General features: G+C 68.6%; 51 protein-coding genes (1 of these 51 running past the window's edge). 22 read left to right on the plus strand and 29 right to left on the minus strand.

The window, feature by feature from the left end; genetic code table 11:
* From EJC77_RS10450 to EJC77_RS10460, 3 genes are all read right to left on the minus strand, one after another.
* Positions 1-1,080: class II aldolase/adducin family protein (locus EJC77_RS10450; protein ID WP_205787124.1), on the minus strand; the 1,080-nt coding region annotated here is incomplete at its 3' end.
* Positions 1,081-1,085: 5 nt separating this feature from the next.
* Positions 1,086-2,252 carry an L-rhamnose isomerase gene (rhaI, locus tag EJC77_RS10455; protein WP_125612344.1) on the minus strand — a complete coding sequence of 389 codons (1,167 nt, stop codon included), beginning with the start codon at positions 2,250-2,252 and terminating at the stop codon, positions 1,086-1,088.
* Complete coding sequence (locus tag EJC77_RS10460) at positions 2,249-2,608, minus strand: L-rhamnose mutarotase (RefSeq protein WP_125612351.1); 360 nt, start codon at positions 2,606-2,608, stop codon at positions 2,249-2,251. The genes rhaI and EJC77_RS10460 overlap by 4 nt, the downstream gene beginning before the upstream one ends.
* Before the next feature lie 123 nt (positions 2,609-2,731).
* Here EJC77_RS10460 and EJC77_RS10465 point away from each other — a divergent pair, with 123 nt between their 5' ends.
* From EJC77_RS10465 to EJC77_RS10490, 6 genes are all read left to right on the plus strand, one after another.
* Entirely contained in the window at positions 2,732-3,739 is a 1,008-nt protein-coding gene (locus tag EJC77_RS10465; protein ID WP_125612353.1) for a LacI family DNA-binding transcriptional regulator, read from the plus strand.
* 156 nt (positions 3,740-3,895) lie between these two features.
* Positions 3,896-5,200, plus strand: coding sequence for an ABC transporter substrate-binding protein (locus EJC77_RS10470; RefSeq protein WP_125612355.1), 1,305 nt, complete (start codon positions 3,896-3,898; stop codon positions 5,198-5,200).
* 117 nt (positions 5,201-5,317) lie between these two features.
* Entirely contained in the window at positions 5,318-6,256 is a 939-nt protein-coding gene (locus tag EJC77_RS10475; RefSeq protein WP_125612357.1) for a carbohydrate ABC transporter permease, read from the plus strand.
* Entirely contained in the window at positions 6,253-7,086 is an 834-nt protein-coding gene (locus tag EJC77_RS10480) for a carbohydrate ABC transporter permease (RefSeq protein WP_125612359.1), read from the plus strand. Before EJC77_RS10475 ends, EJC77_RS10480 begins: the two co-directional genes overlap by 4 nt.
* 40 nt (positions 7,087-7,126) lie before the next feature.
* The gene (locus EJC77_RS10485; RefSeq protein WP_125612361.1) at positions 7,127-9,412 is read left to right on the plus strand and encodes an alpha-L-rhamnosidase; all 2,286 of its coding nucleotides are present in this window, start codon (positions 7,127-7,129) and stop codon (positions 9,410-9,412) included.
* 275 nt (positions 9,413-9,687) lie between these two features.
* Positions 9,688-11,829, plus strand: a complete 2,142-nt coding sequence (locus tag EJC77_RS10490) for an alpha-L-rhamnosidase-related protein (protein ID WP_125612363.1) — start codon at positions 9,688-9,690, stop codon at positions 11,827-11,829.
* A gap of 252 nt (positions 11,830-12,081) precedes the next feature.
* On the opposite strand, the gene EJC77_RS10495 is transcribed toward EJC77_RS10490, so the two are convergent.
* Complete coding sequence (locus tag EJC77_RS10495) at positions 12,082-12,357, minus strand: hypothetical protein (RefSeq protein ID WP_125612365.1); 276 nt, start codon at positions 12,355-12,357, stop codon at positions 12,082-12,084.
* A 208-nt stretch (positions 12,358-12,565) separates the two neighbouring features.
* On the opposite strand from EJC77_RS10495, the gene EJC77_RS10500 reads away from it, so the two are divergent.
* The 3 genes from EJC77_RS10500 to EJC77_RS10510 all read left to right on the plus strand — a co-directional run bounded on the left by EJC77_RS10500 (position 12,566) and on the right by EJC77_RS10510 (position 17,851).
* Complete coding sequence (locus EJC77_RS10500; protein WP_125612367.1) at positions 12,566-14,632, plus strand: beta-galactosidase; 2,067 nt, start codon at positions 12,566-12,568, stop codon at positions 14,630-14,632.
* Between the two features lie 118 nt (positions 14,633-14,750).
* Positions 14,751-16,763, plus strand: coding sequence for a DUF6807 family protein (locus EJC77_RS10505; protein ID WP_125612369.1), 2,013 nt, complete (start codon positions 14,751-14,753; stop codon positions 16,761-16,763).
* Positions 16,760-17,851: a M24 family metallopeptidase gene (locus EJC77_RS10510; protein WP_125612371.1), complete on the plus strand. Its 1,092-nt coding sequence runs from the start codon at positions 16,760-16,762 to the stop codon at positions 17,849-17,851. The genes EJC77_RS10505 and EJC77_RS10510 overlap by 4 nt, the downstream gene beginning before the upstream one ends.
* 47 nt (positions 17,852-17,898) lie before the next feature.
* Here the strand turns inward: EJC77_RS10510 and EJC77_RS10515 are convergent, their stop codons facing one another.
* Genes EJC77_RS10515 through EJC77_RS10535 form a run of 5 tightly spaced genes read right to left on the minus strand, consistent with a single transcriptional unit; the run spans position 17,899 to position 23,734 of the window.
* A complete protein-coding gene (locus EJC77_RS10515; RefSeq protein WP_125612373.1) occupies positions 17,899-19,344 on the minus strand; it encodes an aldehyde dehydrogenase (NADP(+)) in 1,446 nt (481 codons plus the stop codon).
* Between the two features lie 15 nt (positions 19,345-19,359).
* Positions 19,360-20,454 carry a mandelate racemase/muconate lactonizing enzyme family protein gene (locus tag EJC77_RS10520; protein ID WP_125612375.1) on the minus strand — a complete coding sequence of 365 codons (1,095 nt, stop codon included), beginning with the start codon at positions 20,452-20,454 and terminating at the stop codon, positions 19,360-19,362.
* The gene (locus EJC77_RS10525; protein WP_125612377.1) at positions 20,451-21,359 is read right to left on the minus strand and encodes a 5-dehydro-4-deoxyglucarate dehydratase; all 909 of its coding nucleotides are present in this window, start codon (positions 21,357-21,359) and stop codon (positions 20,451-20,453) included. Before EJC77_RS10525 ends, EJC77_RS10520 begins: the two co-directional genes overlap by 4 nt.
* A 9-nt stretch (positions 21,360-21,368) precedes the next feature.
* Positions 21,369-22,298, minus strand: a complete 930-nt coding sequence (locus tag EJC77_RS10530) for an NAD-dependent epimerase/dehydratase family protein (RefSeq protein ID WP_125612378.1) — start codon at positions 22,296-22,298, stop codon at positions 21,369-21,371.
* The gene (locus EJC77_RS10535) at positions 22,295-23,734 is read right to left on the minus strand and encodes a Gfo/Idh/MocA family protein (RefSeq protein WP_125612381.1); all 1,440 of its coding nucleotides are present in this window, start codon (positions 23,732-23,734) and stop codon (positions 22,295-22,297) included. Before EJC77_RS10535 ends, EJC77_RS10530 begins: the two co-directional genes overlap by 4 nt.
* Positions 23,735-23,944: 210 nt before the next feature.
* Between EJC77_RS10535 and EJC77_RS10540 the strand changes: the two genes are divergently transcribed.
* Positions 23,945-24,955, plus strand: coding sequence for a LacI family DNA-binding transcriptional regulator (locus EJC77_RS10540; protein ID WP_125612383.1), 1,011 nt, complete (start codon positions 23,945-23,947; stop codon positions 24,953-24,955).
* A gap of 130 nt (positions 24,956-25,085) precedes the next feature.
* Here the strand turns inward: EJC77_RS10540 and gdhA are convergent, their stop codons facing one another.
* The 3 genes from gdhA to EJC77_RS10555 form a co-directional block, all read right to left on the minus strand.
* Positions 25,086-26,426, minus strand: a complete 1,341-nt coding sequence (gene gdhA, locus EJC77_RS10545; RefSeq protein WP_125612385.1) for an NADP-specific glutamate dehydrogenase — start codon at positions 26,424-26,426, stop codon at positions 25,086-25,088.
* Between the two features lie 147 nt (positions 26,427-26,573).
* Positions 26,574-27,065: an ArsR/SmtB family transcription factor gene (locus tag EJC77_RS10550; RefSeq protein WP_125612387.1), complete on the minus strand. Its 492-nt coding sequence runs from the start codon at positions 27,063-27,065 to the stop codon at positions 26,574-26,576.
* Between the two features lie 34 nt (positions 27,066-27,099).
* The gene (locus EJC77_RS10555; protein WP_125612389.1) at positions 27,100-28,248 is read right to left on the minus strand and encodes an acetoin utilization protein AcuC; all 1,149 of its coding nucleotides are present in this window, start codon (positions 28,246-28,248) and stop codon (positions 27,100-27,102) included.
* Between the two features lie 115 nt (positions 28,249-28,363).
* On the opposite strand from EJC77_RS10555, the gene EJC77_RS10560 reads away from it, so the two are divergent.
* From EJC77_RS10560 to EJC77_RS10580, 5 genes are read left to right on the plus strand one after another with little or no spacing between them, the layout of a single operon-like run.
* Positions 28,364-29,803, plus strand: coding sequence for a TrkH family potassium uptake protein (locus EJC77_RS10560; protein WP_125612391.1), 1,440 nt, complete (start codon positions 28,364-28,366; stop codon positions 29,801-29,803).
* A gap of 40 nt (positions 29,804-29,843) precedes the next feature.
* On the plus strand, positions 29,844-30,482 hold the full coding sequence (locus EJC77_RS10565) for a potassium channel family protein (RefSeq protein WP_125612453.1): 639 nt from the start codon (positions 29,844-29,846) through the stop codon (positions 30,480-30,482).
* Positions 30,483-30,534: 52 nt separating this feature from the next.
* On the plus strand, positions 30,535-31,029 hold the full coding sequence (locus EJC77_RS10570) for a methylated-DNA--[protein]-cysteine S-methyltransferase (protein WP_125612393.1): 495 nt from the start codon (positions 30,535-30,537) through the stop codon (positions 31,027-31,029).
* Positions 31,026-31,595: an RNA polymerase sigma factor gene (locus EJC77_RS10575; RefSeq protein ID WP_125612395.1), complete on the plus strand. Its 570-nt coding sequence runs from the start codon at positions 31,026-31,028 to the stop codon at positions 31,593-31,595. Before EJC77_RS10570 ends, EJC77_RS10575 begins: the two co-directional genes overlap by 4 nt.
* Positions 31,595-32,209 (plus strand): methylated-DNA--[protein]-cysteine S-methyltransferase, encoded by a 615-nt coding sequence (locus tag EJC77_RS10580; protein ID WP_125612397.1) that lies wholly within the window; start codon positions 31,595-31,597, stop codon positions 32,207-32,209. Before EJC77_RS10575 ends, EJC77_RS10580 begins: the two co-directional genes overlap by 1 nt.
* 3 nt (positions 32,210-32,212) lie before the next feature.
* Here the strand turns inward: EJC77_RS10580 and proC are convergent, their stop codons facing one another.
* The 5 genes from proC to EJC77_RS10605 all read right to left on the minus strand — a co-directional run bounded on the left by proC (position 32,213) and on the right by EJC77_RS10605 (position 38,961).
* The gene (gene proC, locus EJC77_RS10585; protein ID WP_125612399.1) at positions 32,213-33,046 is read right to left on the minus strand and encodes a pyrroline-5-carboxylate reductase; all 834 of its coding nucleotides are present in this window, start codon (positions 33,044-33,046) and stop codon (positions 32,213-32,215) included.
* Between the two features lie 676 nt (positions 33,047-33,722).
* Positions 33,723-34,538, minus strand: coding sequence for a sugar phosphate isomerase/epimerase family protein (locus EJC77_RS10590; RefSeq protein WP_125612455.1), 816 nt, complete (start codon positions 34,536-34,538; stop codon positions 33,723-33,725).
* Positions 34,539-34,540: 2 nt separating this feature from the next.
* On the minus strand, positions 34,541-35,530 hold the full coding sequence (locus EJC77_RS10595; RefSeq protein ID WP_125612401.1) for a Ppx/GppA family phosphatase: 990 nt from the start codon (positions 35,528-35,530) through the stop codon (positions 34,541-34,543).
* A 51-nt stretch (positions 35,531-35,581) separates the two neighbouring features.
* On the minus strand, positions 35,582-38,323 hold the full coding sequence (gene topA, locus EJC77_RS10600; RefSeq protein WP_125612402.1) for a type I DNA topoisomerase: 2,742 nt from the start codon (positions 38,321-38,323) through the stop codon (positions 35,582-35,584).
* A gap of 116 nt (positions 38,324-38,439) precedes the next feature.
* Positions 38,440-38,961 (minus strand): winged helix-turn-helix domain-containing protein, encoded by a 522-nt coding sequence (locus EJC77_RS10605; protein WP_125612404.1) that lies wholly within the window; start codon positions 38,959-38,961, stop codon positions 38,440-38,442.
* 32 nt (positions 38,962-38,993) lie between these two features.
* Here EJC77_RS10605 and EJC77_RS10610 point away from each other — a divergent pair, with 32 nt between their 5' ends.
* The gene (locus tag EJC77_RS10610; protein ID WP_125612406.1) at positions 38,994-39,341 is read left to right on the plus strand and encodes a hypothetical protein; all 348 of its coding nucleotides are present in this window, start codon (positions 38,994-38,996) and stop codon (positions 39,339-39,341) included.
* Between the two features lie 183 nt (positions 39,342-39,524).
* Here EJC77_RS10610 and EJC77_RS10615 read toward each other — a convergent pair whose 3' ends face one another.
* From EJC77_RS10615 to EJC77_RS10655, 9 genes are all read right to left on the minus strand, one after another.
* On the minus strand, positions 39,525-40,112 hold the full coding sequence (locus EJC77_RS10615) for a cysteine hydrolase family protein (RefSeq protein ID WP_125612408.1): 588 nt from the start codon (positions 40,110-40,112) through the stop codon (positions 39,525-39,527).
* Positions 40,109-41,575 carry a purine-cytosine permease family protein gene (locus tag EJC77_RS10620; RefSeq protein WP_125612410.1) on the minus strand — a complete coding sequence of 489 codons (1,467 nt, stop codon included), beginning with the start codon at positions 41,573-41,575 and terminating at the stop codon, positions 40,109-40,111. Before EJC77_RS10620 ends, EJC77_RS10615 begins: the two co-directional genes overlap by 4 nt.
* A gap of 189 nt (positions 41,576-41,764) precedes the next feature.
* Positions 41,765-42,457 carry a GntR family transcriptional regulator gene (locus EJC77_RS10625; RefSeq protein WP_125612412.1) on the minus strand — a complete coding sequence of 231 codons (693 nt, stop codon included), beginning with the start codon at positions 42,455-42,457 and terminating at the stop codon, positions 41,765-41,767.
* Between the two features lie 161 nt (positions 42,458-42,618).
* On the minus strand, positions 42,619-42,819 hold the full coding sequence (locus EJC77_RS10630) for a tautomerase family protein (protein WP_125612414.1): 201 nt from the start codon (positions 42,817-42,819) through the stop codon (positions 42,619-42,621).
* A gap of 2 nt (positions 42,820-42,821) precedes the next feature.
* Entirely contained in the window at positions 42,822-44,309 is a 1,488-nt protein-coding gene (locus EJC77_RS10635; RefSeq protein WP_125612416.1) for an aldehyde dehydrogenase, read from the minus strand.
* Entirely contained in the window at positions 44,299-45,048 is a 750-nt protein-coding gene (locus EJC77_RS10640; protein WP_125612419.1) for an alpha/beta fold hydrolase, read from the minus strand. Before EJC77_RS10640 ends, EJC77_RS10635 begins: the two co-directional genes overlap by 11 nt.
* A 5-nt stretch (positions 45,049-45,053) precedes the next feature.
* Positions 45,054-45,605 (minus strand): amino acid synthesis family protein, encoded by a 552-nt coding sequence (locus EJC77_RS10645; RefSeq protein ID WP_125612421.1) that lies wholly within the window; start codon positions 45,603-45,605, stop codon positions 45,054-45,056.
* The gene (locus tag EJC77_RS10650; protein WP_205787134.1) at positions 45,602-46,255 is read right to left on the minus strand and encodes an amino acid synthesis family protein; all 654 of its coding nucleotides are present in this window, start codon (positions 46,253-46,255) and stop codon (positions 45,602-45,604) included. The genes EJC77_RS10645 and EJC77_RS10650 overlap by 4 nt, the downstream gene beginning before the upstream one ends.
* A complete protein-coding gene (locus EJC77_RS10655; protein ID WP_125612423.1) occupies positions 46,248-47,366 on the minus strand; it encodes an LLM class flavin-dependent oxidoreductase in 1,119 nt (372 codons plus the stop codon). Before EJC77_RS10655 ends, EJC77_RS10650 begins: the two co-directional genes overlap by 8 nt.
* A gap of 329 nt (positions 47,367-47,695) precedes the next feature.
* On the opposite strand from EJC77_RS10655, the gene EJC77_RS21060 reads away from it, so the two are divergent.
* The gene (locus EJC77_RS21060) at positions 47,696-48,124 is read left to right on the plus strand and encodes an ester cyclase (protein ID WP_125612425.1); all 429 of its coding nucleotides are present in this window, start codon (positions 47,696-47,698) and stop codon (positions 48,122-48,124) included.
* On the plus strand, positions 48,124-48,648 hold the full coding sequence (locus EJC77_RS21065; protein WP_125612427.1) for a flavin reductase family protein: 525 nt from the start codon (positions 48,124-48,126) through the stop codon (positions 48,646-48,648). The genes EJC77_RS21060 and EJC77_RS21065 overlap by 1 nt, the downstream gene beginning before the upstream one ends.
* Positions 48,649-48,696: 48 nt before the next feature.
* Here the strand turns inward: EJC77_RS21065 and EJC77_RS10670 are convergent, their stop codons facing one another.
* Complete coding sequence (locus EJC77_RS10670) at positions 48,697-50,331, minus strand: DUF7059 domain-containing protein (protein ID WP_125612429.1); 1,635 nt, start codon at positions 50,329-50,331, stop codon at positions 48,697-48,699.
* A 331-nt stretch (positions 50,332-50,662) separates the two neighbouring features.
* Here EJC77_RS10670 and EJC77_RS10675 point away from each other — a divergent pair, with 331 nt between their 5' ends.
* Both EJC77_RS10675 and srmL read left to right on the plus strand, forming a co-directional pair.
* Positions 50,663-52,021, plus strand: coding sequence for an MFS transporter (locus tag EJC77_RS10675; protein ID WP_125612431.1), 1,359 nt, complete (start codon positions 50,663-50,665; stop codon positions 52,019-52,021).
* A gap of 152 nt (positions 52,022-52,173) precedes the next feature.
* Positions 52,174-53,298 carry a PheS-related mystery ligase SrmL gene (gene srmL, locus EJC77_RS10680; RefSeq protein WP_125612433.1) on the plus strand — a complete coding sequence of 375 codons (1,125 nt, stop codon included), beginning with the start codon at positions 52,174-52,176 and terminating at the stop codon, positions 53,296-53,298.
* A 3-nt stretch (positions 53,299-53,301) separates the two neighbouring features.
* Here the strand turns inward: srmL and trhO are convergent, their stop codons facing one another.
* Positions 53,302-54,195: an oxygen-dependent tRNA uridine(34) hydroxylase TrhO gene (gene trhO / locus EJC77_RS10685; protein WP_125612435.1), complete on the minus strand. Its 894-nt coding sequence runs from the start codon at positions 54,193-54,195 to the stop codon at positions 53,302-53,304.
* Positions 54,196-54,329: 134 nt separating this feature from the next.
* Here trhO and EJC77_RS10690 point away from each other — a divergent pair, with 134 nt between their 5' ends.
* Complete coding sequence (locus EJC77_RS10690; protein ID WP_125612437.1) at positions 54,330-56,660, plus strand: DEAD/DEAH box helicase; 2,331 nt, start codon at positions 54,330-54,332, stop codon at positions 56,658-56,660.
* A 63-nt stretch (positions 56,661-56,723) separates the two neighbouring features.
* Entirely contained in the window at positions 56,724-57,095 is a 372-nt protein-coding gene (locus tag EJC77_RS10695) for a helix-turn-helix domain-containing protein (protein ID WP_125612439.1), read from the plus strand.
* A 5-nt stretch (positions 57,096-57,100) separates the two neighbouring features.
* Here the strand turns inward: EJC77_RS10695 and EJC77_RS10700 are convergent, their stop codons facing one another.
* Positions 57,101-57,671, minus strand: the 3' portion of a protein-coding gene (locus EJC77_RS10700; protein ID WP_125612441.1) for a ClpP family protease. It continues 71 nt past the right edge of the window; 571 of the gene's 642 nt are visible here — the last part of the coding sequence; its start codon lies off the right edge, out of view — the gene reads right to left on this strand; the stop codon is at positions 57,101-57,103.

Below are 57,671 nucleotides of genomic sequence, written 5' to 3' on the forward strand. Positions count from 1 at the left end.
CCCGTAGGAGAACATGCCCACGCCCGGGACGAGCACGATCGCCGGATCCGCCCCGCGCATCGCCGGCCATCCGGTGGTTGAGCTTGTCGAAACCCCGGTGGCCTGATCTCGACGGGCTCGATCACCGGCACCGACCTGATCTCGACGGGCTCGATCACCGGTCGCGTTGCGCTCATAGTAGGCCGCATAATCCTTGCGGTACTGCTGATGCAGTTCCTTCAACCGTTCCAGCGACTCCTCCACCGGCGCGTCCGCCGGCAGGTCCAGGATCAGCGGCCTGACCTTCGTGCGCAGGAAATGATCCGGGCAGGACGTGCCCAACACGCCCAGGCGCGGATGCTCGGCGCCGGCCAGGAACGCCAACACCGCCGGGTCGTCACAGAAGTGCCCGACCATGGCCTGGTCCGTGGAGGCCAGGCCCCGGATCACCGGGCCCAGCGCGGCGGCCTTGGCCCGGCGCTCGGCCTCCGGCAGCGCGCCGTACCCGTCCAGGGCCGCCCCGAACGGGTCGGCCCTGCCGTGTTCGGCCAGGTAGGCTTCGGCGGTGTCGATGATCCAGCGCGAGGCGGCCTCCGCCTCGGCACTGGTCGCCCCCCAGGCGGTGATGCCGTGCCCGCCCAGGATGACACCGACCGCCTCCGGATGCGCCGCCTGGATCGCGGCGATGTCCAGGCCCAACTGGAAGCCCGGGCGCCGCCACGGCACCCAGGCGACCTTGCCACCGAAAATGGTGGCGGTCAACGCCTCCCCATCGGCCGCCGTCGCGATCGCGATCCCCGCATCAGGGTGCAGGTGGTCCACGTGCGCCGCCTCCACCAGGCCGTGCATCGCCGTATCGATCGACGGCGCCGCCCCGCCCTTGCCAAANCCGCCGGACCCCTTCACCCACAACAACTCCATAGCCTTCCCCGTCACCGGGTCCGTGGCCGCCCCCTTGGCAGAGGTGTTGCCGCCGGCAAAATTCGTGATGCGCTTCTCCGCCCCCAGCCGGTTCGACCGGGCAATCAGGTCGGCGACCACCGGATTGGTGACGGCGCCGCCGTCGGTGCGTGCCGGCGTCGTACTTCTTGTGTCAGCCATGGTTCCTATGCTCCCCATCCGGCCTGGGTCCCACCCACGCGCTCGTCGTTGATTTTCTTCTGGTAGCCGCTGGCGGCGTAGGCCGCGAGCGGATCGGCGGGCAGGCCGCGGGCCTCGCGCCACTGCGCCAGCGCCGGGCGCACGTCGGTGTAGAAGGCGTCCATGAAGACACCGTTCGCGCCGAGCACGTCGCCGGCCTCCTGCGCCTCCGTGAGCGCGGTCGGGTCCACGAGCAGCGCCCGGAGCAGCATCTCCTGGACGTTGAGCACCGAACGGATCTGGCCGGGGATCTTCTCCTCGAGGTTGTGGCACTGGTCGAGCATGAGCGCCACCTGCGAGTCCGCCCCGAAGCCGCCGCCACGGACCACCTCGAACAGGATGCGGAACAGCTGGAACGGGTCGGCGGCGCCGACGATCAGGTCGTCATCGGCGTAGAAGCGGGAGTTGAAGTCGAACGAGCCCAGCTTGCCGAGGCGCAGCAGCTGGGCCACGATGAACTCGATGTTGGTGCCCGGCGCGTGGTGGCCGGTGTCCAGGCAGACGACGGCCTTCTCGCCGAGCGCCAGCGTCTGGGCGTAGGCGGTCCCCCAGTCCGGAACGTCCGTGTGGTAGAACGCCGGTTCGAAGAACTTGTATTCGAGCACCAGGCGCTGGTTCGCGCCGAGCCTGGCGTAGATCTGCGCCAGCGAGTCGGCCAGCCGGTCCTGGCGGCCGCGGATGTCGCCCTGGCCGGGGTAGTTCGTGCCGTCGGCCAGCCAGATCTTCAGGTCGCGCGAGCCGGTGGCGTCCATGACGTCGACGCACTCGAGGTGATGGTCGATCGCCTGGCGGCGGACGGCGGCGTCCACGTGCGTGAGCGAGCCGAACTTGTAGGCGTCGTCCTGGAACGTGTTGGAGTTGATGGTGCCCAGTCCCACGCCCAGGCCCTCGGCGTGGGCCTTCAGTGCGGCGTAGTCGTCGACCTTGTCCCACGGGATGTGCAGGGCCACGCTCGGGGCCAGGCCGGTCAGTTCGTGCACCTTGGCCACGTCGGCGATCTTCTCCTGCACGGTGCGCGGCGTGCCGGGAGTGCCGAACACCTTGAAGCGGGTGCCCGAGTTGCCGTAGGCCCACGAGGGGACCTCGATGGCCAGCTCGCCGAGGCGGCCGAGCGCCGCTGCCATGTCCGTCATCTGTGCTGTCCTTCGTTGTCAGTGCCGGCCGCGGCCAGCTGGTCTTCCAGGTTGAACACTTCTTCCATCACGATGAACCCCTCGTCGGGCCTTTGCGCCGAGGCGGGGAACAGTTTCGCCATCTCGGCCTGCCAGCGGGCGTTGACGTCGGTCAGCGCCATGCGCGCCAGCGCGGCGTTGAAGTCGTCGCACTCGAGGAAGCCGATCAGCAGCCCGTCGGTGCCGAGATGGAGCGTGTAGTCGTTCCAGCCGGCGTCCTTGAGGGCCCGCAGCATCTCCGGCCAGACCTGTGCATGCGCCTTCCGGTACTCGGGAAGGTACTTCGGAGCCACGACGGACCGAAAACAAACACGCAATGGGATCGCTCCTTTGTTTGAATCGATTCATTGATACGGTTCAAAGTACACTTGACGAAGAAGCAATGTCAACCATGCCCGCCATGATCACCTCGTCGCCGGGCACAGGAACGGGGAGAATCCATGCGGGCAGCAAGCATCAAGGACGTCGCGAACCATGCGGGCGTGGCCGTGGGCACGGTTTCCAACGTGCTCAACTACCCCGAGAGAGTTGCCCCGAGGACGCGCAGTCGTGTCCTGGCCTCAATCTCCACACTGGGCTTTGTTCGCAACGACGTTGCCCGACAGCTGCGCGCAGGCCACAGTCGCACCATTGGGTTGATTGTGCTGGACATTGGCAACCCGTTCTTCTCCTCCCTGGCACGGGCCGCGGAAGACGCAGCCGCGGACAGCGGCAACGCCGTTGTGCTGGGCAATAGTGGCCACGATTCCCACCGCGAGCTGCACTACATTGACCTCTTTGAGGAACAGCGCGTACAGGGCGTACTCATCTCCCCCGTTGCCGACATCACCCAGCGGCTCACGGCCCTGGCGGAACGCGGCACCCATGTCATCCTGGTCGACAGCCCCGCAGGAGAGGGCGCGTTCAGCTCCGTCTCCGTCGACGACGTTTCCGGCGGCTATCTGGCCACGAAACACTTGCTGGGCCTGGGCCGGCGACGCATTGCGTTTGTGGCCGGCCCACAGCATTTCCACCAGGTGCGGGACCGCCTGACCGGCACCACTCGCGCCGTGGGGGAAGTGGTGGGAGCCACGCTGGAAGTGCTCCAGGCCGACGACCTCACCGTACTGGCGGGCCGCGCCATCGGCGATGCACTGGTGCGCCGCGAGCGCGAATCCCTCCCGGACGGGCTGTTCTGCGCCAACGACCTGCTGGCACTGGGGGTCATGCAGTCCATCACCATGCTGCACAACCTGCGCATCCCGGAGGACGTGGCCTTGGTGGGCTACGACGACATCGACTTTGCGGCGTCGGCCGTGGTCGCGCTGACCTCCATCCGCCAGCCGACGGCACTGATCGGCCAAACGGCCGTGGAACTGCTTGCGGAGCAGCTCGAGGACCCCCAGACCACGCCGCGCTCGGTCGTCTTCAAACCCGAACTGGTGGTCCGCGCCAGCACGAACGGGTAGCGCCGACGCGGGAGACACTCGGGACTGGTCCATGATTTTCGCCACACTATTGACTATCGACTGCTTATCACTTAGCTTTATTGAAGCGATTCAATTTTGAACCGATTCAATGTGATCCGGATGCTCGGATTATGGTGCTACTTCAAGGAGGCTTAGATGTTCTCTCGAACGACGGCGACTCGCATTGCCGCTACTCTCGGTGGCGTCGCCCTGTTGGGCGCCACCCTCGTTGGCTGCTCCTCGGGTGCCTCGGGCACGACGACGATCACGCTCATGGCCGGCGGCAATGATCCCGCCGCAACAAAAACAGCCAAGGACTTCGCCGCGGGGTTCGAAAAGGCGAACCCGACGATCAAGGTCAAGGTCGACACCCGTCCCGGCGGCACGGACGGCGACAATCTGGTCAAGACGCGTCTGTCGACCGGGTCGATGGACGATGTGTTCCTGTACAACTCGGGGTCCCTCTTCCAGGCGCTCCACGCCGATACCCAGCTCCAGCCCCTCACCGACGAGGCCTGGGCGAAGGATGTCACCGATGACTTCAAGAAAACCGTCAGTACCTCAAAGGCCCTCTACGGGGCGCCCGTGGGGACGTCCTTCAATGGCGGGATCATGTACAACAAGAAGGTCTACGCGAAGCTCGGCCTGACAGTCCCCACCACATGGGACCAGTTCATCAGCAACAGCGAGAAGATCAAGGCGGCCGGGATCACCCCGGTGCTCGTCTCCTACGGTGACACCTGGACGAGCCAGCTCTTTGTCCTCGCCGACTTCGCCAATGTCAGCAAGCAGGACCCGAGTTGGGCTGACAATTACACCAACAACAAGGCCAAGTATGTGAACCCGCCGGCACTGGCCGGCTTCACGCACACGCAGGAGATCTTTGCCAAGGGCCTCATGAACAAGGACTATGCGTCGCTGACCAATGTGAACGCACTGAAGGAGCTCGCAACGGGAAAAGCGGCCCAGTACCCGATGATCACCGCGGTGATCGGCAACGTGGTGCAAAGCAATCCCGGCCAGGTCAACGACATCGGCTACTTCGCAATCCCCTCCGATTCCGGCGAGCCGCAGGCCACCGTGTGGGAACCGGGTGGCGCATACATTCCGAAAACGACCACCGGTGACAAGCTCACGGCCGCCAAGAAACTCGTGGCCTTCCTGAACTCCCCGGCCGGCTGCGCCATCCAGAACTCGGCCGCTGTTCCTGCCGGTCCGTTCGCCATCAGCACCTGCAAGCTCCCCAGCGACGCACCGGCGCTGGTCGCCGACGAGCAAAAGTACCAGGACGCCAAGCAGACCGGGTTGGCCCTGGAGTTCCTCTCCCCCATCAAGGGCCCGAACCTCGAGAAGATCCTGGTCCAGGTCGGCTCCGGCATCACGGATGCGAAGGCGGGTGCAGCACTCTACGACAACGATGTCAAGGCACAGGCCCAGCAGCTGGGTATCGCTGGCTGGTAGTCAATCCTGAGGTCCGGCGCGACTCGTCAGATCTCTCTCCGCGGGGCCGGTGTTCGACAACTCGCCGGCCCCGCGGAATGCACCATTGCAACGATCTCGACGAGGAGTCAGCAAGTCATGTCGACTGTCAATCCATCGGCCGCAGTTCAAGTGACCGACATCAAACCAGAAATACCTCCGCTGAAAACGAAGCGGCATCCAATCAAGTCGCACTATCCGACGTGGTTTTTCATTCCGGTGATCGCGCTGTATGTCGTGTTCTTCGCCATACCCACTTTCTCGTCGTTCTACTTCTCTCTGACGCGCTGGTCGTTGTTCGACTCGAAGTTCATCGGATTCGGCAACTTCGTCCAGTTCTTCCAGGACCCGCAGCTGTACACGAGTTTCACCCACACCCTTGTCTATGCCGTCATCACCTCGGGTGCGAAGGTGCTCATCGGTTTCTTCCTGGCATTGCTGCTTACCGGGCCCATTGTCGCCCGCGGTTATCTTCGCGCCCTCGTCTTCTTCCCGGTGCTGATCTCCACGATCGGCGTCGGCATCATGTGGAAGTCGCTGCTCGATCCGTTCCATGGCATGGTCAACGCCGCGCTGGGATTCTTCGGCCTGCCCCAGCCTGGCTGGTTCACCGACCCGAACCTCGCGCTCTATTCGATTGCCGGCGTCGACATCTGGAAAGGAGTGGGCATTGCCACCGTGATCTTCATGGCAGGGTTCGTCGCCATTCCGAACGAATACTTCGAGGCGGCCCGGATCGACGGGGCCGGTTCCTGGAAGATCCTGCGCCAGATCACCATCCCGCTCTCCAAGGGTGCCACGGCGACGGTCATCATCCTCTCCCTGATCGGCGGTCTGCGCTCGTTTGACATCATCTGGGTGACAACCGGTGGCGGCCCCGGATTCACGAGCGATGTGCTCGCATCCGTCATCTACAAGCAATACCAAGCAGGGTTCTACGGCCTTTCCACGGCCGGCAACGTTGTGCTGTTCCTGCTCGTGACGGTGATCATGGTCCCCGTCTCCTACTTCCTGAATAGAAAGACGGTGGAATTGTGACCCGTCAACGCAGCCGGGCCTGGATCTCCGGCATTATCGCGATCCTGGTCTCCACGGTCGTCTTCGTGGTTCCCTTCGCCTTTGTCTTGCTGCAGGCAGCGAAGACGCCGGCAGAGGCTTCCAACCTGTCGTTCTCATGGCCCACAAACTTCCAGTTCGCCCAGAATTTCTGGGATACGCTGATCTCGAACGACGGCGTCATTTGGCGGGCAATCATCAATAGCGCCGTCCTGACCGTCTGTTCGGTCGCCATCATGGTCGTTCTCTCGGCCATGGCCGGATATGTGCTGTCCCGCAAGAAGAGCAAGTGGGGGCCTGTCGTCAACTTCTTCGTTCTCGCCGGTCTCATTGTTCCGCCCGCCGTCGTGCCTACCATCTGGGTCCTCCAGGGACTGAAGTTGTTCGGCACCTTACCGGGCATGATTCTGGTGGAAGCCACCTTTGGTTTGTCGTTCTGCATCCTGCTGTTCCGGGCATTCATCGGCAACATCCCTCGCGAACTTGACGAGGCGGCGGTCCTTGACGGCGCCGGCCCCATCAGGCTCTTCTTCAAGGTGGTGCTGCCGCTGCTGCGTCCCGTTGTCGTGACGGTGATCGTGGTCCAGTCGGTGTTCGTCTTCAACGACTTCGCCGGCCCGCTCTACTTCCTCCCGGGAGACCAAAACGTCACAGTGCAGCTGGCACTCTTCACATTCTCGGGCCAGAACCTGAGTTTCTACAATCTGCTGTTTATGGCCATCTTCCTCATCACCCTGCCGCCATTGATCGCCTACATCTTCTTCAACCGCCAGATCGTCGCCGGCATGACCAGCGGCGCGGTCAAAGGCTAAGCCCGCAATGACAACCACCACTAGCAACGGAGAGGTCCCCATGAATTGGCAAGCCCGCATGATCGCCCCCGACCACGATTTCGACGGCGCACCGCTGCTCCGCCGTGAATTCACCCTGGACACGGGGCACGGAGCAGTGAGGAAGGCGACCCTGGTGCTCAGCGCGCAAGGCGTCGTCGAGGCATGGCTCAATGGCCAGCCTGTCTCCAACGACCTCCTGACTCCGGGATGGAGCAGCTACGAGTGGCGTCTGCGTTACCAAAGCCATGACGTGACGGAACTCCTTAACGAAACAAGCGTCCTCGGCCTGGCGCTGGGCAACGGCTGGTTCCGCGGCCGCCTGGGCTGGTCGGGACGATCGTCTTTCTACGGCTCGGAGCTCGGTGCATTTGCCCAGTTGGAGGTGGAGTTCGACGACGGCACCCGCCAAGTCATCGCCACCGACTCCGGCTGGACCGCCGGGCCAAGTGCAGTCCTGGCGAACGACCTCTACGACGGCCAGACCATCGACGCCCGCCGACGCGACAGCTCCTGGCTCACTGCCGGATTCGCGGGCGAGGGCTGGGTCGGAGTCCACGCGCTCGAGTTCGACACCTCCATCCTGACGCCGTACGTCGGCCCCAGCGTTTCCCGCTGGAACAAGTTGCCGGTGAAGGAGATCACCACGTCACCTTCCGGCAAGACCCTGATCGACTTCGGCCAGAACCTCGTAGGTTGGGTGCGACTCAACGTGCAAGGCGCGGAGGGCTCCGAGGTCACGGTCAGGCACGCCGAGGTCCTGGAGCACGGCGAACTTGGCACCCGGCCGCTGCGCACGGCGCTCGCCACCGATCGGTTCATCCTCAGCGGTGCGGCCGACGTATTCGAACCGACTTTCACCTTCCACGGTTTCCGGTACGCCGAGGTGACCGGCTGGCCGGGCGAACTCAAGCCGGAGGACCTGACCGCTGTCGCAATCGGTTCCGAGCTCGAGCGCATCGGCACTTTCCGCACTTCGGACCCCATGTTAAACCAGTTCCACGAGAACGTGGTGTGGGGCATGCGAGGCAACTTCGTGGATGTGCCCACCGATTGCCCACAGCGCGACGAGCGTCTTGGCTGGACGGGGGACATTGCGGCGTTCGCACCGACGGCCGCGTTCCTGTACGACGTCGACTCCTTTCTGTCTGACTGGCTGCGCGACCTTTCACTCGAGCAAGCCCACCAAGACGGGATCATCCCCTACGTCGTACCCGATGTGCTGAAGTTCCTTGAACACCCCGGCAGCTTCCCCGATACTGAATCCACGGCCATCTGGAGCGACGCCGGCGTCTGGGTTCCATGGGCCCTCTATGAGGCCTACGGTGATGAAACGGTGCTCGAGAACCAATTCGACTCGATGACCAGTCACGTACGCCGGGTGAAGTCACTGTTATCACCGAATGGACTCTGGGACACGGGCTTCCAGTTCGGCGACTGGCTCGACCCTGATGCCCCGCCGGAGGAACCGGCGAAGGCCAAGGCCAACACCGGGGTCGTTGCAACTGCGTGCGCGTATCGGTCGGCGACCATCCTGGCCGACGCCGCGGAAGTGCTTGGGCGCAACGCGGAGCAAACCGAATTTGCCCAGATCGCGGCGGATCTGCGCGCCGCGTTCAACGAACACTACGTCGACGGCGGCCATGTCTCCAGCGACTGCACCACCGTCTACGCACTGGCCATCGTGTTCGGACTGCTCGACGCCTCCGATGATGGCGTCGCTGGCGATCGCCTGGCCGAACTGTGCGCGGAGGCCGGACACAGGATCTCCACCGGCTTCGCCGGCACGCCGTTTATCACCGATGCGCTCACCAAGACAGGGCACCTCGACACCGCATACAGGCTCCTGCTGGAGCGTGAGTGCCCGTCATGGCTCTATCCGGTGACCATGGGAGCCACCACCATTTGGGAACGCTGGGACTCGATGCTGCCCGACGGCACCATCAACCCGGGCGAAATGACATCGTTCAACCACTACGCACTCGGCGCGGTGGCCGACTGGATGCATCGGGTCATCGGCGGCATCGCGCCCCTCTCCCCCGGATACGCAAAGGTGCTCGTCGCACCTCAACCCGGCGGCGAGCTGACCGAAGCCGAAACGACACTCACGACTCGACACGGCCGCATATCCGTGCGGTGGGTCTTGACGGAGGGTCAGCTCGTCATCGATGCCGACCTGCCGTCGGGTGTCGAAGGCATCCTCCGTTTGCCAGGACAGGACGACCGCGCGCTCACAGGCGGTCCGGTTAGCGTGTCGGTGCCCTTCACCCCTTCGCAGCCCGCCGCCGTCGCCCATGCCCATAAATAACCCCGAAACGCCAAGACCGACCTCAAGGCCACCTGCGTGGCCGAGGCGACATAGGTGATGGGGGCATCCAGGCCCGGCACTTCGGATCCGGATGCCCCCAGGGCCTGCGCACCAGGTGAGAAGTCTGGACTGGTATTCCGGCGTTCGCGAACCTGCCGAAAACGGCTTGTCTACCGCCGGCCCAAGCATTCGAGACACCACCGATACTCGAGGCCAGCTCATGGTAGACCGTCCTTCCACGATACAGTCAGCAGGCGGGTCCATCAGGAGGAAGCATGAACGCCACATCACACAAGCCGGAGTCTCTTCCCCGGAATGCATCTGCTGCAGCCATCCGACGCGCGGCACAGGCATATTCCGTCGATCCGCTGCCCGACATGCCGTCGACGCTGGAAGGGTCGATAATTTCGGAAGAGTGGGTATACGCGCAGGGCCAGTACGAACTGGCTATCCTACACCGCTTGGTGAGTGACGGATTCGCAGCGAACAAGTTTGTGCACTACGCCCCCAACTACGGCCACCTGCAAGGCCAGGTCGAGTTCCGCAGACCACTGACCGGCGCCGCCGCTGATGTGGAGATCCGCTGCCCCGATACTGTTTTGTTCCAGGTGGATGGCAACTTGCTGAAGCCCTCTGCGACGGACGGCCCACTTCATTGGGTCTCCGTACCGGCGGGCAGCCAACACCTCCTGGTACGCGTTCTTGCGGCCGAGAACTGCCCCGCGACGTTCGGTGTGGCTGACGACGGCGCATTCGTTGCCGGTACCGCGTGGGAAGGGCGAGTCCATGCTGGGCACAATGGCAGGAATTCGACACCATGGCGGCCGACGTTGGGACGTAGGAGCGTGCAAGGTACTCCCCCTCACCTACATCGCGAGCCGACAGTCACGCTCAGGCCCGAGCTGGACGGAAACCTATTCACACTGCGGACCCCGGTTCTTGGCCGTCCTGTCATCTCGTGCACCGGCGTCCCCCGGATCTCGAGCGGAGAGTCCATTCGGGAAGCAATGGCCGCGTCGAAGGTGAGCGAGGCGCGTCACGATCTGCGGCAGTTGCCGGACGGCCGGTGGACAACGAAGACCGAACTCGGCTTCAAATACCTTGCTATTCACGATGCCAACGTCAGCGACGTCGTCGTGGAGGCATCCGCCCATCCTGTCCCGCGGCGTGGGGCATTCATCTGCTCCGATGAACGGCTGAACAAGATCTGGTCGATCAGCGCCTACACCCTTCGGCTGTGCATGCACGACTTGATGATCGACGGCATCAAGCGCGACCGGATGCCGTGGATGGGTGACCAGGCTATGAACACACTCTCCAACGCCTACACCTTCGCCGAGGGCGGCGTGGCCCGGGACGGCCTTGTCGCCTTGGGCCAGCCGCTCCACGGTTACGTGAACGGCATCGCGGACTATTCACTCTGGTGGTTGATCAACGCGTTCTCCTACCAGCGCTACTTCGGGGACACTGCCCACCTGCTGCGCGAAAAGGACCACATCCACTCATTCACGCAGAAGCTCGCAGCCTATTCGGATGACCGCGGAGTCTTCCGCCCCGCTGACGAACCCGACAATTTCGAAGGTGCCGCGGCCTGCGGAATCTTCATCGATTGGGGGGTCAGCGTTGACTCCACCAAAACCTTCACGGCGCTCCAGATCCTCTGGTACTGGGCGCTTTGCAGCGCCGCAGAACTTTTGGCGATTGCCGGGCACCATGGGGCCCAACGCTGGAGCGACCTCGCTGACCTGATTGCCCAGACCCTCAAAGACGAGGCTTGGGATCCTGAGGCTGGGCTCTGGCGTGAGTACTTCGGCGAAGGAAACAAGTCATCTGTCCATGCCAACACATTCGCCGTACTCAGCGGCCTCACCCCAGAAGGGACGCCTGGCATCAGGTCCGCCCTTCTTGCTGTTGAACGGGTCGGAACGCCCTTTATGACCTCGTTTGCTCTTCGTGGCCTCGCCCGGACGGGCGAGCAAGAAGCGGCGATTGAGAGGATACGCACTCTGTGGGGAGGCATGCTCGACGCTGGAGCGCAGACTTTCTGGGAAGAGTTCGCCACAGTCGACGGAGACCAGTTCGAAATGTACGGGCGGCCTTTTGGAAAGAGCCTCTGCCATGCCTGGAGTTCAGGGCCGGCGGCCATGCTGCCCGAAATCGTTCTCGGCATTCGCCCCCTTGCCGATGGATGGAAAGAATTTGAAGTGACCCCATTTTTGGGACTGCTCGACTGGGCGTCCGCGGTGGTCCCGATCCCCGGCGGCGAAATCACTGTCACCGCGGACAAAGACACTGTCACTGTCGACTTTCCGCCAGGAACCACGCTGAAACTGGCGGGGCACCGAACTCTCGGGCCACGCTGCGTCGCCTATCCGATCGATCTGCCACATCAGCACTCCGCCGGTCCTGCAAGCTAAGTCTGACCGTGAACGCCAGCACTGGTTCATCAGTCTGATGCGACAGTCCCCAACGGCGCCACGCTTCCGCCGGTTGCCGAGGGTGACGAGCAACACAACAGGCTCAGCCGAGCGTCCCCGCCTGGTCTTGCTCAGCTGAGGAGGGCCGCTCAGCCGGGGGTCTCCTGGAGTTCCGCGTGCGAAGCACCGGGCGAATATTTCGTGCAGCGCCTAGCCTCGAGATTTCATGACGGGGTCGCGCCCAGGGTGTGCTTAAGCGGCGAAAGGTGCTCCTGAAACAAGGAAAATGGTGTTGTTCACGCACTGTTCCAACCAGCTCAAAAGGAGCACCTTTCTGGTGAAGAAGTCTACCGGTCGTACTTTGCAGACGCCCTGGGCATCGTCGTCGTGCCGAAATCGGCCGACCCGCGCCGGTAGCGGCAGAACATCGACATCTTCGACTTCGAGCTCACGGCCGCCGAACTGGCGGGGATCTCGGCCCTCGACGCCGGGGCGCCGCCCGCGCTGAACCCCGAGACGTTCGGTCACTGACTGGCGCCGTGCCGGAAACGGCGATCGAATGATCGATGGATCGGGGTGCGGATGCCCCGCACCCCGATCCATCGATCATTCGATCCGCAACCTCGGGGAAAGGAGCTTCCGCGCGCGGGATGGCTCGTCTAGACTGGCCTGACCGGCTGCGGGAATACGCTTTCCCACCATTCGGCCGGATCCCAGCCGACGCCCGAGGAGCCCCATGTCCGCCGACACCCGCACCGCCGCGCCCGTCACGCCCGCCGCGCCCGAGACCCGAGCCGCCGACCCCGCCCTCGCCGCCCGGTTCTGGGCCAACGCCGGCGGCATCGCCTTCGGCGGCGACTACAACCCGGAACAGTGGCCGCGCGAGGTCCACGCCGAAGACCTGGTGCTGATGAAGGAGGCCGGGGTGACGCTGCTGAGCGTCGGCATCTTCTCCTGGGCGCTGCTGGAGCCGCGTGAGGGCGAGTACGACTTCGGTTGGCTCGACGAGGTCATGGACAACCTGGCCGGCGCCGGCATCAAGGTGGCGCTGGCCACGGCCACGGCCGCGCCTCCCGCATGGCTGGTGCGCAAGCACCCGGAGATCCTGCCCGTCACCGCCGACGGCACCGTGCTGGGAGGCGGCTCACGGCGGCACTACACGCCGTCGTCGTCCGCCTACCGGCGCTACGCGACGGGCATCACGCGCGTGATCGCCGAACGCTACAAGGACCACCCGGCCCTGGCCCTGTGGCACGTCGACAATGAGCTCGGCTGCCACGTCTCCGAGTTCTACGGCGACGAGGACGCGCAGGCGTTCCGCGACTGGCTGGCGCGCCGCCACGGCACCATCGAGGCGCTGAACGACGCCTGGGGCACGGCGTTTTGGTCGCAGCACTACGCGTCGTTCGACGAGATCCAGCCGCCGCGGGTGGCCCCGAGCACGCTGAACCCGGGGCAGCAGCTGGATTTCCAGCGCTATTCGTCGTGGGCCCTGATCGACTACTACCGGGCGCTGCTGGCCGTGCTCCGCGAGGTCACCCCGCACGTGCCGGCCACCACCAACCTGATGGCGTCCTCGGCCACCCGGTCCATGGACTACTTCGACTGGGCGAGGGACCTGGACGTGATCGCCAACGACCACTACCTGGTCGCGGCCGATCCCGACAACCACGTGGAGCTGGCGTTCAGCGCGGACCTCACGCGCGGCATCGCCGGCGGGCGGCCCTGGTTGCTCATGGAGCACTCGACGTCGGCCGTGAACTGGCAGCCGCGCAACCGGCCCAAGCTGCCTGGGGAGATGCTGCGCAATTCGCTCGCGCATGTGGCGCGCGGCGCCGACGCCGTCATGTTCTTCCAATGGCGCCAGAGCTTCGCCGGCTCCGAGAAGTTCCATTCGGCCATGGTGCCGCACGGCGGGAAGGACACGCGCGTGTTCCGCGAGGTCTGCGAGCTGGGCGCCGCGCTGCGCAGGCTGGCCGAGGTGCAGGGTTCCCTGGTCGAGTCCCGCGTGGCCATCGTGTTCGACTACGAGGCCTGGTGGGCGGCCGAACTGGACTCGCACCCCAGCGCGGACGTGCGCTACCTGGATATGCTGCGCGACTTCCACGGCTCACTGTTCCGGCGCGGCGTCACGGCCGACGTCCTGCACCCCGCGGCGGACCTGTCCGGCTACGACCTGGTGCTGGTGTGCACGTTGTACGCGGTCGACGACGGTGCCGCCGCCAACATCGCCGCCGCGGCCCGGCGCGGCGCCACGCTGCTGGTCAGCTACTTCAGCGGCATCGTCGACAAACACGACCACGTCCGGCTGGGCGGCTACCCGGGCGCGTTCCGGGACCTGCTGGGCGTCAGCGTCGAGGAGTTCCACCCGCTGCCGGCCGGCGGCACGGTGGCGCTGGACGACGGCAGCACCGGCTCGGTCTGGAGCGAACAGGTACGCCTGGCCGGGGCCGAGGCGCCCGCGTCCTTCACCTCCTACCCGCTGGCCGGCGTGCCGGCGCTGACGCGGCATGCGGCCGGGGCCGGGACCGCCTGGTACCTGGCCACCCGGCCGGATGCCGCCGCGCTGGATCGGCTCGTGGACCGGCTGTTGGCCGAGTCCGGCGTGGCGCCGGCGGCCGCGGCCGCGCCCGGTGTGGAGCTGGTGCGCCGGCGCCATCCGGACGGCCGGTCGTACCTGTTCGCACTCAACCATGGCCGGTCCGAGGCCACCGTCGACGCGTCCGGCCGGGAGCTGCTGGGCGGCGGGCGCTTCACGGGCACCGTGGCTGCCGGCGGCTGCGCCGTGGTCGCCGAGGACTGACGGTGGTCCCGGCCACGGATTCCGCCGTGTTTTTTGTCCGAGACGATGCGAGAAAACGCTTTCTCACGTACTCTGAAACCACATTGCAGGCGCCGCCCACCCCAGAAACGGAGACCGCATGACCAGCACCAACACCTCGCCCCACACCGGAGACGCGCCCGTTGCCGGGCACCCCGCGCCGCGGCCGCGCATCGCCCTGGTGGGCGTGCACGGCTTCGGCGCCCACCACCTGGCCAACCTCGACCGGCTCGCGGAGGCCGGGGTGCTGGAGCTGGTGGCCGTGGCCGACCCGAACCCGCCGGAGACCGGGCGCCTGGGCCCCGGCGTAAGGGTGTTCGACACGCTCGAGACCCTGCTGGGCGCCGGCGTGGCCCCGGACGTCGTCATCATCGCCACGCCCATCCACACACACGCGGTCCTGGGGCTGGCGGCACTGGCCGCGGGCGCGGACCTGTACCTGGAAAAACCCGCCACCGCCTCGTTCGCCCAATTCGAGCAGCTGCGTGACGCGTCCGCGGCCGCCGGGCGCAGCGTGCAGATCGGCTTCCAATCCCTGGGCTCACTGGCGCTGCCGGCGCTGGCCCACCTCGTCGACGCCGGCACGCTGGGCATCATCCGGCACGTCTCCGCCACTGGCCAGTGGGTGCGCGACAAGGCCTACTACCGGCGCTCGCGCTGGGCGGGGCGGCGCACCCTGGACGGCGTGGACGTGGTGGACGGGGTGACCACCAACCCGCTGGCGCACGCCGTGGCCACGGCGCTGCACATCGCCGGCATCGACTCCGCCGAGGCCATCAGCAGCGTGGAAACCGACCTGTACCGGGCCCACGACATCGAAGGCGACGACACGTCCGTGGTGCGCATCAAGCCGGCGGCCGGCCCCGCCGTCGTGAGTGCCCTGACCGTATGCGCGGCGGATGACGGCGACCCGTTCGTCACCGTCCACGGCACCGCCGGCACGGCCGTGTTCCACTACACCCGCGACATCCTCACCGTCACCGACAACGCCGGCACCCGGACCGAGACGTACGGCCGCACCGACCTGCTCGAGAACCTGCTCGCGCACCGCGCCGACGGCACGCCGCTGCTCTCCTCGCTGGCGAACAGCGGGGCGTTCATGCGCGTGCTCGAAGCGGTGCGCACCGCCGAGGACCCCGCCCCGATCCCGGCCCGGCACCTCACCTGGGTCGGCGAGGGCGAACAGGCCCACCCGGTGGTCGCCGGCATCGCCGAGTGGATCCAGCGGGCGACGACGGCGGCCGCCACCTTCAGCGAGCTCGGCGCCCCCTGGGCCCGGCCCGCCCCCACGACCGCCGTGGCCAGCCTCGACGGCCGGGTGCTGGCCCGCGAGGCCGGCGGCGGGTCCGTGGCTCCGACGCTGTCCCCGCGCCCGTACCTGCACCCGGTCACCACCATCGCCGGGGTGGCCGTCACCGACGCCATGCCCGCCGACCACGCCTGGCACCTGGGTGCCGGCGTCGCCATCCAGGACGTCAACGGCGTCAACTTCTGGGGCGGCCGGACCTACCGGCGCGAAACCACCGGCTACGTGTGGCGGCCCGACCACGGGCGCATCACGCTCACCGGTGCGTCCGCCACCGCCACCGCCCGCACCGAAGCACTCACCTGGACCGGCCCCGACGGCGTGGACCTGCTGGTCGAGACCCGTACATGGTCTTGGCGGGCGCTGGACGCGGCGGCCTGGCGGCTGGAGGTGACATTCACGCTGACGCCCGCTGGACCCGACGCCGTGACCCTGGGCAGCCCGGGCTCCAACGGCCGGGAGGGCGGCGGTTACGGCGGATTCTTCTGGCGGCTGCCCGCCTGCCGCGGCGTGTACGTTCGCACTGCCAACGGCGCCGGCGAGGACGCCGTGCGCGGCAGCCGCGCCCCGTGGCTGGCGTGGAGCGGCCAGTTCGTCGACGGCCCGGCCACCCTGGTGTTCACGGCACAGGACGGTGATCCGTGGTTCGTGCGCGTCGAGGGCTACCCGGGAGTCGGCTCGGCCCTGGCCTGGGACTCCACGGTCCGGCTGGAACCGGGTGAATCGCTGACCCGCTCCGTCGGCATCATCGTGGCCGACGGCACCGTCGGCAATGACCAGATCGACACGTGGACGGGCTCGCGATGAGCGTCGCGGGAGTCGAGTCGCCGGCCCGGCAGGCCGTGCTCGACCGCGCGGCCAAACGGGACCGCGTGCTGGAGATCCTGGCCCGTGCCGGCCGTGACAGTGTCCTGCTGACCAGCCATACGGCCGTCAGCTGGTACCTTGACGGCAGCCGGGTGGGCATCTCACTGGCCGGCGATCCGGTGGCCGCCGTGCTCGTCACGGGCGACGGCGACCACCTGGTCACGTTCAACAACGAGGCTGCCCGGCTGGCCGCCGAGGAGGTGCCCGTCGGCGTCGAGATCCACCAGGTGCCATGGTATGGGTCGTTGACGGATGTGGCCTGCTGGTACGGCCCCGGGGTGTCCCCCGCGGCGGAGGCCGAGCTGGCCGAACCGCTGCGCCTGGCCCGGCGGGCCTTGCTGCCGGGCGAGCTGGCCAGGTATGGGACGCTGTGCCGGGACACCTCCGCGGTGCTGACCGACGTGTTGACCGGGGTCACGCCCCAGACAACGGAGCGGCGCCTGGTGGCCGAACTCGGCGGCCGCATCGTCGCCGCCGGCGCCGATCCCCTGGTGCTGCTGGCGAACGGCGCGTCCCGGTCCGGATTCCGCCACCCACTGCCGACGGACACGGTCCTGGGCCGGCGGGCCATGGCCGTCGTCTGCGCGCGCCGGGACGGCATGATCGCCAACGTCACCCGCTGGGTCCGCTTCGACGCCTCGACCCCGGACGAGCTGGATGCCGAGGCGCGCATCGCGGCCGTTGAGGCGGACATCTTCGCCGCAACGGTGCCGGGGGCAGCCGTGCGGGACATCCTGGCCGCGATCCGCCGCTCCTACGAGCGCCATGGCTTCGGCCCGGACCAGTGGCGGCTGCACCACCAGGGCGGCCCGGCCGGGTACGCCGGGCGGGACCCGCGGGCCACGGACGCCGTGGCCGACGCCGTCGTGGCCAACCAGCCGTTCACGTGGAATCCGTCCGGGCCGGGCGTGAAGATCGAGGACACGGTCCTGCTGGAGGCGGCCGGAATCCGGCCGCTGAGCATGGATCCGCGCTGGCCGGTGACGGACGTCAACGGACTCCCCCGCCCGGTCACCCTCCAGCTGTAGCGGCGCCACCATGGCCGAAGCAACCGTGGATAACCCGGATGGTTGGACTATTGCAGGACGCCGTCGACTCGGCGCGGGATGCCCAGCGGGTTGTCCTCTCGCAGCGCGGCCGGCAGCAGCGCCGCGGGTGCGTCCTGGTAGGCGACCGGGCGCAGGAACCGCCGCACCGCCGTGGCGCCCACCGACGTGAACAGCGAGGTCGTCGCCGGCCACGGCCCGCCGTGCTGCTGTGCCCAGTTGACGGCCACGCCCGTGGGCCAACCGGCGAACAGCACGCGCCCGGCCAGCCCGGACAGCTGCGCCACCAGGGTACCGACGTCCTCCCCCTCCTCGGCGTGGATGGTGGCGGTCAGACTGCCGGGCACCAGCGCCAGCGCGGCGGCCAGCTCGGCGTCGTCCCGGTACTCGACCAGCAGCGTCGTCGGACCGAAGCATTCCTCGAGCAGTTCCGCCGGCCGGGCGATCACGTTCGCCGCCGTCGTGGCGAACACCACCGGCGCGGCCCCGTCCGCCACCGCATCCTGGGCGGTCGCGCCGGAAAGCACGACGACGTCGGGCCGGCTTGCCAGCGCGGCAAGCCCCTGCGGGTACGCCCGCGCGATCCGGTCGGTGAGCAACGGGGCGGGGGCCGCGTCGGACAGCGCCGCGGCCAGATCGGCGCCGAACGAGGTGCCGGCCGGGACGAACACGAGCCCCGGCTTGGTGCAGAACTGCCCGGCGCCCAGCGTGAATGACCCGGCCAGGCCGGTCACGAGTTCGGCCCCGCGCGCGGCGATGGCGGCCGGGGTGATGACGACGGGATTCAGGCTGCCCAGCTCACCGTAGAACGGGATGGGGTCCGGGCGCGCGGCGGCCAGGTCGAACAGGGCGCGCCCGCCGGGGATCGAACCCGTGAACCCGACCGCCTGGACGGCCGGGTCCTGCACGAGCGCGGTGCCGGCTGCCCGGCCCTCGACGAGGGCGAAGATGCCGTCGGGGGCGCCGGCCGCGGCCAGGGCGTCCGCCACGATCCCGGCGGTGCGGCGGGACAGTTCCAGGTGCCCGGAGTGCGCCTTGACGATCACCGGGCAGCCGACCGCCAGCGCGGACGCCGTGTCCCCGCCGGCCACCGAGAACGCGAACGGGAAGTTCGACGCCGAGAACACGGCCACCGGGCCCAGCGGGCGCAGCATGCGGCGCAGGTCCGGCGACGGCGGCACGGAATCCGGGTTGGCGTGCTCGATCACGGCCTCCAGGTAGGAGCCCTCCGTGATGACGCGGGCGAAGAGGCGCAGCTGGCCGGTGGTGCGGGCCACCTCGCCGGTGAGCCGATCCGGGCCCAGCCGGGTTTCGGCGTCGGCGAGGGCCACGAGTTCGGCCGTGTTGGCGTCCAGCGCGTCGGCCACGGCGTGCAGCCAGCCGGCGCGTTCGGCGTCGGTGGCCGCCGCGGCGGGTCCTGCGGCGGTGCGGGCGGCGGCGGTCACGGTGGCCAGGTCTTGCGTAACGGTTTCCATGGGTGTTCCCGGGATCTATAGGTTGGTGGTGGTCTCGGCAAATGTCTCGGCGAAATCGAACCCGAGGCCCGGGGCGCCGGTGCCGGTCAGCCGGCCGTGGCCGATGGTGACCGGGGACGGTCCGGCCAGGATGCCGAGCTGGTCGAAGGAGGCGTCCTCGACGTCCTCGACCGCGACGGCGTCGGCCAGCGTCAACGCCAGCTGCCCGGACAATTCCGGCAAAAGGTGCGGCGCCACGGCGATGTGGTGTGTGCGCGCCAGTTCCACGATGCGCCGGAATGGCGTGATGCCGCCGACCCGGACGATGTTGGGCTGGATGACGTCCACGGCCGCGGCCTCGATGAAGTCGCGGAAGCGATAGATGGTGTGGACGTTCTCGCCCAACGCGATCGGCACGGGTGAGTGCTTGCGCAGTTGGCGGTACGCCCACAGGTCGTCGGCCCGGATCGGCTCCTCCAGCCAGTGCAGGTTGAACTGCTCCAGCCGGGCCAGGGCGCGGACTGTGGTGGGCAGGTCCCAGCGCTGGTTGGCGTCGATCATGAGCCGCCGGTCCGGGCCGATCACGTCCCGCACCGCGGCGACCCGCTCGATGTCTTCGGCGATCGAGGGCTTGCCCACCTTGATCTTCACCGCCTCGTGGCCGGCGGCCACCCAGCGGCGGGCCTGCGCCACGAGATCCGCGAGCGGGTAGTGCAGGTTCACCCCGGAGCCGTACACCTCCACGGAGTCACGGCGTTGCCCGAGCAGGCCGGCCACGGACGTGCCGGCGCGCCGTGCCGCGGCATCCCAGAGGGCCAGGTCCAGCCCGGCCATGGCGATGGTGGTCAGCCCGCCGCCGCCGGCCTCGTGCAGGCGCAGCCACAGCCCATCCCACACGGCTTCCGGCTCGGCGGGGCGCCCGGTGGCGAACGGGGCGATGTCGTGGTCCAGCAGCGCCTTGACCGCGTGTGGGCCGATCGTCGGCGTCCAGGCGAACCCGTGGCCGGTGCCCCCGTCGGAGAGCTCGACGTCGGTGACGATCACGTGGTTCTCCGGCGCCTCCGCACCCCAGCTGCGCCGCAACGGCACGGTCAGCAGCCGGGTGCGCAGTCCGGTGATGGTGGTAGTCATCGGGCCCCGGCCAGCTCGTGGCCCTTGGCCAGGATGGCCTTGAGCCGGACCTCCTGCTCCGGTGTGGGGTCCACCAGCGGCGGGCGGACGGAGCCCACCGGCAGGCCGGCCAGGCGCAGGCCCGCCTTGATGAGGGACACGCCGAAGCCGGGCGTCTCGTCGCGCAGGCGCACCAGCGGCACGTAGAAGCCCTCCAGCAGCGCCGCACGGCGGTCCTCGTCGCCGTCGACGTAGGCGCGGTGGTACGCCGTCGCGATTTCCGGAGCCATGGCGAACGCGGCCGACGAGTACAGCGGGATGCCCAGGCCCCGGTAGGCGCCCTGGGTCAGTTCCGCGGTGAGCAGGCCGTTGAAGAAAAGGAAGTCGGTGCGCCCGGTGGCCCGCACGGCGGAAACGATCTCCTGGGCCGCGCCCACGTCGCCCACGCCGTCCTTGAAACCGATCACCTTCGGGTTGGCCGCCAGCGCCGCCATGGCGTCGGCCGTGAACCTCGCATTGGCGCGGTGGTACACGATGACCGGCAGGGGCGTGGCATCGGCGATCGCCTCGACGTAGGCGATGAGCCCGGCCACGGGCGCGCCCACCAGGTATGGCGGGAGCACCAGCAGCGCGTCGGCGCCGGCCTGCTCGGCCACCCGGGCGGCTGCGAGCGCGTGGCCCAGCGGCCCGCCGGCACCGGCCACCACGGGCACGGCCCCGGCGACGACCTCGACGGCGGCCCGCACCACGGTGCCGATCTCCTCCAGGGCCAGGGCGTGGAACTCGCCCGTGCCGCAGGCCGGGAACACGCCGCCGGGCCCGTGCGGCAGGCGGGAGGCGATGTGCTCCTTGAGCAGGGCGACGTCGACCTCGTCGGTCTCGGTGAACGGGGTGACGGGGAAGAACAGGACTCCGTTGAATTCCATGGAAGGCTCCTAGCGGGCGATCGCGGAGACCGCGGCGGGGGTGGTGGACAATTCGGTGCGCCAGCTGCGCGTGGGCTCCCAGCCGAGGACCGCACGGGCCTTGGCGATGGAGAATGCCGGCGCCGTGCCGGTGAGGCCGGCGGCGAGCGCCGCGCTGCCGGGCACGAAGCGCGGCAGCAGCGCGGCCAGCGGCTCGGTGGCCAGGGCGTCCGCCGCCCCGACGAAGAACGTCTGGGCGTTCTCGATGTCCGCCATGCGCTCGAGCAGCACGGCCAGGAAGTCGGCCACGTCGCGGGCGTCCACATAGTTGAACAGCGCCGGGGCGGACAGTGCGGGGTCGGCCAGCCGTTCAGCCAGCGTGTGCCCCTGCTGCGTCGGCGCGCCGGCCCATTCCTCCGGCGAGATGACGAAGCAGGGGCGGAACGCCGCGTACCGCAGGCCGCGCGTGTCGGCCGTGGCGAACATGGCCATGACCTGTTCGGCGATGTGCTTGGAGAGCGCGTACGCGTTCCACGGCCTCGGGGTGGTGCGCTCGTCCAGCGGGAAAGCCTCGGGCAACCAGCCGGCCGGGTTGCCATAGCCGAGCACCGTGGGGCTGGACGCCGTGATGATCCGCGCGACGCCCGCCTCGGTAGCGGCGCCCAGCACGTTGTACGCCAGCAGCGTGTTCGTCTTGAGTATCACGTCCTCGGGGGCGCTGAACGGCACGGCGATGGCGGCCAGGTGGATCACCGCGTCCGGGGTGTGCCGGGCCATGACGGCCCGCACGGCCGCGGCGTCGAGCAGGTCGACCGATTCCTGGACGACGCCGTCGAACGCGGGGTCCACGGGCAGCGGGTCGCGGTCGATCGAGACGACCGCGTGCCCGGCGGCGGCGAATCCGGCCACGACGCTGCGTCCCAACCGCCCGGATCCGCCGGTGACGAGGATGGTGCTCATGCCCGGTCCCGCGTGGAGTCCCGCTTGGACAGGTCCGCACCCAGGCCCAGGTCCGCGATCCGCACGGGCAGGCCGGTGGCCAGCGATTCGTTGCCGGCGATGCCGACCGCCACGGACCGCAAGCCGTCCAGATAGCCGGACGGGCGGCCCAGCGGGTCCGCGCCGGGGCCGTTGAACAGGTCGGAAAGCAGCAGCACGTCGCCGCCGCCGTGCCCGCCCTCGCCGTTGACGATTCTCACCTCGCGGGCGGCCTCCCAGTGCCGCTGGACCACCAGGCGCTCGCCGTTGCGGCGCACGGCGTCGTCCTCCTCGATGGGCGTGGCGCTGGGATCCAGCACGGTCTTCGCGTCCCCTCTGGTGACGACGGCGGCGCGCTCCACGACCTCGAGTTCGGCCCGTCCCTCGGTGCCGTTGACGCAAACCCGGTAGCCCTCCCAGGGGCTGTGCGCGTTCAGCGAGTAGCTCAGCGTGGGGCCGCCGTCGTAGTCCACCACCAGGGCCAGGTTGTCCTCGATGGTGATGCCGGGGCCGAACACGTCCTGGTCGCGGATGTACCCGTCGAGCGCTTCGTTGTCCAGATAGAGGGCCTTGAGCTTGGCGTCCTCGCGCAGGTCCAGCGCGAACGGGTCATGGCCACCCGAGTCGTTGGTGCCGCGGGCCGGCCGGTCGCCCAGGCCGCGCGCGGCGGCATTCGTCTCACCGTAGAAGCGAAGCCCGCCGGAGGCGAACACGCGCGCGGGGACGTCGTCGATCCACCAGTTCACCAGGTCGAAGTGGTGCGAGGCCTTGTGGATGAGCAGGCCGCCGGAGTTCTGCTTCTGGCGGTGCCAGCGCCGGAAGTAGTCGGCGCCGTGCACGGTGTCCAGCATCCAGTTGAAGTCGATCGAGGTGACCGTGCCGATCGCGCCGCCCTGGATGAGCTGCTTCAGCGCGCTGTTGCGCGGCGAATACCGGTAATTGAAGGTCACGACGACGTTGCGCCCGGTTTCGCCGATGGCCTCGGTGATCCGCCGGCAGCCGTCGGCAGTGATGGTCAGCGGTTTTTCAACGACGACGTCGGCACCGGCACGCAGCGCGGTGACGATGTAGTCGGCGTGGGTGAAGTCCGGCGTCGTGATGATGACCCGGTCGATCGCCTGGCCGCGGATGACGCCGGCCAGCTCGGCCGGGTCAAAGGACGCGGGCGGCGCCGCGCCGGCCTCCTCGCGCAACCCGGCGAGCAGGCCGCGGTAGTAGCCGACGCGGCCGGCGTTGACGTCGCCGATGGCCACCAGCTCCGCCACGTCGGCGTGGGCGCCGAGGATGGCGCGCATGTACATCTCCGAACGCGAGCCGGTGCCGACCAGCACAACCCGGGATCTGGCGCCGGTTCCGGCTCCCGCCTGCGCCGGGTTGTGCTGGTCGGCGCCGGCGGGGGATGCCACTGTATTCCTCATGGGGTCAACTGCCCTTTCCAGGTTCGTCGTCGGCGGCCGTTGTCACCGGTCCACCCTGTTCTTCATCGTGGGCGAAGCATGGGATAAGATCTGAGAAAGCGTTTTCTCAAACCGTTGTAAGCTTTCTATCAACAGTCCGGGCGTCCCGTCAACAGGTGCCGCACCCCGCACCAGTGGGCAGGACCGACCCGGAGACCGAAAGGGGTCACGATGGCCAGGGGCACACTCAATCGACGCGTGGGCATTTCCGATGTCGCGGAGAAGGCGGGCGTATCGCTGGCCACCGTCTCGCGCGTGATGAACGGCAACTTCACGGTCGCCGCGGACATCGCGGAACGGGTGCGGGCCGTGGCCACGGAGTTGAACTACCAGCCCAACCCGACCGGGCGGAACCTGGCCCGCGGCAAGACCGACACGATCGGCGTCGTCGTCCCCGACCTGGGGAACCCCACGTTCCAGACGGTGCTGCGCGGCGTCAGCCGCGCGGCCGCACAGGACGGCTACCGCGTGCTGATCGCGGACTCGTCGGAGGTGTCCAGCGAGGAGTCGATCCTGGCCGGCGAGGCGCGCCGGCGCTGTGACGGCGTCGTATTGTGCGCGCCGCGCATGAGCGACGCCGAGCTGGCCGAGCTGGCACCGACCCTGCACCCGCTGGTGCTGGTCAACCGCACGACGGCGGATCCGTCACCCAGTCTCACGGTGGACTACGGCCGGGGCATCCAGGACCTGGCCGCACACCTGGTGGACCTGGGGCACACCCGCCTCGCGTTTTCGGCCGGGCCGGCCAACAGCGCGTCGAACGCGCTGCGGCTGGCCGGGCTGGAGACCTTCATGTCCGCCCACCCCGGCGTCGAGCTGCAAATCCTGCCGGGCGGGTCGACGTTCGAGGACGGCCACGCCTCCGCCGACGCCGTCCTTGCGTCCGGCGCCACGGGCATCCTGGCCTTCAACGACCTCACCGCCATGGGCCTGCTCAGCGCCCTGAACGAGCGGGGCGTGAACGTGCCGGCGGACGTCTCACTGACAGGTTTCGACGACATCCAGTTCGCGGCCTACACGACGCCGCCGTTGACCACCGCCGCGGTGCCCAGCATGGATGTGGGCGAGCAGGCCTGGCGCCAGATGCGGGCCCTGCTGAACGACACGGACATCCCCGATCCCGCCCTGGTCTTCGCCCCCCACATCGTCGTCCGGGGCAGCACGGGACCCGCGCCCCGGTAACGCGGCCCTCAACGACAGACCACCGACACGTGGCGATGGCCGGCCACCCGCCGTCGGAGCCGTCAACCGAAAGCGGTGCCCGGGTTCGCTGCGAAACCCGGGCACCGCCGTCGTCCTTGGTGCGTATGCGCTAGATCAGGCCCTGTGCCAGCATGGCGTGCGCCACCTTGACGAAGCCGGCGATGTTGGCGCCCATGACGTAGTTGCCCGGGACGCCGTAGGTCTCGGCGGTCTCGGCACAGCGGTCGTGGATGCCGACCATGATGTCGGTCAGGCGCGCCTCCGTGTGTTCGAAGGTCCAGGCGTCGCGGCTGGCATTCTGCTGCATTTCCAGCGCGGACGTGGCCACGCCGCCGGCGTTGGCGGCCTTGCCCGGGCCGAACAGCACGCCGGCCTCCTGGAAGATCGCGGCGGCCTCGGACGTGCAGGGCATGTTCGCGCCCTCCGCCACGGCGACCAGCCCGTTCTTCACCAACCGGGTGGCGGCCTCGGCGTCGAGCTCGTTCTGGGTGGCGCACGGCAGCGCCACGGCGGCGTCGACGTCCCACACGGAGCCGCCCTCGACGTAGCTCACGCCCGCGCCGCGGCGTACCGCGTACTCCTTCAGGCGGCCGCGCTCAACCTCCTTGATCTGGCGGAGCAGGGCGACGTCGATGCCGGCCTCGTCGACGACGTAGCCGGACGAATCGGAGCAGGCCACGACCTTCGCTCCGAGCTGCTGGGCCTTGGCGACGGCGTACGTGGCGACGTTGCCGGAGCCGGACACGACGACGCGCTGGCCGTCAAACGAGCTGCCGCGGGTCTTGAGCATCTCCTGGGCGAACAATACCGTGCCGAAGCCCGTGGCCTCGGGGCGCACGAGCGAGCCGCCCCAACCGACGCCCTTGCCGGTCAGCACACCGGACTCGTAGCGGTTGGTGATGCGCTTGTACTGGCCGAACAGGTAGCCGATCTCGCGCCCGCCCACGCCGATGTCGCCGGCCGGGACGTCCGTGTACTCGCCGATGTGGCGGTACAGCTCGGTCATGAACGACTGGCAGAACCGCATGACCTCGGCGTCCGACTTGCCGCGCGGGTCGAAGTCGGAGCCGCCCTTGCCGCCGCCGATGGGCATGCCGGTCAGCGCGTTCTTGAAGATCTGTTCGAAGCCGAGGAACTTCACGATGCCCAGGTACACCGACGGGTGGAAGCGCAGGCCGCCCTTGTAGGGCCCGAGCGCCGAGTTGAACTCGACACGGAAGCCGCGGTTGATGTGGACGTTCCCGGCGTCATCGGTCCACGGCACGCGGAAGATGATCTGACGCTCCGGCTCGCACACGCGCTGCAGCACGGCGGCGTCGACGAATTCCGGGTGCTTGTCCATGACCGGGCCAAGGCTTTCAAAGACCTCGGCAACCGCTTGGTGGAATTCCTTCTCGCCTGGGTTGCGGGCCAATACTTCGTTCTGGATGGCTTCGAGCCTGGCGTCCATGGGACCTCCCGGGTATGGTGGGCGCCCGCGGAGGGCGCATAAGTATGCTCACGAGCAGTTTTCCAGCCACGTCGCCGGGGAGCCAATTTTTCTCTGAATGCGGGACGATCTGCAGGATCGTTCCGAAATTACCGGTCTATTGCGGGCTTAATCCCGTTTGCGCCCGAACTTCCGCTTGGGCAGGTTGGCCAGCAGGTCGGCGGCCTTGTTGGCGGCGCGCCCGACACTGCGGCTGATCTGCTGCTGGACCGTACCCTCATGGTCCACCCGGCCGGCGATCGGGGCCAGCGTCTGGCGCACCGGATCTCCATCCGGCACGGGTGAGTCGGCCGGCAGCTCGTCGGCCGGCTCCCCGGCCGGGGCGGCCGAGGCCTGGGCGCCGGCGCCCAGGCCGGTCAGCCAGGCGGCCACATGGTGCAGCGGGGCGGCGTTGAGGCTGTAGAAGCGTTTCTGCCCCTGCGCCCGCATGGCCACGAGGCCCGATTCGCGCAGGACGCGCAGGTGCTTGGACACGGTGGGCTGGGAGACGCCGAGTTCCTCCACGAGCTGCCCCACGGACTTGTGCTCGTCGGCGAGGGCGTCCAGGATGTCACGCCGGGTCGCCTCGGCTATGACGGCGAAAACATCTTCAATGGCCATCCCCCCACCCTAGCGACATATGCGTGGGACGGCATCAGTCGAACCACGGGTCCAGCCCGTACAGCGGGAACACTTCCTTCCGGGTCGCCATGACGGCCCGGTCAACCGCGTCCCCGGGGTTGTAGCCGGCCTCCCACGACCGCCACCACGTGTCGGCGTCCTCGCCCATCAGCCGTGGCGCCTCGACCCCGTACCGGTCCCTGACGTATTGCCGCCACGGTTCGGGTACCGGCGTCCGCAACGGGACGGGCTGGCCGGACACGATGGCCATCAGGTGGGACCAGGCGCGCGGCACCACGTCCACCACCCTGTAGCCGCCGCCGCCCACGGCAATCCAGCGGTCCTCGCACACAACGGCCGCGAGTCCGCCGATGCTCAGCGCCGCCTCCCGCTGGCCGTCCACGGACGTGTTCAGGTGGGCCAGGCCATCGTCCCGGTGCGAGTCGCAACCGTGCTGGCTGACGATCACGTCGGGTTCGAAGGCCCTGACCAGCTGGGGCACGACGGCGTGGAACGCGCGCAGCCAGCCGGCGTCGCCGGTCCCGGCCGGCAATGCCACGTTGACGGCCGAGCCCCGGGCGCCCGGCCCGCCGATCTCATTGGCGAAGCCCGTGCCGGGGAACAGTGTCAGCCCGCTTTCGTGCAGTGAGATGGTGAGCACCCGCGGTTCGTCCCAGAAGATCTCCTGCGTGCCGTCGCCGTGGTGGGCGTCGATGTCGATGTACGCCACTTTCCCCACGCCCGCATCCAGCAGGCGGGCCACGGCCAGCGCGGCGTCGTTGTAGATGCAGAACCCCGCGGCGTGGTCGCGGCCGGCATGGTGCATGCCGCCGGCGAAGTTCACCGCCCGCACGGAGGACCCTGTGAGCACGGCGTCCGCGGCCACGAGGGACCCGCCGGCCAGCCGCGCGCTGGCCGCGTGCATGCCGGCGAACGCCGGGTCGTCCTCCGTGCCCAGGCCCAGGGCCGGGAACGATCGCGACGGGTCCTCCCCCACCGCGTGAACGGCGGCGATGAAGTCGCGCCCGTGCACCCGGGCCAGCTCGTCGTCGGAGGCCACATAGGCCCCGACCACGCGCACGGACGGGCGGGCCAGGATACCCAACTGCTCCGCCAACCGGGACGTCAGCTCCAGGCGCACCGGCGACATGGGGTGCCCGGGACCGAAGTTGTATGCGGTCATGGCCGGATCGCAGACTATGCTTGTCGGGACGGCCGTTGGCCCGGGGCTCGCGAAGGATGACATCCCTCACAGGCTACCGAACAAGCGGCCGATCCTGCCGTATCAGGCACGGGGCATGACGCGCGGTCGAGGAGGTGCTTGCGGGGCATTGGCCACCACTACAAACCGCGCTACCCGCTCTGTCGCGGACCGCCTGTCGTTCATCGTCGCCATCCGCGACTTCGTCGACCGGGTCGCCAACAGTTCCCCCGCCCGGCTGGCCCTCATCGTGTTCGCCCTGGTCATCCTCGCGTTCACGCTCGTGCTCGGCCTGCCAATGTCCGCCGCCGACGGCAAGGCCACGGCCTTCCATGACGCCCTGTTCACGGCCGCCTCGGCCGTCTGCGTGACCGGGCTGACCACGGTGTCCACGGCGTTGCACTGGTCGTTCTTCGGCCAGCTGGTCATCCTGATCGGCATCTTCGTCGGCGGCTTGGGCATCCTGACCCTGGCCTCGCTGATGTCCCTCATGGTCAGCAAGCGCCTGGGCGTGCGCGGCAAGCTCATCGCCCAGGAGGCCATGAACGCCGGCCGGCTCGGCGAGGTCGGCACGCTGCTGCGCATCGTCATCACCACCTCCGTGGCCGTCGAGCTGATCCTGGCGCTCGTGCTGGCGCCGCGCTTCCTGATCCTGGGCGAAACCCTGCCGCAGGCCATCTGGCATGCGGCGTTCTACTCGATCTCCGCGTTCAACAACGCCGGCTTCACCCCGCACTCCGACGGCGTGGTGCCGTATGAGTCGGACCTGTGGGTCCTCATCCCGCTCATGGTGGGCGGCTTCATCGGCTCGCTCGGCTTTCCCGTCATGATGGTGCTGCTGACCGCCCGCCACCACGTGCGCAGGTGGACGCTGCACGCGAAACTGACCGTCCAGGTCTCGCTCATGCTGCTCGCGGCCGGGGCCATCCTCTGGGGCGCGTTCGAGTGGACCAACCCGGCCACCATTGGCGGCATGAGCGTCGGGGACAAGATCACGCACTCCATCTTCGCCTCCGTCATGACCCGCTCGCTGGGCTTCAACCTGGTGAACATGGACTCCATGCACTCCTCCACCATGCTGCTCACGGACGCGCTCATGTTCGTTGGCGGCGGCTCCGCCTCAACGGCCGGCGGCATCAAGGTCACCACGCTGGCCGTCATGTTCCTGGCCATCGTGGCGGAGGGCCGCGGCGACAACGACGTGAAGGTGTACGGGCGCACCATCCCGCAGGGCACCATGCGCGTGGCCATCTCCGTCATCGTGATGGGTGCCACGTTCGTCATGGTCGCGACCGGGCTGCTGCTGGCCATCAGCGGCCAGAGCCTGGACCGCGTGTTGTTCGAGACGATTTCCGCCTTTGCCACCGTGGGACTGAGCACGGGGCTCAGCGGCGAGCTGCCGCCGTCGGGCGTGTATGTGCTCGCCGCCATGATGTTCTTCGGCCGCGTCGGCTCCATCACACTGGCCGCCGCGCTGGCCCTGCGCCAACGCCGCCAGCTGTACCACTACCCGGAAGAAAGGCCGATCATTGGCTGACAAACCCACCTCCAGCAACCGTCCGCCGCACAACGCCCCCGTGCTTGTCATCGGCCTGGGCCGCTTCGGTTCGGCCACGGCCGCGCAACTGGTCAAGCAGGGCCGGGAAGTGCTGGCGATCGAACGCGACCCGGCGCTCGTGCAGAAGTGGGCCGGGGCGCTCACGCACGTGGTGGAGGCCGACGCGACCAACATCGACGCGCTGCGGCAACTCGGCGCACAGGACTTCAGCTCCGCCGTCGTCGGCGTCGGCACCTCGATCGAGTCAAGCGTGCTCATCACCGTCAACCTGGTGGACCTGGGCATCGAGCACCTGTGGGTCAAGGCGATCACGCACTCGCACGGCAAGATCCTGACCCGCATCGGCGCCAACCATGTCATCTACCCGGAGGCCGACGCCGGCGTGCGCGCCGCGCACCTGGTGGGCGGGCGCATGCTGGACTTCATCGAGTTCGACGACGACTTCGCGATCGTGAAGATGTACCCGCCGAAGGAGACACAGGGGTTCACGCTGGAGCAGTCGAAGGTGCGCTCCAAGTACGGCATCACCGTGGTGGGCGTGAAGAGCCCGGGCGAGGATTTCACGTACGCGCAGCCGGACACGCGGGTCTCCAGCCGCGACATGCTGATCGTCTCCGGCCACGTCGACCTGCTCGAACGGTTCGCGGCCCGGCCCTGACCTCACGTTTGTCGGCCCGCCGGCGTCTACCTGTCACAGGAAGGGAGACATCATGCAGCACGGCATCATCGACTCGCCGCTGGGCCCGCTCACGGCGGTGAGGAACGACGGCGGTGTGTGCGCCCTGTACATGGCGCGGCACGTGCGTCGGCCGGGTCGGGAGACGATGGGTGAACGCTCGGATGGGGCGTTCGCCGACGTGGCCGAACAGCTCGCCGAGTACTTCGCCCGCGAACGGCGCACCTTCGACCTTCCGCTGGCGCCCGTGGGGAACCCGTTCCAGCAGCGTGTGTGGGCGGCGCTGCGACTGATCCCGTACGGCACGACGTGCAGCTATGGCGACCTGGCCGCGTCCCTGGGCGACCGGTCCATGGCGCAGGCCGTCGGGTCGGCGAACGGGCGGAACCCGATCAGCATCATCGTCCCCTGCCACCGGGTGGTCGGCGCGGACGGGTCCCTGGTGGGCTACGCCGGCGGCTTGGACCGCAAGCAGTTCCTGCTCGAGCTGGAGGATCCCAGGCGGACCCACACCGAGGCGTTGTTTTGACGCCCGCTCCCACGCTGCCGCCCTTCGAATTCGTCGTCGAGGCCCATGGTGCCGCCGTGTTGCGCGTGTGCCGGGCCCTGGTGGGGGTCCAGGACGCCGACGACGTGTGGCAGGAGACGTTCCTGGCCGCGCTGCGCGCCTACCCGGAGTCCGCCGGGGTGCGCAACCGTGAGGCCTGGCTCGTCACGATCGCCCGGAACAAGGCCACCGACCACCACCGCAAGGCCGGCCGGCTGCCGGTGCCGGTCGATCACCAGGCCGTCGCGGGTCTCGATTCCGGGGTGCCGGCCCCAGGCGTTCCGCGGCCGGCGGCGGGCGGCGATGACGCCGTCGTCCGCGCCGTGGCCGCCGGTGAGACGGCCACCGTCCTGTGGGCGGCGATCGGCGCGCTGCCGCCCAGGCAGCGCGAGGCGGTCGTGTACCACCACCTGGCCGGCCTGCCCCATGCCGAGGCGGCCACATTGATGGGCGGCAACGCGGCCGCCGCCCGGCGCGCGGCGGCGGACGGCATGAGGTCCTTGCGCGCGGCGCTGCAGGGCACGGGATTCGACGGGAAGGATGTGTGATGGCACGGTTGCCGATTGAGCTTGCCGACCTGGCCGCGGGCGAGGACGCGTCACTGCACCGGCTGCGCGCCTTGTTGGGTGCCGCGGCGGGGGCCCAGGGCCTGGTCGATGTGGCGTACCGCGTGGTCGACTCCCCCGTGGGCCCGCTGCTGCTGGCCGGTACGGAGGCCGGGCTGGTGCGGGTCGCGTTCGAACGGGAGGGGCACGACGACGTGCTGGAGTTCCTGTCCGCCGCGATCAGCCCGCGGGTGCTGGCCGAGCCGGCGCGGCTCGACCCGGCGGCCCGGGAACTGGACGAGTACTTCGCCGGCCGGCGGCAGGTGTTCGACCTGCCGCTGGACTTCCGGCTGGCCACCGGGTTCCGCCGCGAGGTCCTGGCCCACCTGCCCGAGATCGGCTACGGGCACACGGCCAGCTACGCGGGCGTGGCCGCCCTGACGTCCAGCCCGCGGGCCGTCCGGGCCGTGGGGACCGCCTGCGCCCGGAACCCGCTGCCCCTGGTCGTGCCGTGCCACCGCGTGGTCCGGGCCGACGGCAGCCCGGGCGGCTACGTGGGCGGGGCGGACGCGAAATCCCTGCTGCTGCGCTTCGAGGCCGGGCGCCTGCGCCCGTAGCGGTCAGGCCCCCAACTCGGCCGTGATCTGGGCGGCGCGGGCGGCGGCGGCACGGGCCCCGGCGGCCACGATGCCCGGCAGACCCTGCGCGTCGAACGTGGCGATGGCCTGCTCCGTGGTGCCGTTGGGGCTGGTGACGCCCCGGCGCAACGCCGTCGCGTCGGCGCCCGGCTCGGCCAGCATGAGGCCCGCCCCGGCCACGGTCTCGCGGGCCAGCACGGCCGCGATGCCCTCGTCGAGGCCGAACCCGACGGCCGCGGCGGCCATGGCCTCGGCCAGGTAGAACGCGTAGGCGGGGCCGGAACCGCTGATGGCGGACACGGCGTCCTGCTGCTCCTCCGGCACATCCAGCACGATCCCGGCCCCGTCGAAGATCTGGTGTGCGGCGGCCAGGTGGGAGGCGGCGGCGTGCGTGCCGGCGGACAGTGCCACGACACCGCGGCCCACCGTCAGGGGCGTGTTCGGCATGGATCGCACGACCGGCTGGCCAGGGCGCAGCGCCGCCTCCAGCTGCGCCACGGACACGGCGGCCGCCACGCTGACGACGACGGCGCCCGGCTCGAGCGCGTCGGCCACCTCCCGGCACAGGGCCGCGATGCCGACCGGCTTGACGGCCAGGATGACGACGGCGGCGCCCACGACGGCCTGGACATTGGCCTGGTCGTCCTCCTGGGAGGCGATCGCCGTGACCCCGTGGCGCTGGGCCAGCTCGTTGGCGCGTTCCGGCCGGCGCACCGTGACGACGACGTTCGTGGGGTCGGTCCCGGCGGACAGCAGGCCGGTCAGGATGGCTTCGCCCATGGAGCCGCAGCCGAGGAATGCAATCTTTTTGCTCATGGCTCCATCTTTGACGGTGCGCCCCGGTGGTGGCAATCCGCCGCCGCACCGGAGGCGCGCACCCACCGATTGCCAGCCTTTTCCCAGCGTCGCGCAAGGCTTCGTTCAGAGTCGATCCATAGAGTCATGACTACCTCATAGAGGTGCGAGTGATGACGGATTGGAAGCCGGTTTCGGCTTCCCGTCCACGCGCCGGAGACCGGGCAGTGATTCCCCCAAGAGCTGGCCCCGTCTCCGGCGCCCTCTCATTTAAGCGGCCATCCATGTGAATGCCGGCCTGGGCGTCGACACGCGCATGGACATCCACTCTCGTTTACTGGCACTGTTCGATTAATGGGGAACACCCAGCTTCCACTCCGGCGATTCCCAACGTGAGCCCCTAATGTTTTAGTTACCTCATAAAAGGTGCGAGTGATGATCGGACTGGTCCTGTCCTGAGAACCAGTCAAATCGCCGGAGAACTCGCCAGCGTTTCCCCCCATCCGCTGGCCATATGTTCTCCGGCGATTTCGCTTTTAAGGCCCGTCGGTGATTGAGCCTGCCACGGGTCTCGACAAGCTCGACCACCGGTGATTGAGCCTGTCGAAATCACGGGGTCTCGACAAGCTCGACCACCGGTGATTGAGCCTGTCACGGGTCTCGACGAGCTCGACCACCGCAGCTCGACCACCGCACCCTACGGAAGCGTCTGGCCCAGGTGCACGCGGGCGAACTCGAGCGTCTCCGCCAGCCACTCCTCGCGTTGACCGGCGCCCTTGGCCTTGCGTGTGGAGATCTCGGCGACCACGGCGCCGTCGAACCCGTTGCCGGCCACATGGGCGAGCACCGCCGCGCAGGCCTGGTTGCCGTGGCCGGGGATCAGGTGCTGGTCCTTGCCGTTGGACGTGCCGTCGGTCAGGTGGATGTGCCGCAGCCGCTCGCCCAGCGACATGATCGCGTCCAGGCTGTTCGCCTCGGCTGTCGCGGCATGGGAGAAGTCCCACGTCACATCCGCGTAGTCGAGCGGCACCGGGTCCCAGTGCGGCAGGTACGCCAGCGCCTCGCGCCCGCGCACGCGCCACGGGTACATGTTCTCCACGGCGATGCGCACCCCGAACGTGTCGGCGATGTCGCGCACGCCGTGCGCGAACGTTTCGGCGTAGTCGTTCTGCCACCGGAACGGTGGATGGACGACGACGACGTCGGCACCCACCTCCACGGCCATCTGCGCCGAGCGCTGGATCTTGTTCCAGGGGCTCCCCCACACCTGCTGTGTCAGCAGCAGGGTCGGGGCGTGGATGGCGAGGATCGGCTGGTCGTACCGCTCGGCCAGCTGCAGCAGGGCGTGCGCGTCCTGGCTCGTGCCGTTGTGCGTGACCAGCACCTCCACGCCGTCGTAGCCCAGGTCGGCGGCAACCGCGAACCCGTCGTGGACGGTCAGCGGGTACACCGAGGCGGTCGACAAGGCCACCGGGATGTCCCGGTGGCCGGAGGCTGGCGTCGAGGTTTCCATGCTCACACCGCCCGGGCGTTCTTCAGTTTCCGGGACACGTGCGCGGGCGGCTCCAGCGGACCTTCGAACATGAGCTGGTCGAGCCGGCGCAGGATGAGTCCCTCACGCAGCGCCCACGGGCTGATCTGCAGCGACTGGACCTTGAACAGTTCCAGCGCCGTCTGCGCCACCAGCGCCCCGGCCAGCACCTGCTTGGCCCGGGCGTGCGACACGCCGGGCAGGTGCAGGCGGTCGTCGGAGGACATGGCGGACAACCGCTGGCTCCACAAACCCAGGTCGGTCAGGTGCAGTTCGCGCCGCACATAAGGTCCCATGGCCGACGGCGCCGCGCCGGCAACGCGCGCCAGCGCCCGGAAAGACTTGGAGGAGCCGGTGACGACATTCGGCGCACCCAGCGCGCCGACCCGTGCCACGGGCTCCTTCAACGTCGCCTTGATGTGCCGGCGCAGCTCCTTGACGCTCTTGGCCGTCGGCGGGTCCCCCGCCAACCAGTCACGGGTCAGCCGTCCCGCCCCCAAGGGCACGGAATAGGCGACGTCGGGCAGCTCGTTGGCGCCCTGGGCGATCTCGAACGAGCCGCCGCCGATGTCCAGGTTCAGGATGGTTCCGGCGCCCCATCCGTGCCAGCGGCGGATGGCGAAGAACGTCATGGCCGACTCCTCCTCGCCGGTGAGCTCCGTCAGGCGCACGGTCGTCTCGTGCTGCACCCGCTCCAGCACGGCGGCACCGTTCGTCGATTCCCGGATCGCCGACGTGCAGAACGCCAGCAGGTCCTTGGCCTTGTGCTTGGCCGCAAACTCCCATGCCTCGAGGATGAACTCGATCAGCTCGTGCTGGCCGTCCTCGGTGATGTTGCCGTCCGCGTCCAGGTACGCGACCAGGCTCAAGGACCGCTTGTGCGACGCGTACGGCACGGGCATCGCGCCGGGCCGTGCGTCCACGAGCAGCAGGTGCACGGTGTTGGACCCGATGTCGAGTACGCCTAGTCTCATGTGCCCATTATTGCGCGTCAGGGCCATCGTGACGTGCCGCTCCCGTGCCGGCTACTTCCTGGCCGCCACCTTCCGCTTGGCAGGGGCTTTCGCGGGGCGCTTGGCCGGACCACGTTCACGCTTCTCGGCGAGGAGTTCGACGGCGCGTTCGGCCGTCAGCTCGGCCACGTCCGTGTCACGCGGGACGGTGATGTTCGTGACGCCGTCGGTCACGTACGGGCCGAACCGGCCCTCCTTGACGACGATCTTCTTGCCGGAGACCGGGTCCTCGCCGAATTCGGCCAGCGGGGCCACGGCGGCGCGGGCGCCGCGCTGCTTCGGCTGCGAGTAGATCTCCAGGGCCTGCTCGAGCGTGATCGTGAAGATCTCGTCCTCGGTGCCAATCGAGCGGGAGTCCGTGCCCTTCTTCAGGTACGGGCCGAACCGGCCGTTCTGCACCGTGATCTCCACGCCCTCGGCGTCGGCACCCAGCACGCGGGGCAGGCTCATCAGGGCCAGCGCCTCATCGAGGGTCACGGTGTCCACGGTCATCGTCTTGAACAACGAGCCGGTGCGCGGCTTGACCTTGACCGGCTTCTTCGGCGGCTTGGGCTTGCCGTTCTTGTAGTACTCGACGGGCTGGTTGGCCAGCTCCTCGGCCGTCGGCTCCGGGATCACCTCGGTCACGTACGCGCCGTACCGGCCGTTCTTCGCCACGACGGTGCGCCCGGTGGCGGCGTCGGTGCCGAGCACGCGCTCCTCGGGGGCGGCGGTCTCCATGAGTTCCTGCGCCTTCGCGGGCGTCAGCTCATCCGGGGCCAGGTCCTCGGGCACGTTGGCGCGGGCCGACTCGATGACCTCCCCGGTCTTCGGGTCGAGCGTGGGAACCGTGCTTTCCAGGTAGGGGCCGAACTTGCCCACGCGCAGCACCAGGGTGTCCGTGATGGGCAGCGAGTTGATCTCCCGGGCGTCGATCTCACCCAGGTTGTTGACGATGCCCAGCAGGCCGGCATCCTCGTCGCCACCGAAGTAGAAGTGCTTGAGCCAGTCCGAGCCCTGTTCCTGGCCGTTCGCGATCCGGTCCAGCCCGGTCTCCATGGCGGCGGTGAACTTGTAGTCCACGTAGTCGCCGAAGTGCCGCTCGAGCAGCCGGATCACGGAGAACGCCACCCAACTGGGCACCAGCGCGGATCCCTGCTTGCGCACATAGCCGCGGTCCATGATGGTCGACAGGGTCGACGCGTACGTGGACGGGCGGCCGATCTCCCGGTCCTCCATCTCCTTCGTCAGCGACGCCTCGGTGAAGCGCGGCGGCGGGGACGTCTCGTGCCCGGCGGCGCGCACATCGCTGGCCGTCAGCGCATCCGATTCCTGCACGTTCGGCAGCCGGCGGTCCGAGTCGTCGGAGTCATTGCGGGACTCGTCACGGCCCTCCTCGTACGCGGCCAGGAAACCGCGGAATGTGATGACGGTACCGGAGGCCGAGAACTCGGCATCGCGCCCGTCGCTCGCCTGGGCACCCAACCGGATGGTCGCCGTCGAGCCCTTCGCGTCGGCCATCTGGGACGCAACCGTGCGCTTCCAGATCAGCTCGTACAGCTTGAATTCGTCGCCCTTGAGCGAGGAGGCGACCTGCGCCGGGGTGCGGAACGAGTCGCCGGCGGGGCGGATGGCCTCGTGCGCCTCCTGGGCGTTGGCGCTCTTGTTCGCGTAGACGCGCTTGGACGCCGGCACGAACTCGGGCCCGTACAGCTCGGAGGCCTGGCGGCGGGCGGCGTTGACGGCCTCGTTGCTCAGTGCGGACGAGTCGGTACGCATATAGGTGATGTAGCCGTTTTCATACAGCCGCTGGGCGACCTGCATGGTCGATTTGGAGCTGAAGCGCAGCTTGCGTCCGGCCTCCTGCTGGAGGGTCGACGTCGTGAACGGCGCCGCGGGCCGGCGCGTGTAGGGCTTGTGCTCGACGGAGCGGACCGTGAAGTCGGCGTGTTGCAGCGCGGCCGCGAGCGACGTCGCGGCGGCCTCATCCAGGTGGGCGACGTTCCGGGCCGTGAGCTGGCCGGCGTCGTTGAAGTCGCGGCCGGAGGCGACGCGGCGGCCGTCGACGGCGACCAGCTTGGCGTTGAACGCGTCCCCGGCTTCGGCGGCCGGGGCGAACGTGCCCAGCAGGTCCCAGTAGGACGCGGCGCGGAAGGCCATGCGCTCCCGTTCGCGGTCCACGACCATGCGGGTGACCACGGACTGGACGCGCCCGGCGGACAGGCCGCGGGAGACCTTGCGCCACAGTACCGGGGAGATCTCGTAGCCGTACAGCCGGTCCAGCACGCGGCGGGTCTCCTGTGCGTCGACCAGGTCGGTGTTGATGGCGCGCAGTTCGCCGAGGGCGCGCTGCAGCGACTCCTTCGTGATCTCGGAGAACGTCATGCGGTGCACGGGCACCTTGGGCTTGAGCACCTCGAGCAGGTGCCACGCGATGGCCTCGCCCTCGCGGTCCCCATCGGTTGCGAGGTAGAGTTCGTCGGCGTCCTTGAGCGCGGCCTTGAGCTCGGCGACCTTTTTCTTCTTGTCCGGGGACACCACGTAGTACGGCTTGAACCCGTTCTCGAGGTCGACCGCGAACTTGCCGATGGAGGACTTCTTCAGCTCCGCGGGCAGGTCCGACGGCTGTGGCAGGTCGCGGATGTGGCCGATGGAGGCGTCCACGACGAAACCCTCGCCCAGGTACTTGCCAATGGTCTTGCTCTTGGCCGGTGACTCGACGATGACAAGTTTCTTGCCGGTCTTGGGCTTGCCGGCTGCTGCCTTGGTTGGCACGGTACTCCTACGGGAAATGACGAATTCGCCTTGAGGGCCCTGCTCGGGCCTAATCCACCATAGTATTACCGCCTTGGGGTGCGGGAACGAAATCGTGTACCCACCCGGCCCCTTGGCTATTGGCCCGGCGGGACCTCCGGGACCATGATCATGGTGACGTGCGTGTGGCGGGCGGCGCCGCCGTCGTCCGACTCCTCGGCGGCATCGCTGAGGTCCCGGTAGCGCCGCTCCAGCACGTCGAAATCGTCGGCGAACTGCTGTGCCTGCTCCTTCGTGAGCAGGAACTTGCTGTTCGAGAGGACGAACACCGGCCGGGTCTCCTCCGTGAACTGCTCGGAGTAGGCCAGCGCCCGCATGACCCGGTCGCGGGCCGCCCCAAGCGTGACCTCCATGAACGAGGAGCTGACGAGCTCGGACGCCTGGCGCAGGCTGCCGATGTTCAGTGAGTCGCCCGCGGCCCTCCAGTAGCGTTCCCGGCCGTCGCCGCCGGCCTCGGCGCGCACCACATAGCCCCACTTCTCCAAGGCGCGCAGGTGGTAGCTCATGGCGCTGGGCGTCAGGCCGAACCGGCGGGCCAATTCGGTTGCCGTGTGGAGGCGCGTCGAGCTGTAGAACTCGTCGACGACCTCGAGGCGCACCTTGTGCGCGCAACCGCCTGTGGCGCAACCGCTTGTGGCGCAACCGTGATTTCGTCCTCGCCGGGACGGCCCGGTTCATCGCGGCCGTCGGATATGGCGCCATCATCGTCGCCGTCCTGCTGCAGCTGCAATCCAGCATCGCCGGCCGCGAGGGGGTGTGGGCCGTGGCCGTGTCCATGGCCGCCTCCATGGCGCTGCCGGGCTTCTCGCTGCCCGTGCTGTTCGCCCTCACGGTGGTGCTCGAGGCCGCGCTCGCCGTCGCCTCGCCCACGTGGCAGGCGCTGCTGCCGCGGATCGTCGGGGAGGACCGGACCCCACGGGCCGTGGGATCCATGCAGGCCACCCTCATGCTGGCCCAGCTGGCCGGACCGGCCGCTTGACGGCCTGCGGATCCTGAACCGGGACAGGCTGTTGCGCGCCGTCCTGGCCGGAAGCATGTTCGTGGTGCTGGCTGCCGAGGCCATCAACGTTCTCGACGTGTTCTTGGCCCGAGAGACCCTCGGCGCCACGGCGGCACAATATGGCCTGCTGGCCGCGACCATCGGTGCGGGTCGACGCGCCGGCTATGCCGTGGCCGACTCCCGCGACGTGTCCCGTGCCAGGAAATCGGCGCTCGTAACCACCCGGACCATGGGCGAGAGCAGCTCGAGCAAGGCCAGCGTCTGCACCTGGGCCTCGTCGCTGACCGCGGCGCAGGCATCGGCGACGACGGTGACGTACCGCCCGGCGTCGACCGCCCCCAGCGCCGTGGAGAGGACGCAGCAGTCCGTCGCCACGCCGGTGAGCACCATTTCGGCTCCGGCCGGGACCAGCGCCGCAAGCTCCGGCCCCCACTTGGAAAACGTCGTCTTGGAGATGGTCTCGCTGCCCGGGGGGACGTCCATCGTGATGTCCCATTCCGGCGCATCTTCCGGCAGCGACATCTCATCCCATCGCTGGTAATAGGCCTGCCAGGCTCCTTGCTGGTCCTGCGGATTCGCAATGAAACGGGTGAATACGGTGGGCCCGGTGATCGAGGCACCCAGCGCCTCGATCACCGGTACAACCTCGTCATAGCGCGGGACGCACCACTGGCTGGTGCTCGCCTGGAAGCCGCTCTGCATGTCGATGACCACCAGCACTGTGGGCCGGTCCATTGACTGGGCACTCATGCGTTTTCGCCCTGGGCGACGGCGGCCAGATGATCCTTGGAACCTTCATGTGGCAGAAGTTCCGCTTCGAGGGCAAAGTGCCTCACCTTGGAGATCGGACGAAGCTTGTACGTGGCGAGGTAAACCACCACGGCGATGGCGGCGGCCACGAACATGCTCAGATCGCCGGCCTTCGGAAAGGCCGCTGCGAACGGACCGGTGTACAGCGAGGACACCCAGAACGGCATCGAGCCGACGACGCCCGCCGCCCAAGCGACGAAGCCCCACTCGAATTTCCGGGTTTTGTCGAAGAGTTGTGCCATTCCCTGCTTGGTCCGGCGAACGCCCAGGTAGTAGTCGCAGATCAGCACGGTGGCAAACGGGGCGATGAAGTACGCCGTCAGGTTCAGGAAGACGCTGAAGCCCTCATAGATGCCGTGCTGTCCCCACAGGGCCACCAAGTACGAGGCCGCGCAGATGAGGACAACGCCCGTGCTGCGCTTGATCGGCACACCCATGGTCTGGATCGAGATGGCGCCGCCATACACGTTCAGGAAGTTCTGCGAGAAGGAGGAGATGGCGATGGTGAGCAGGCCAGGGATCGCCCACGGTCCCATCAGCTGGTTCAGCGCCGTGATCGGGTCCGAGCTGCTGGCGGTTCCGGACAGGATCACGCCGACAATGCCCATCCAGGCGACGGTGACGAAGTTGCCGAGCATGGTGAAGATGCCGGCGTTGCGGCGGGTGGCCTTGGTGTCCGGCAGGTAGCGGGAGTAGTCCGAGGCGAAGGGCAGCCACGCGACCAGGAAGGCGAGGAAGTAGCCGAAGAACGTGATCCAGCTGCCGGCGCCCAGGAAGCCTTCGGCGTGCGGGTTCGCGTTGAGGGCAACGCCGCCACGGGACACGGTGACGACGGTGATCATGATGAACGCGAGGAACAGCACGATGGCCAGGATCCGCTGCAGGAAGTGGATCAGGTTGTAGCCGATGACGGCGACCAGCAGCTGCAGCAGCATGAGCACCAGGGCGGTCAGCCAGAACGGCAGGTTCGTCAGTTCGGCGATGGCCTTGCCGCCCAGGATCACCGTCACGGCGGCCCAGCCGACGCCGGCGAAGACATTCACGTAGGCCACGGGAAAGAGGTTCCCGATGAAGCCCAGCGGCCCACGCGCCTGCATTTGCTGGGGCACGCCCAGCCGAACCCCCATCCGGGACATGATGCCCATGGTGACCGAGCCGATGAACGCGCCGGCAATGATTGCCGTCACAGCGCCGAACATGGACAGCCCGAAGTAGGTTGCGCTGAAGCCCAGCACGATGATGGGGAAGTTCATTCCCGCGGCGAACCAGATGAAGAACTGCGAACTCGCCTTGCCGTGCCGTTCCACCTCGGGGATGTGCTCGACGCCGTAGGGCTCCACCTTGGTCAGGCTGTCCCGGTAGCCCCGGTCAGCGGCGGTACTTGACTCGTCTACTCTCGCCATGGTCCTAAGTCCTTTTTCTCTTGGCTTTCGGCAGCAGCGTGCTGCCCAGCGTCACGGTCACCGACGTTGGTGCCGTGTACTGTCGTGGAATTGTGCTTTTAGGGTGTGGTGCACCCAGACCCTGGCCGGCGTTGTGCCGTGGGTGCTGCGGTGCGTGGGGGGGCGTGGGCGGTCGGTGCCCGCGGGTGGCTAGTCCTGCCTGGGGACGGAGTCCATCATGACTTCGCGGGCGGAACTCCAGACATGGTCCTTCATGGCCAGTTCGGCGCCAACGCCGTCCTTTTGGGCAATCAGTTCCAGGACCCGCCGGTGTTCGGCGGTGGAGGCGGCCAGCCGGCCGGGGTGCTGGACGGAGCGCAGCACCAGCCGGTGGTAGGCCAGCTGGTTCATCAGGGTTCGGTAATGTTCGGCCAGTTTGCGGTTGTCGGAGCCGGCGACGATTGTCTCGTGGAAGTCGTGCACCAGGCTGGCGTAGGCGGCGCTGTCGTCGCGCTGCACCGCCAATTCGGAAGCCTCGACATTGGCCCGGAGCGCATCCAGTTCGGGGATGTGCCCGCGCCGCGCCATCAACCGGGCGGCCATGCCTTCCAAGGTTTCCTTGACCTCAAACATTTCAAGGATTTCCCGCCGGGTGATTTCCCGGACGAAGGTGCCAACCTTCGGCCGGATCTCCACCAGGCCCTCAATCTGCAATTGCTTGAGCGCTTCGCGGACGGGGGTCCGGCTGACCTCAAAGTATTCGGCCAGCTTTACTTCGGAGAGCGCCGTGCCCGGCGTGTAGTCGCCGCCCAGGACCAGGTCGCGGATCCGGTCCAGCAGGGCGACGTCGTCGTTCAACATGCTCTGTCCTGCTGTGTTCTGGGTCACGATGCTCTCTTGCATGGTAGAAACTCTATTTAGTCTCGGATGGGTCTGTCAATAGCTTTTCCAACATTTGCCCCTATCACCCGGCTAAACCTTGGCATTCCGGGAATCACAGGGCCTGCGACACACAACCGTCCGTGGCATACAAGGAATGCCGCCAGCGGTCGTACCATACAAGCTCAGTGGGGCAGGGCGTCCATTTCGGCCAGCGTGAGGTCACCCGTGGCCCAGTGGGCCCTGGGGATCTCGCGCACAATCACCCGGATGTGTTCGGGTTTGGCGTTGACGGTGCGCTCCACAGCGGCGTGGAGCTCGTGGATCATGGCGCGGATCTGCTCGGGGGTGCGCCCGGCAGAGACGGAAACCTCAATCAGCGGCATGCTCAGCTCCTCATGATGAAGGGGTCGGCCACCGGTTCCTCATTGGTGTTGATCCACACGCTCTTGATCCGGGTGTATTCGCGGATGGTTTCGGTGCCGTGTTCCACACCCACCCCGCTGTTCTTGAATCCCTGCCGCGGGGACATGGGAGACATGGCGCGGTAGGTGTTGACCCAGATGGTGCCGGCGTCCAGCCGGCCGGCCAGCCGGTGCGCCCGGGAGAGGTTCTGCGTCCACAGCCCCGCGGCCAGGCCGTATTGGGTGTCGTTGGCCAGCCGCAGCACCTCCTCCTCGGTCTCAAAGGCCATGATGGCCGCGACGGGGCCGAAGATCTCCTCCCGGACCACGCGCATGGAATTGTCCACATCGGTCAGCACGGTGGGTTCGTAGAAGTAACCGCCCAGACCGGCGTCGGTGGTGCGGCCGCCGGTGAGCACCCTGGCACCCTCGCTGACGCCCAGGTCCACGTAGCCGGCCACCTTGTCCCGCTGGTCGGCAAAGGCCAACGGGCCCAGCTCGGTGGCATCGGCCAGCGGATCGCCGATCACGATGGACCGTGCGCGATCGGTGACGCGCTCCAGCAGTTCGTCGTAGACGGACTTGTGCGCAAAGACCCGGCTGCCGGCGATGCAGGTCTGGCCGGCGGCGGCGAAGATTCCGGCCACCACGCCCATGGACGCATTGGCGATGTTCGCGTCGTCGAACACGATGTTCGGGGACTTGCCGCCCAGTTCCAGCGTGGAGCCGATGAAGCGCGACGCCGTGCTGGCCGCGATCCGCGACCCTGTCAGGGTGCTGCCGGTGAAGGAGATCTTGGCCAGCTTCGGATGCTCCACCAGGGCCGCCCCGGCCTCGGCGCCGAAGCCGGTGACCACGTTGACCACGCCCGGCGGGAAGCCCGCCTCGGCGGTCAGCTCGGCCAGCCGCAGCACGGTGGCGGAGGTGTATTCGGAGGGCTTGATGACCATGGTGTTGCCGGCGGCCAGCGCCGGGGCCAGTTTGCTGGTGGTCAGCGTCAGCGGCGAGTTCCACGGCGTGATGGCGCCCACCACGCCCAGCGGCTCGCGGACGGTGTAGTTGAGCACGCGCCGGTCCGAGGTGGGGATCACATCGCCCTGGATCTTGTCCGCCAGGCCGGCGTAGTAATAGTAGTACTCCGGCAGGGTGGCCATCTGGGCGCGCATTTCACGCAGCAGCTTGCCGTTGTCCAGCGTTTCCATCCGGGCCAGCTCTTCGGCGTGCTCGCCGATCAGATCTCCGAGGCGGCGCAGCAGGTGCCCGCGTTTGGTCTGGCTCAGGTCCCGCCAGCGTGGATCCTCGAAGGCCGTCTGGGCGGCATTGACCGCCTTCGAGACGTCCTCGGCGTTGCCGCGGGCCGCCGAATACAGCACGTCCAGGGTGGCGGGATTGGTGCTCTCGAAGTATTCGCCAGAGGACGGTGCCACCCATTCGGCGCCGATGTAGTGCTGGTATTTCTGGTTATTCGCCATTGAATTTCTCTCTGATGAAGGTTGTCAGGGCCGCAGCAAACTCCTGCGGCTTTTCCACCGGCAGCATGTGCCGGGCCGCCGGGACCACGACGGCGGTGCAGTCCGGCATGGCTGTGGCCAGCCGCTGCGTCATCTCCGGGGTGGACCCCGGGTCCAGCTCGCCGGTGATGGCCAGCGACGGCACCGCGATCCGGCCCAGTTCCGGGCCGATCTCGGCATCGCCGGTGGCGAAGACCCGGTAGCAGTTCAGATAGGACTGGACGTTGTTGGCCAGCAGCGTGGATTCCGTGGCGGCCACCAGTGCCGGGTCCGCGGCGGCACCGGTTTCCGGCCGGGCCGGGAACCAGCGCTGCAGCGAGGCGGCCACACTGGCCGGGAAGTCCGCGGCCGCGGCCTCCAGCCTGCCCAGGACCGCCGTCCGCTCCGCCTGGGTGCGCCGGCAGACCGAACTCACCGAGCTCAGGCTGGCCACCAGTTCCGGACGGTAGCGGGCAATGTGCTGGGCCACCAGGGCGCCGAGGGAGAACCCCACCAGGTGGGTTCCCGGCGCAAGCCGCGCCGCGACGTCGCCGGCCATCGCCGCCAGGGTGATGCCGTCCCGGGCCGGCGGCTGGCTGCCGTGGCCCGGCAGGTCCAGCGCCGTGACCTCGAAATGCTCGGCCAGCAGCGCGGCGGCGGGTGCCCACATGGTGTGGTCCAGCCCGACGCCGTGCAGCAGGACAACCTGTGCCTTGCCCATGCCGGCTACTGCTCGGTGGAGAGGTCAGCCAGGCGCTGCTGCGGACGGCCCTGCGAGGCGGCGGCGAGCGCAATGACCAGCTCATCCGGGTGCGGCGCATCGGCAATCCGGACCTCGATGCTCTGGTGGTGCGAGCGGATGGTGGCGTCGGTGATGTGCTTGAGCGGAATGTCGAAGGCAACCCCGGCCGGTCCGCGCTTTTCCACCGCGGGCAGCAAGGTGGTGGCGTTGGCCGCCTTGCGGAAGTGGTCGCCGAACTTGAGCGTGTGGATCAGCGCCGAGCCGTGCTCGATCTCGCCGTTGAGCCCCACGATGGCCGCCTTGCCGTAGGCCTGGGCCGGGGCGTCCAGCGCCTCCAGCACGGCCGGGGCCAGCAACGCGCCCACGTCCGAGGCGGTGGCCTCGATGCCCGGGGCCAGGTCCTCCACGAAGCCCTGTCCCTTCCACGGGTTCTCAATCACGGCAGCCACAATGGCCACCCGGGCCGGCGGCGAGACCTCGCGGCCACCCTCACTGGTGATTTCCTCGACAATGGTGACAATCTTGCGTACCTTCATGCCAGTACACGCTCCAAATCTTCTGCTCGAACTGTGGGGTCGGTCTTGCGGTCGCCGATCCGGGCGTGCGGGCGCGGCCCGGTGGAGGCCGCGGCAATGATGACAATCTCATCGGCCCGCGGGCCGTCGGAAATCCGGGCGGTTACCGTCTGGTAGTGGCTGCGGGTGGCCGCCTGGGACTTGTGCCACATCGGCACCACCAGGGTCTCCCCCGCCTCGGCCCGGGCGTCGGCGAAGCAGATGATGGACTCGCCACCCAGGAATTCGCGCATCAGGTTGCCGAAGTACGGGGTGTGGATCAATGCCCCGCCGTGTTCGATCTCTCCCCCGGTGCCGACAATGGCGGCCTTGCCGAAGGCCTCGATCCGCTCTACGCCACCCAGGGCGTCGATCAGCTTGTCGGTCAGTAACCTGGCCAGTTGCGGTGCCACGGCCACCGTGGCCGCGGACAGGTCTTGCGTCGGGCCGGTGCCCAGCCAGGGATTGCGGATGACGGCGGCCACGGTGGCACGCTGTGCGGGACGCTCCGGCCGGCCGCCGTTTTCGGTGAGCACCTCCTCACGGTAGACGACCACCTTGCGCAGGCCGGCCGCCGTGAAGTCGGGGCGGACCACGGGGCTGGATTGCACGGGGCTGGATTGCTCAGTCAAACTGCGGCTTCACTTTCTCGGAGAACAGTTCCAGGCTGCGCATGGCTTTCTTGTGGTTCAGTCCCGGGTGCGTGGTCCAGAGCATCATGTGTTCCAGGCCCACCTCGCGCTGGAGTTCGTCGATCTTTTCGGCCACATACTCCGGTGTGCCCACCAGCATGTTGCGCTCCATCAGGAAGTCGAAGTCCAGTTTGTGGGCCTCGGTGAGCTCTTCGCCCTCTTCCATCATGTTGCCCAGGCCGCGCCAGTGCGTGATCCATTTGTAGGAGTTCATGACGGCCTCTTCGAATTCCTCGCGGGCCTGCTCCATGGTGTCCGCTACGTAGACATCGCGGACCAGGGCAATGCCCTCGCCCAGCGGAACGTCGCGGCCCTGGGCCTCGGAGGCGGACTGGCGGTACAGCTCAAAGCGCGGCTTCAGCGCGGACACCGGCGGCAGCCAGAAGATGCCCTGGATGCCGTCGCGGCCGGCGTTTTGGATGGAACGCGGGGTGTCGATGACCTGCCAGAGCGGCATTTCCTTCTGGAACGGCTTGGGAATCACGGACATCTTGGTGATCACACCGTCTTCGGTGAAATCGCTGGTGGCCGGGGACATCGGATGGTTCCACTTCACGCCCGGCTTGGGGAATTCGTAGAAGCGGCCCTTGTGGCTGAAGAACTCCTCGGTCCAGGCCTTCTTCATGATCTCGAGCGTTTCCTCGAACAAGGCCCGGTTCTGCTCCTGGTCGCGCGGATCGGCCAGTTCGTTCAGGTTCAGCGCCTCGCGGCCATACAGCCCGCGGCCCACCCCCACCTCGACGCGGCCGTCCGAGAGCTGGTCCAACAGGGCCAGGTCCTCGGCCAGGCGCAGCGGATGCCAGAAGGTGGCGATGGCGGCGGCCTGGCCTATCCGGATGGTGGACGTGCGGGCGGCGATGTCCGTGCCCATCAACACCGGATTCGGCGTGAGCTCCTGACCCTCATGGCCGAAGTGGTGCTCGGTGTACCAGGTGGACCAGAAGCCGTGCTCCTCGGCGGACTGGGCGTATTCGCGGGCATCCTTCATGTGCTGGTTGTAGTTCTTCAGGTCCCCGGGGGCGCCGAGTGCGTGGAAGATGGAGAAGCGCATCGTAAAACCTTTCGATCCGTGCTGTACTGCCCGAGCGGGCGTTGTGAGGTTCGCAATGAAGATTGCTGCGGCCGTGCCGACGTCACCGCCAACATCGCTTGCATGGTACAGACTATAGATGTTGAAATTCGGCCACGTCAACGGCCGACCGATCATTGGCGTCCCAACAGTTCGCGGTAGTCGCTGAAATCAAAGGGAATTCGCCGTTCTGAACCGGGTCCCGCGGACTCCATTCCGCAGGCACGAGAGGGGCGATCTTGACGTTCCCATGTGACGTGTCTTACCGTTACTACCATGCAACAGCAGTCAACGAGGAGGAGAGTCACCGCATGGCACAGGAATCAGAGCTGAAGGCCCGAGTCCGCCGGGTCTGGCACGCGGCCTGGGATGACGGCGACGTCGATGCCCTCGACGCGCTGCTGGCCGAGGACTACAGCCGCACGACGCACGGATCCGACAAGCCACTGGCCGCCGACGAATTCAAGGACGCCATCCGGGCCACCCGTCGAGCCTTCCCCGACCTGGCGACCACCATTGAAGACCTCATCGAAGAGGACGGCCACCTGGCCATTTTCTGGTCCAGCACCGGAACGCACCGCGACGAACTGTTCGGCGTCCCGGCCACCAACCGGCGGGTCTTGACCTACGGTTCCAATTTCTGCACCTTCGAGGACGGACGGCTCAGCCGGGAACGCGTCACCTGGGACCCCCGCCACTTGCTGACCGCCCTCGGCATCACCTCACTGGGAGAAGACTAATGACCGACGCCATTTCCGCCCCGCTGCTCAACGAGCCCGATCCGGACCTGATGAAGGGCTTCAACCGCCAGTTCGTCACCGGCGTCACGGTGGTCACCACCAAGGACGGGGACAGGGCCCGCGGTCTGGCCGTCAACGCCTACGCCTCGATCTCACTGGACCCGCCGCTGATCATGGTGTGCATCCAGCGCACCTCCTCCACCTACCCGGCGCTGCACGCGGCCACGCATTTGGGCGTGAACATCCTCGCCAACGACCAGCGCGACGTCGTGTCCGTGTTCGCCTCCAAGGCCGAGGACAAGTTCGCCACCATCGACTGGCACGAAGGCCCGCATGGTTCACCCCTGATCAACGGATCGGCGGCCATGCTGGAGGCGGAGATCCGGGAGCGTTTCCAGGCCAAAACCCACACGGTCTTCATCTGCCGCGTCCGCCACGCCGACGTCAATGACAAATCCCCCATGGTCTACAAGGCCGGTCGCTTCTTTGACGGTGCGGACCTGACCGAACTGCCCAAGGAGTAACCGGCGTTTCACCCGGCCGGGTCTCGACGGGCTCGACCAGCGACGAACCTACTCGGCCGGCAGCAGGAACCCGTCCCTGACCAGGCTGCGCACGCCGTCCTGCAGGCCGTCGGCGAACGCGTCGTCGTCGCGCTCCAGCAGGGCGGCGAGCGCGGCGATGAGCTGGCCCACGGTCAGGTCGCCGTCGCTGGCCGAGACGAACCCGGCCAGCTCGGTGGTCAGGATGACCGTGCGACGCAGCCCGGCGCCCTGGCGCAGCAGGATCACGCCCGGATGCTCCGCTCCGGGCCTCTGGTGGCGTTCCTCGGTGACGTCCCCGGCCACGATGAGGCGCTCCGCGGCCAGCGTCGGGTGCGCGTCGAGCCACGCCTCGCGGTCCAGCGCGTCGGCCAGGTGCGGCCCGATCGGCTCCTCGATCGGGTACAGGATCTCCTCGAATCGGGTGCCGGTGCCCAGCGGCTCCGGGGCCGTGGCGGCGGAAACGGGGCGGCGCAGCAGGATGTGGCCGAAGCCGATCCCCGTCACGTGCCGGGACTCGAAATCCTCCAGGTAGTCGGCGTAGGCGGCGGCGAACAGGGCCGGGTCCCGTCCCTCCGAGGCGTCCTGCAGCCACGTCTCGGCATACGTGCCGGGGCTGACCTGCTCGCGCTGGATGAACCAGGCCTGGACGTCCTCCCGCACCCACCGCCGCGGGCGGGCCGACCACGGGGCCGGCGCGCCGTCGTCGTCCCTGCCGACCTCCCAGTTGCCGAGCATCTGCGCGATGCCGCCGGGGGCCAGGATGGCGGGCAGGTCGTGGACGAGCAGGGCGACGATGGCATCGCCGACGCGGCCGCCGTCGCGGTACGTGAACTGGTCCGCCGGCGCCTCGCCGCGGTGGCGCGGGGTGATGACAAACGGCGGGTTGGACACGACCAGGTCGAACGTCTCCCCCTGCACCGGCTCGAGCAGGCTGCCGCGGCGCAGCGAGATGCGCGAGTCCGGGTTGGCCGGGTCGAAATCGGCCGGGCCCAGCCCCAGCGCGGCGGCGTTGAGCATGAGGTTGAAGCGTGTGAACGCAAGAGCGCGCTCGGAGATGTCCGTGGCCACGACCGACTGGGCGTGGTGGAGCAGGTGGAACGTCTGGATGCCGCAGCCGGTTCCGAGGTCCAGGGCGCGGCCGACCACGCGGCGGATGGTGCCCTGAGCGAGCGTGAGCGAGGCCCGGCCGATGCCGAGCACGTGGTCGCGGCGCAGCACGCCCGGGCGCTGGTGGGCGCCGAGGTCGCTGGCCACCCACAGGTCCGCACCGGCACCGCCATCGGTGTCGGCCGGCCAGCCGTAGGGTCGAAGGTCGACGGCGGCGCGCACCAGGGCGGACTGGTGCGCCGACTCGATGAGGCCCAGGGCCAGCAGGTTGTCGACCCCGCTTGCGGGCAGGGCCTTGGCGAGCGCGTCGAGGGGGACCGGCTCGGCCAGCAGCCACAGCCGGGTCACAACGGCCAGCGGGGTGGTGTTCTCGCGCAGGACCAGCGAGGCCGGCACAGGCTGGTCCCGGCCCAGGGCGTCGTGGGCCTCCGGGCCGAGGAGGCGCGCCACGGCGTCAACGGTGTAGTCCAGGGCCGTCAGGTCCGCGGCGAGAGCGCGGACCTGCTCCGGCCGGTCGCTGCGCGGCGCGTCGGGCACGGCGGAGAAGTCGTTCATGGTGCCAAGCGTAGTGAACGCGGCGCCGGGGAGGGGCATCCCGGACGCTCCCTCGCGTCACGGCGTGCATCCGGCCAGAGTGCGGGGGGGGCGGCCGCCGGATCCCGCCCCGGCGCGAACGTCCACCGCACCACCAGGGCAGCGGCATGGATACCTGCTTGCCATGAGAACCGGGCCTCGCCACCCGCCCCGGCGAGGTCGCGAAATCTGCGAATCGGCTATTGCTTCTTGAATCGTTTCATGCTCTACTGGAAAGCGCTTGCCCATAGTGCCGATTTGCCCCACATGGCGGTGAGCCGGTGATTGTCGGAGAATATTTTTGGAGGGTCCCATGCACGACGAAGTGCCCGAATCGACTGCCGCGACGCGGACCGTACACGTCCGCTCGATGTCGCGGCGTGCGGCCGCGAGCGGATGGGTCGGAAGCGCCCTCGAATACTACGACTTCACGATCTACGCCGCCGCCGCGGCCCTCGTGTTCCCGCAGATCTTCTTCCCCAAGGGCAACCCGACGGTTGCGCTCATCGCGTCACTGGCCACCTACGGCGTCGGCTACGTCGCCCGCCCCATTGGCGCGTTCGTCTTGGGTAACCTGGGCGACCGGCACGGGCGCAAGAATATCCTCGTGTTCGCCATGCTGCTCATGGGCGCGTCCACCTTCGCCGTCGGATTGCTGCCGACGTACGCCCAGATCGGGTTCTGGGCACCGCTGCTGCTCGTCGTCCTGCGACTCGTGCAGGGATTCGCCGTCGCCGGCGAGCTCGGCGGGGCCAGTGCCATGATCGTCGAGCATTCCCCGAGTGGCCGGCGCGGCTTCTATGCCAGCCTCAGCCTCCAGGGCACGCAGGCCGGCAGCATCCTCGCGTCCGCCAGCTTCATCCCGTTGTCGGCCGCCCTTCCCGCATCCGCCTTCGACGCGTGGGGCTGGCGCATCCCGTTCCTGCTGAGCGTCGTCGTCATCATCGCCGGGCTGGTCATTCGCAGCCGCGTCGACGAGACCCCGGCGTTCCTGGCCGAGGCGCAACAGGGCAAGAGGGCCAAGGTGCCCGCGCTCCGGGTGTTCCGGGAGAACGGCGGCACCGTCGTGCGCGCCATCTGCATGGGCCTGGCCAACGTCATCGGGATCACCGTCGTCGTCTTCGGCACGGCGTACGCCACCCAGCCCGCGTACGGCATCAAGATGAGCCCGTCCACCTATCTGTGGATGCCCGTGCTCGCCAACCTCGTCGCCGTCGTGCTGATCCCGTTCTTCGGCCGGCTCTCGGACCGGATCGGGCGCCGGCCGCTGATGATCTTCGGCCCCGTGGCCGCGGGCGTGTTGGCGTTCCCGTACCTGTATGCCGTCAGCCAGAAGAACGTCCCGCTCACCGTCGTCCTCGCCGTCCTCATGTTCGGCGTGCTCTACCAGATATGGAATGCGACGTTCGCCAGCTTCTTCCAGGAGCTGTTCCCCACGCGCACCCGCGTGACCGGATTCGCGATCTCGCAGAACCTGGCCCTGCTGCTCACCGCGTTCCTGCCGAGCATCTTCACGCTCGTCGCGCCGCCGGGGGCGAACGTGACGCTGATCGTCGGGTCGCTCACGCTGCTGTTGTCGCTGGTCTCCGCCGCGGCCGCCTGGCTGTCGCGGGAGACGGCCAAGCTGGACATCCCCGAGCTGGACACTGCCCGCGCCGGGCACGGACGCTAAGGGGCGTACCATGGTCCCCATGTACGTGAGCCAGCGATTTAGCAGCCCTCGGCCGTTTGCGGCCGCCGGGGCCTGTTCGCTGACGCGCTGAGTCCGGGTGGCCGGGCGGCCGGGGGTTTTCCGCCCATCCCGCCTCCCGAAGGATCCACCCCATGCACACCCATCTCTCCCTGGCCGAACTCAATGCCGCCCTGGCACTGCCCGATTTGAGCGACCCTGCCGTCACCGCGCAGCCGCACGCCATGACCCTGCTGTTGGACGACGTCGTGGCCGCCCTCACCGCCCGGTGGCACATCCCGTCCCGCACGCACCGGCTCAGCCCGCTGGTGGCCACGCGCGACAACTACGACCGGCTCGGGTACCGCGCCGACGACATCACCCGGGATTCGCGCTACTCCCGGCATGTCAGCCCGACCGTCATGCTGCGCAGCCACACGACCGCCGGGATCCCGGCCCTGCTCGATTCGCTGCGCGGCGAACAGGACCGCCACGACGTGCTGCACGTGCTTCCCGGACTCGTGTACCGGCGTGACGCCGTCGACCGGACCCACGTGGGCGCGCCGCACCAGGTGGATCTGTGGCGGCTGCAGGCCCGCGGACTGCCGGACGAGCGCGAGCTGCAGTCCATGATGGCCGCAGTCGTCGACGCCGTGCTGCCGGGCGCACGCTGGCGGGCCACCCCGAGCACCCACTCGTATACGACGGCCGGGGCGCAGCTGGACGTGTCCGTGGGCGGGCAGTGGCTGGAACTGGCCGAATGCGGACTGGTCGCGGCGTCCGTGCTGCGCGGGGCCGGGCTGGACCCGCGGCGCTGGGGCGGGCTGGCGCTGGGCCTGGGACTGGACCGGGCGCTCATGCTGCGCAAGGGCATCGACGACATCCGCCTGCTCCGCTCAACCGACCCGCGCGTGCAGGCCCAACTGCACGACCTTGAGCCCTACCGGCCGGTCTCCGCGATGCCGCCCATGCGCCGCGACTTGTCGCTGGTATGTGCCGCCGACGCGGATCCCGAGACGCTGGGCGACGCGGCCCGCACCGCACTGGGTCCGGAGGCGGACGCACTGGCCTCCCTCGACGTCCTCGAGGTCACGCCGCGGGACGCGCTGCCTGCGGCCGCCGTGCGCCGGCTTGGCATGGCCCCCGGACAGGCCAACGTCTTGGTGCGCCTGACCCTGCAATCGCTGGACCGGACCCTGACTGCGGCCGAGGCGAACGCGCTCCGGAACCGGGTCTACGTGGCCCTGCATGAGGGTCCCGTGGCGGAGCTCATCGCGTGAGGGTCAGGCCGGGCAACCGTCGGGGCAGCGCAGTGTCTCGGCGGCGCCGGCGCAGCCCGCGCAGTACAGGCTCAACGTGCGGCATGACGGGTTGGCGCAGTTCTCGAACTTGCTGGTCGGCGCCGTGCAGCGCACGCAGCGCCCGATCGTGGCGGCGTCGTCGCTGAATTCGACGTGCATGCGTTTGTCGAACACATACAGCGAGCCCTCCCACAGTCCGGTGTCCTTGAATGCCTCGCCGTACCGGACAATGCCGCCGTCCAGCTGGTACACCTCGGAAAACCCGCGGTTGATCATGAGGGAGCTGAGCACCTCGCAGCGGATCCCGCCCGTGCAGTAGGTGACGATCGGCTTGTCCTTGAGCGCGTCGTACTTGCCGGAGTCGAGTTCGGCGATGAAGTCGTGCGTCGTCGCCACGTCCGGCACCACGGCGTTCCTGAATTTGCCGATCTGCGCCTCGAACGCGTTGCGGCCGTCGAAGAACACCACTTCTTCCCCCCTGGACTGCTTCACCGCGACCAGCTCGTGCAGTTGCTCCGGCGCCAGGTGCGTGCCGCCACCCACCACGCCGTGCTCGTCCACGACCAGCTCGCCCGGGGCGCCGAAGCTGACCAGTTCGTCGCGGACCTTCACGCTCAGGCGCGGGAAGTCGTCCGCGCCGCCGTCCGAGAATTTCACGTCGATGCCGTGGAAGCCGCGGTATTCGCGCGTCGTCTTCACGTACTGCTTGACCGCGTCCAGCTCGCCGCCGACGGTCGCGTTGATGCCGTCGCCGGAGATGATGATGCGCCCGCGCAGGCCCAGCTTCTCGCAGAGCGCGCGCTGCCACAGCCGCACCGCGTCGGGGTCCTTGACGGGGGTGAAGCCGTAGAAAAGCACGATTCGGTTCAAAGCCACGCCCTTAAGGGTACGTGTCGGCGCCGGTTCCCTCCCCCGGCGTAAGGGATGGACGACGGCGGCAGGGGCGTCCCGCCGTCGTCCATCTGTTCCGCTGCGGTCTGGTGACGCGCCGGCGATGGGAGAATGGGGGCGTGCCCGCCGACAACACGCTGCTCCGCCTGCTGGGGCGCACCGACGACCCGCCGCAGCTGCAGCATGTGCGGCGCATTCCGGCGCGCGCGGCCGAGACCGTGGCCTGGCCGGCGTGGGCGCATCCGGACCTGGTCACGGCCTACGGAATGCTGGGCGTGCACGAGCCGTGGCGGCACCAGGTCGACGGCGCGAACCTGGCCCACGGCGGCGCCCATGTGGTCATCGCCACGGGGACGGCGTCGGGGAAGTCGCTCGCCTACCAGCTGCCGGCGCTCGACGCCGTGCACCGGGCGGAGCTGCGCATTCGCGAGAATCCGGGCCGGCTGGACCCCGACGGGGCGTGCGTCCTGTACCTGGCGCCGACGAAGGCGCTGGCCGCCGACCAGCTGCAGGCCCTGTCCGCGCTCAAGCTGCCGACGCTGCGCGCCGCCACCTACGACGGCGACACCGAACCGGGCGACAGGCGCTGGATCCGCGACCACGCGAACTTCGTGCTGTGCAATCCGGACATGCTGCACTACGGCGTACTGCCGAACCACCCGTGGTGGGCCCGGTTCCTGCGCCGGCTCAAGTACGTGATCATCGACGAGGCGCACAGCTACCGGGGCGTGTTCGGCTCCAATGTGGCGAACCTGCTGCGCAGGCTGCTGCGGATCTGCGCGCACTACGGGGCGGAGCCGGTGTTCATGGGCGCGTCCGCGACGGCGTCGAGTCCGCAGACGTCGTTCGCGCGGCTGATCGGGGCGCCCGTGCAGGCCGTGACGGCCGACTGTTCCCCACACGGGTCCACGGTCGTGGCGTTCTGGGAACCGGAGCTGACCGAGCTGAAGGGCGAGAACGGGGCCAGGTCGCGGCGCACGGCGATCGCCGAGACATCCGACCTGTTGGCGAACCTCGTCGCGGCCAGGGTGCGCACCATCGCGTTCATCAAGTCCCGGCGCGGCGCCGAGACGATCGCCGGGACGACGCGCCGGCTCCTGGACGAGGTCGACCCGAGCCTGCCGGACCGGATCGCCGCCTACCGCTCCGGGTACCTGCCGGAGGAGCGGCGGGCGCTGGAGGCGTCGCTGCGCTCGGGCGAGCTGCTCGGGGTCGCCAGCACGTCCGCGCTGGAGCTGGGCATCGACATCTCCGGGCTGGACGCCGTGCTGGTGGCCGGCTGGCCGGGCACGCGGGCGTCGCTGTTCCAGCAGATCGGCCGCGCCGGACGGGCCGGGCAGGATGCGCTGGCCGCGTTCGTGGCCAGCGACGACCCGCTCGACACGTACCTGGTCCACCACCCGGAGGCCATCTTCGACGTGCCCGTCGAGGCGACCGTGTTCGACCCGTTGAACCCGTACGTGCTGGGCCCGCACCTGTGCGCCGCGGCGGCCGAGCTGCCGCTGCGCCCCGAGGACTTCGGCTTGTTCGGGCCGACAACCTCTGGCCTGCTGGACAAGCTGGTGGCCGACGGGTTCCTGCGCCGCCGGCCGGCCGGCTGGTTCTGGACGCACCCGCAGAGCGCGGCGGACCTGGTGAGCCTGCGGGCCGACGGCGGCGGGCCGATCAGCATCGTCGAGGCCGACACGGGCGCGCTGCTGGGCACCATGGACTCGCCACAGGCGCACTACCAGGCGCACACGGGCGCCGTGTATGTGCACCAGGGCGCGTCCTACGTGGTGGAGGACCTGAACGAGGAGGACCACTGCGCCATGGTGCGCCGGGCCAATCCCGACTACTACACGACGGCCCGCGACGTCACCCAGATCGAGGTGGTCGAGTCGCTGCGGCACGAGGTCTGGGGCCCCGTGGAGGTTCACTTCGGCGAGGTTCAGGTGACCACCCAGGTGGTGTCGTTCCAGCGCAAGGCGTTCATCTCCAACGAGGTGCTCGGCGAGGAACCGCTGACACTGGGTGCCCGCGACCTGTTCACGAAGGCCGTCTGGTTCACCATGGACAACCGCACACTGCTGCAGGGCGGTCTGGTGGAGCCCGAGTTCCCCGGCGCCCTGCACGCGGCCGAGCACGCCGCCATCGGCCTGTTGCCGCTGGTGGCCTCGAGCGACAGGTGGGATGTGGGCGGCGTGTCCACGGCCCTGCATGCCGACACCGGCCAGCCGACCGTGTTCGTGTACGACGGCCACCCGGGCGGGGCCGGGTTCGCCGAGCGCGGCTTCGACATGGCGCGGACGTGGCTGGCGGCCACGCGGGACGCAATCCGCGCCTGCGAATGTGATGCCGGCTGCCCGTCCTGCGTGCAGTCCCCCAAATGCGGCAACAAGAACAACCCGCTGTCCAAGGCCGGTGCGGTCCGGTGGCTGGACATCGTGCTGGGCCATTCAGCGGACTGAGCGGTTCGTCTGCCCTCGGCAGAACGCCTCCGCAACGGCCCGGGTTCGTGCCTACTGTGGACCATGAGTGAGAACGCGAGAATCTACCAGCTGCCGGGTCCACGGGGTCTCGACAGGCTCGACCACCGGCCGGAACCGCTGTGGCGGGAGGTACTCGGGCACCGGCTCCGACGGTTGCGGTTGCATCGCGGCGAGACGCTGCTCGAGACCGCCGCGGCGGCCGGCATCTCGCCGCAGTACCTCTCCGAGATCGAACGCGGCCGCAAGGAACCGTCCAGTGAGATGATCGCCGCCGTCGCCGGGGCGCTCGACACCGACCTGCTCGACCTGACGGAACAGGTGACCGCGGAACTGCGGCGTGAGTCCCGGGCCGCACCGTTGGAGCCCACACCGTCCCGGGCGACCACCCAGGCCATGCTGGCGCTGGCCGCCTAAACGGCTCACGCGCTGCGTGCCAACAGGGCCGGCGCCCGTGGTGCCGCTCCTGCGGCGGGCGCCCGGGGTGCCAGGACCTCGTCGATCAACCCGTAGTCGAGGGCGGCCCGGGGCGTGAACACGCGGTCCCGGTCCGTGTCGTGGCGCAGCGCCTCAATGCTCTGGCCCGTGTGTGCCGCCAGGATCTCCTCGATCTCGGCACGAATGCGCACCACCTCGTCCGCCTGCAGGATCAGGTCGGGGATCGGGCCCCGGCCCTGGGCGGCCGGTTGGTGGAGCACGACGCGCGTGTGCGGGAGGACCGCCCGCCGGCCCGGTGCGCCGGCGGCCAGGAGCACGGCCCCGGCGGCCATCGCCTGGCCGACGCAGGTTGTCGCCACGGGCGCCCGGATGTATTGCATGGTGTCGTAGACGGCCAGCATCGAGGTCATGTCCCCGCCCTCGCAATTGATGTACAGGTTGATCTCCCGGTCGGGGCCGGCCGCCTCGAGGTGCAGCAACTGCGCGATCAGCGTGTTGGCGACACCGGCATCGATGGCCGTGCCCAGGTACACGATGCGCTCGGTGAGCAGGTGC

The sequence above is a fragment of the Specibacter cremeus genome (assembly GCF_003946885.1).
Classification (GTDB): Bacteria; Actinomycetota; Actinomycetes; order Actinomycetales; family Micrococcaceae; genus Specibacter; species Specibacter cremeus.

Coding starts and splice junctions, on each gene's coding strand:
- rhaI (WP_125612344.1), bottom strand. CDS start 2,252: ATGACGGACATGGCAGCGGCGCTCGGCCGCCTCGGCGAGCTGGCCATC.
- EJC77_RS10465 (WP_125612353.1), top strand. CDS start 2,732: ATGCGGGCAGCAAGCATCAAGGACGTCGCGAACCATGCGGGCGTGGCC.
- EJC77_RS10470 (WP_125612355.1), top strand. CDS start 3,896: ATGTTCTCTCGAACGACGGCGACTCGCATTGCCGCTACTCTCGGTGGC.
- EJC77_RS10475 (WP_125612357.1), top strand. CDS start 5,318: ATGTCGACTGTCAATCCATCGGCCGCAGTTCAAGTGACCGACATCAAA.
- EJC77_RS10485 (WP_125612361.1), top strand. CDS start 7,127: ATGAATTGGCAAGCCCGCATGATCGCCCCCGACCACGATTTCGACGGC.
- EJC77_RS10490 (WP_125612363.1), top strand. CDS start 9,688: ATGAACGCCACATCACACAAGCCGGAGTCTCTTCCCCGGAATGCATCT.
- EJC77_RS10500 (WP_125612367.1), top strand. CDS start 12,566: ATGTCCGCCGACACCCGCACCGCCGCGCCCGTCACGCCCGCCGCGCCC.
- EJC77_RS10505 (WP_125612369.1), top strand. CDS start 14,751: ATGACCAGCACCAACACCTCGCCCCACACCGGAGACGCGCCCGTTGCC.
- EJC77_RS10510 (WP_125612371.1), top strand. CDS start 16,760: ATGAGCGTCGCGGGAGTCGAGTCGCCGGCCCGGCAGGCCGTGCTCGAC.
- EJC77_RS10515 (WP_125612373.1), bottom strand. CDS start 19,344: ATGGAAACCGTTACGCAAGACCTGGCCACCGTGACCGCCGCCGCCCGC.
- EJC77_RS10520 (WP_125612375.1), bottom strand. CDS start 20,454: ATGACTACCACCATCACCGGACTGCGCACCCGGCTGCTGACCGTGCCG.
- EJC77_RS10525 (WP_125612377.1), bottom strand. CDS start 21,359: ATGGAATTCAACGGAGTCCTGTTCTTCCCCGTCACCCCGTTCACCGAG.
- EJC77_RS10530 (WP_125612378.1), bottom strand. CDS start 22,298: ATGAGCACCATCCTCGTCACCGGCGGATCCGGGCGGTTGGGACGCAGC.
- EJC77_RS10535 (WP_125612381.1), bottom strand. CDS start 23,734: ATGAGGAATACAGTGGCATCCCCCGCCGGCGCCGACCAGCACAACCCG.
- EJC77_RS10540 (WP_125612383.1), top strand. CDS start 23,945: ATGGCCAGGGGCACACTCAATCGACGCGTGGGCATTTCCGATGTCGCG.
- gdhA (WP_125612385.1), bottom strand. CDS start 26,426: ATGGACGCCAGGCTCGAAGCCATCCAGAACGAAGTATTGGCCCGCAAC.
- EJC77_RS10550 (WP_125612387.1), bottom strand. CDS start 27,065: ATGGCCATTGAAGATGTTTTCGCCGTCATAGCCGAGGCGACCCGGCGT.
- EJC77_RS10555 (WP_125612389.1), bottom strand. CDS start 28,248: ATGACCGCATACAACTTCGGTCCCGGGCACCCCATGTCGCCGGTGCGC.
- EJC77_RS10560 (WP_125612391.1), top strand. CDS start 28,364: ATGACGCGCGGTCGAGGAGGTGCTTGCGGGGCATTGGCCACCACTACA.
- EJC77_RS10570 (WP_125612393.1), top strand. CDS start 30,535: ATGCAGCACGGCATCATCGACTCGCCGCTGGGCCCGCTCACGGCGGTG.
- EJC77_RS10580 (WP_125612397.1), top strand. CDS start 31,595: ATGGCACGGTTGCCGATTGAGCTTGCCGACCTGGCCGCGGGCGAGGAC.
- proC (WP_125612399.1), bottom strand. CDS start 33,046: ATGAGCAAAAAGATTGCATTCCTCGGCTGCGGCTCCATGGGCGAAGCC.
- EJC77_RS10590 (WP_125612455.1), bottom strand. CDS start 34,538: ATGGAAACCTCGACGCCAGCCTCCGGCCACCGGGACATCCCGGTGGCC.
- EJC77_RS10595 (WP_125612401.1), bottom strand. CDS start 35,530: ATGAGACTAGGCGTACTCGACATCGGGTCCAACACCGTGCACCTGCTG.
- EJC77_RS10615 (WP_125612408.1), bottom strand. CDS start 40,112: ATGAGTGCCCAGTCAATGGACCGGCCCACAGTGCTGGTGGTCATCGAC.
- EJC77_RS10620 (WP_125612410.1), bottom strand. CDS start 41,575: ATGGCGAGAGTAGACGAGTCAAGTACCGCCGCTGACCGGGGCTACCGG.
- EJC77_RS10625 (WP_125612412.1), bottom strand. CDS start 42,457: ATGCAAGAGAGCATCGTGACCCAGAACACAGCAGGACAGAGCATGTTG.
- EJC77_RS10630 (WP_125612414.1), bottom strand. CDS start 42,819: ATGCCGCTGATTGAGGTTTCCGTCTCTGCCGGGCGCACCCCCGAGCAG.
- EJC77_RS10635 (WP_125612416.1), bottom strand. CDS start 44,309: ATGGCGAATAACCAGAAATACCAGCACTACATCGGCGCCGAATGGGTG.
- EJC77_RS10640 (WP_125612419.1), bottom strand. CDS start 45,048: ATGGGCAAGGCACAGGTTGTCCTGCTGCACGGCGTCGGGCTGGACCAC.
- EJC77_RS10645 (WP_125612421.1), bottom strand. CDS start 45,605: ATGAAGGTACGCAAGATTGTCACCATTGTCGAGGAAATCACCAGTGAG.
- EJC77_RS10655 (WP_125612423.1), bottom strand. CDS start 47,366: ATGCGCTTCTCCATCTTCCACGCACTCGGCGCCCCCGGGGACCTGAAG.
- EJC77_RS21060 (WP_125612425.1), top strand. CDS start 47,696: ATGGCACAGGAATCAGAGCTGAAGGCCCGAGTCCGCCGGGTCTGGCAC.
- EJC77_RS21065 (WP_125612427.1), top strand. CDS start 48,124: ATGACCGACGCCATTTCCGCCCCGCTGCTCAACGAGCCCGATCCGGAC.
- EJC77_RS10670 (WP_125612429.1), bottom strand. CDS start 50,331: ATGAACGACTTCTCCGCCGTGCCCGACGCGCCGCGCAGCGACCGGCCG.
- EJC77_RS10675 (WP_125612431.1), top strand. CDS start 50,663: ATGCACGACGAAGTGCCCGAATCGACTGCCGCGACGCGGACCGTACAC.
- srmL (WP_125612433.1), top strand. CDS start 52,174: ATGCACACCCATCTCTCCCTGGCCGAACTCAATGCCGCCCTGGCACTG.
- EJC77_RS10695 (WP_125612439.1), top strand. CDS start 56,724: ATGAGTGAGAACGCGAGAATCTACCAGCTGCCGGGTCCACGGGGTCTC.